Source organism: Streptomyces sp. PTY087I2 (genome assembly GCF_001687325.1).
In the GTDB taxonomy this organism is placed as follows: domain Bacteria; phylum Actinomycetota; class Actinomycetes; order Streptomycetales; family Streptomycetaceae; genus Streptomyces.
Genome location: NZ_LZRD01000017.1, coordinates 1 through 57671 on the forward strand (window position 1 = coordinate 1; position 57671 = coordinate 57671).

Below are 57671 nucleotides of genomic sequence, written 5' to 3' on the forward strand. Positions count from 1 at the left end.
GGCGGCGACCCCGCAGTGCACCGCGCACTCGGGCCGCTCGCCGCGGACGGCGGCGGTGGCGGCCGGGGTGCGCACCGTCCACCAGGCGAGGACCGCGCCCGCCACCAGCAGCCCCGCGCACATCGGCATCGCCCGCCGGAACGTCGTGGCGAACTCGCCCGCGTCCCGGTACGCCTCCGGCCCCATCCCGGCGAGCAGCGGCAGCGCGGCCACGGCGATGAGCCCGGCGGCCCGGGCGGCGGCGTTGTTGATGCCGCTGGCCAGTCCGGCCCGCCCGGCGTCCACAGCGGCGAGGACGGTCGCGGTGAGCGGCGCGACGACCACGACGAGCCCGGCGCCGAGCACCAGGACGGCGGGCAGCACCTCGGTGACGTACCCGCCGACGGAAGCGCTGCCCGGCCCCACCCGCAGCATCAGGAGCATCCCGCCGGCGGCCAGCAGCGGCCCCACGGTCAGCGGGACACGCGGCCCGATGCGCCGCCCCAGCTCACCGGCCGACGCGGAGAAGAGCAGCATCAGCACGGTGGTGGGCAGCAGCGCGGTACCGGCCCCCAGCGCCGAGTACCCGGCCACCACCTGGAGCTGGATCGCGGAGAGGAAGAAGAAGCCGCCGAGGGCCGCGTAGACGCAGAAGGTCACCAGGTTGACCGAGGTGAACAGCCGGGAGCGGAAGATCGACGGCGGCAGCATGGGGTCTGCCCGCCGCCGCTCGACCCGTACGAACGCGGCCCCCAGCAGCAGCCCGCCGACGGCCGACCCGATCACCACCGGCGACGCACCCCGCCCCGGCGCCTCGATCAGCGCGTACGTCACCCCGGCGAGCGCCAGCGCCCCGAGGACGGCCCCCAGCACATCGAACCGGCCGTGCGCCGCCGGATCCCGCGACTCCGGTACGTGGCGGAGCGCGACGGGTACGCAGATCGCGGCGAGCGGCAGATTCAGCAGGAACACCCACCGCCAGCCGGGCCCGTCGACGAGCCAGCCGCCGACGAACGGCCCCACGGCCGCCCCGACCCCGCCGAACCCGGACCAGAGTCCCACGGCCCGCGCCCGGTCGTCCGGATGGAAACTGGCCTGGATGAGCGCGAGGGACCCGGGCGTGAGCAGCGCGCCGCCGACGCCCTGGAGCGCCCGGGCGGCGATGAGGACCCCCGCGTTCGGCGCGATCCCGCAGAGCAGGGAGGCGGCCGCGAACCACACCACTCCCACCACGAACACCCGCCGCCGCCCGTACCGGTCCCCGAGCGCCCCGCCGAGGAGGATCAGCCCGGCGAGCGTGAGCATGTAGGCGTTGACGGTCCACTGGAGGGCGGCCATATCGGTGCCGAGGTCCTCGCCGATGCGGGGCAGGGCCACGTTGATGACGGTGGAGTCGAGCATCGCCATGCCGGACCCGAGCACGGTGGTCAGCACGACCCAGCGCCCGGCGGGCGAGGCGACCCGGATCTCCCCGGGGGCGGAGCCAGCAGCAGCCATGGGGCCAGGGTGCCCCAATTAAGCCCCTCCGGCGATTGAGGAACCCTGGAGTGCCCGCACGGAGCAAGAGCCCGCATTTCAAGCCCCTCCGGCGATTGAGGAGCGGGGGCCCGGGGGCAGCGCCCCCGAAACCGGCGACCACCGCACGGCTCACACGGCCCGCACCGCCCCCACGCCCCGCACCAACGCCTCAACCCCCCGCACAACCTTCTCCCGTGGGCACCCCACATTCAGCCGGACGCAACCGGGCGCCCCATAAACCGAACCCCCCATGATCGCCACCCGCTCCCGCTCCACCAGCACCCGCTGCAACGCCGCCTCCTCCACTCCCAGCGGACGCAGGTCGATCCACGCCAGGTATCCGGCCTGCGGCGGCACCCACCCCAGCTCGGGGAAGGCGGCCCCCAGCCGCTCAGCCACGTACGCCAGGTTCCCCGCCACATACGACCGCACCGCGTCCAGCCACGCCGCCCCCTCCCGGTACGCCGCGATGTGCGCGGTCAGCGAGAGGACCGCCGGTGACGCCAGCCCCTCCGCCGTCTCCATCCGCCGCAGGAACTCCGCCCGGTCACCGGCGTCTCCGATGAACCCGTACGAGCCGGTCAACGCCGGAAAGTTGAACGCCTTCGACCCGGACGTGATCAGCGCCCACCGGCCGTCCCCCGCCACCCGCGTCCACGGCACATGGACGCGCCCCGCACCGTCGTCGTGCACGAAGTCCGCGTGGATCTCGTCGCTGATCACCGCGACCCCGTACCGCTCGGCGAGCGCCGCCGTCCGGGCCAGCTCGTCGGCCGTCCACACCCGCCCCGTCGGGTTGTGCGGCGAACACAGCACCAGCACCTTCGCATCGCGCCGCGCAAGCTCCCGCTCCAACGCCTCCTCGTCCCCCACCGGCACCCCGCGCAGCTCCCGCCCGAGCCCCGTGATCGCCTTGCGGAAACCGTCGTACACAGGGGTGTGGACGACGACGCCGTCCCCCTCCCCCGTCCACATCTGGAGCAGCTGGGAGAGCTGGCTGAGCACGGACGGCCCGTAGACGAGCTGCCCGGTGTCGATCCCGGTGCCGTACCGGGTGGCGTACCAGTGGGCTATCGCCGAGCGGAAGTCGTCCTGCTGCCAGGTGGTGTAGCCGAACACCCCGTGGTCCAGGCGGGCCCGGAGCGCGGCCAGGACCTCGGGGGCGGTGGCGAAGTCCATGTCGGAGATGGTGAACGGCAGCAGGCCGTCGACGCCGAACCGGTCGGCGACCCCGTCCCACTGGACGCACCAGGTGCCCCGGCGGTCGACGACGGTATCGAAATCGTAGGGCGCGCCCACAGCAGATCCTCTTCTCTCCCGGCACGGCAACGGGCCCGGCCCTCCGAGGAGGACCGGGCCCGACACCGTACGTCCGTACCGTCCGTGCGGACGGGTGACTACTTCAGCTTCGTGCCCGTGGAGCGCAGGTTCGCGCAGGCCTCGGTGACGCGCGCGGCCATGCCGGCCTCGGCGAGCTTGCCCCAGGTGCGGGGGTCGTAGGTCTTCTTGTTGCCGACCTCGCCGTCGACCTTCAGGACACCGTCGTAGTTGCGGAACATGTGGTCCGCGACCGGGCGGGTGAAGGCGTACTGGGTGTCGGTGTCGAGGTTCATCTTCACGACGCCGTTCTCCAGCGCGGTGACGATCTCCTCGGCGGTGGAGCCCGAACCGCCGTGGAAGACGAAGTCGAACGGCTGGCTGCCGGCCGGCTTGCCGTACTTCTCGGAGACGCCCGCCTGGAGGTCCTTCAGCAGCTCGGGGCGGAGCACGACGTTGCCCGGCTTGTAGACACCGTGGACGTTGCCGAAGGAGGCGGCCAGCAGGTAGCGGCCCTTCTCGCCCAGGCCGAGCGCCTCGGCGGTACGCAGCGCGTCGTCGACGGTCGTGTACAGCTCGTCGTTGATCTCGTGCGTGACGCCGTCCTCCTCACCGCCGGTCGGGGTGATCTCGACCTCAAGGATGATCTTGGCGGCGGCGGCCTTGGCCAGCAGCTCCTGGCCGATGGCCAGGTTGTCGGCGAGGGTCTCGGCCGAACCGTCCCACATGTGGGACTGGAACAGCGGGTTCAGACCCTTGGCGACGCGCTCGGCGGAGACGTCGAGCAGCGGACGTACGTACCCGTCCAGCTTGTCCTTGGGGCAGTGGTCGGTGTGCAGCGCGATGGTGACGTCGTACTTCGCGGCGACGATGTGCGCGAACTCGGCCAGGGCGACGGCGCCCGTGACCATGTCCTTGTTGTACTGGCCGCCCAGGAACTCCGCACCACCGGTGGAGATCTGGACGATGCCGTCGCTCTCGGCCTCCGCGAAGCCGCGCAGCGCGGCGTGCAGGGTCTGGGACGAGGTGACGTTGATGGCCGGGTAGGCGAACTTGCCCGCCTTTGCCCGGTCGAGCATCTCGGCGTACGCCTCGGGGGTTGCGATGGGCATCTGACCGCTCCTTGGGATGTGCGGGTGTGCAGGCTGTGAGTCCCTGACCTGGGGGCGACGTCATCGTCGCCCCCATCTTCCCAGACTTGCCCCCCGGCTCCACCCGGCGGACCCGGTTTCACGTGAAACAGGGTCCGCCGCGGGTTCAGCTCAGGTCGAGGTCGGCCACCGAGTAGACGTGGACGTACGGAAGACCGGCCTCGGCGATGGTCGGGGCGGCCCCGCGCTCGACGATCACGGCGACGGCGACGACCTCGCCGCCCGCCTCACGGACCGCCTCGACGGCGGTGAGCGGCGAGCCGCCCGTGGTCGAGGTGTCCTCGACGACCAGGCAGCGGCGGCCCTTCACGTCCGTGCCCTCGATGCGGCGCTGCATCCCGTGTGCCTTCTGCGCCTTGCGGACGACGAACGCGTCCAGGCTCTTACCCCGGGCGGCGGAGGCGTGCAGCATCGAGGTGGCGACCGGGTCCGCGCCGAGCGTCAGCCCGCCGACGCAGTCGTAGTCCAGCTCGGCGGTGGCGTCGAGCATGACCTGCCCGACCAGCGGCGCGGCCTTGCCGTCCAGCGTGATGCGGCGCAGGTCGATGTACCAGTCGGCTTCCAGACCCGAGGAGAGGGTCACCTTGCCGTGCACCACGGCCTTGTCCTTGATCTGCTGGAGCAGGTCTGCGCGTACGTCAGTCATGTCCACGAGGGTAAGCGGTGCGGCCCCCGGCCCCGAGCCGAGCCTCGGAGCCGCGCCTCAGAGCCGCGTCCAGCTCCAAGTCGTGGTCATCTCCAGCGGATCGATCGGGGTCACCAGGCGGGGCGCGGTGTTCAGCCCGTTCGGCGGACCGGACTGCGGTTCCACGCAGACGGCCTCGTCCTGCTCGTCGTAGACGACCACCCACTCGCTGCGGCTCTTCACCGTCAGCTCCAGCCGCTCCGGCCAGGTGAGCTTCACATCCACGCCGTCGGGCATCCCGAAGCAGTCGTCCCACGGGCCGGGCTGCGGGTCGATGCGCCGCCCGGTCGGCAGATGGTCCCCGCCCCGCTCCTCCTGCCAGTCGGCGTCGAAGGACAGCTCGACGTCCCGGCCGTCGAGGGTGCGGTGGAACCAGGGGTGCCAGCCGGCCTGGGCCGGGAAGGAATTGCCGTACGTCTCGACGGCGAGGCCCAGCGTGAGCGTGTCCTCGGTCAGCTCGAAGGTCTGCGTCACCCGGCCCTCGTACGGCCAGGGCTTCGCGAGGTCGTAGTAGAAGGCCGCCCGGCCCTCGGCCAGCTCGGCGGCCGTGTGGGCGGGGTGCCACGAGGTGTCCCGGCCGGTGCCGTGGATGGCGTGCGGCGGGGAGTTCAGCGGCAGCTCGTGGAGCTCGTCGCCGTTGCGGAACTCCCCGTACCCCGTACGCCCGCACCAGGGGACCATCGGGAAACAGCCGTACCGATCGCCCTGGCGCAGCAGCTCGGTGGACCCGATCCGCAGGCTGCTGATCCGGCAGCCGTGCACGGGGTCGACGGTCAACTCGGCCGCGCCGACGGTCAGCCTGACGTTCTCTTCGCTCCTGCTCACCCGACGACCCTACTGGCGGCTCACGGCCTCCGGCGCCGCAACGCCCGGCCCAGCACCACGGCGGAGGCGAGCGCGAGGGCGGCGGCGGGGGCGACCCACCGCAGGGTGGTGCTCGCACCGCCCGCCTCCGGAGAGGGCACGGGGGCGTACCGGCCACGCGGCGGCGCGTGGTCGACCTCCTCGGCGCTGCGCCCGATCATGGTGCGGCGGGCGTGCGCGGCCTCGGCGGGCGGCTCGTCCGGAACGGTGAACTCCACGCCGGCGACGGGGTCGAGCGAGGGCGGCGGCACGGGCGAGTCGAAGACGGACCCGGAGCCGTCGTCGCCGCCCACGTCGGCGTCGCTGTCCACGTCGACATCCGCGTCCGCGTCGGCTTCCGTATCGATGTCCGCATCGACATCCGTGTCCGCGTCCGCGTCGAAATCGAGACCGTCGTCGGCGTCCGCGTCGGCGGACAGCTCGTCCGAGGCCTCCGAGATCTCCGCGGCCACGGCGCCTTCGCCCACCTCGGCGTCCCCGCGCTCCCCGCCACCCTCGTCGCTCTCGCCGTCCTCGTCGCCCGCAAGCCCCTCCGCGGCCACGGCGTCGCCTTCGCGCTCCACCAGGGACTCCGTCACCAGCTGCTGGGTGAAGCGGTCCAGGAGCCGGTGGGCGGCCGCGAGCGCCGCGCCCTCCCCCAGCTCGACCAGCCGCCCGTCCCCGTCGGCCGTACCGCTGTACGTGAGCGTCGTCCCGCCGTCCGTCGCCGTGAGGCCGATGGTCAGGGCCAGCTCGACCGCACCGGTGCCCCGGGCCTCCACGCCCTTCCCGGTGACGGAGAACCGGTCTCTCTCCGGGCCGGTGAGCAGCAGCTCGCCGCGGTAGGTGATGGTGTGGCCGCCGGCCCGCAGCTTCAGCCGGCCCGCCAGGGGCGACGCCGACGCGTCGGCGTCCTGCTGGAGACCGGGGACGCAACGGGCGACCCGGGCGGGATCGGCCAGGGTGCGCAGCAGGGTCGGGACGGGAACCGGAACGAACACCTCATGCTCCATGGAAACCGAGCCTAATCGGCCACGGCCCCGAACGTCAGGGCTTCGGCCGCCGAAACCCGAGGGCCGCACGAGCCGGGCCCACCCACCGCACCACAGCCCACCCGGCGCGCCCACGCACCGCACCGCACGCCCCACCCCCGCGGGCTCACGCGTCTTCCCAGTACCGCGGGTGGATCAGCGTCGACGGGAGCAGCCCCGGCAGCCGGGCCTCGGCCGCGGCCCGCGCCCCCTCGCTCAGCTCCCGGCCCCGCAGCGAGCGCGGCTCGGGCCCTCCGGCGGCCAGCGCGGCCTGCGGGGCCTTCCCCGGAGCGGCGAGGAGGAAGCCCCAGTCCTCCCGCTCCCGGTCCTCCCCGCCGCCCCGGTCCGGACTCGCGGCGAGGCCCGCGTACCGGCCGGTGACGCGGTAGGGGCGGGTCGCGAGGCCGCCCGCGCGCACCGAGGCCTCCACCGTCCAGAAGGTCTGCGGCCGGGATCCCAGCGGTCCGGCGTGCACCACGAGCCGCCCGTCGGGGGCCAGGGCCTCCGCGATCAGCCCGTAGAACTCGGCGGAATACAGCTTCGTACTGGCGGTGATGCCCGGGTCGGGGAGGTCGGAGATGACAACGTCGTACCGGCCGTGGTCGGCCCGGAGCCAGGGGAACGCGTCCGCCCCGACCACGGTGAGGCGGGGGTCGCGGAAGGCGTGGTCGTTCAGCTCGGAGAGGGCGGGGTCGGTCCGGGCCAGTCGGGTGACGGCGGGGTCCAGTTCGACGACGGTGACCGCGCGGACGTCCCCGTAGCGCAGCACCTCGCGGGCGGCGAGCCCGTCGCCGCCGCCGAGGATGAGGACGCGGGCGCGGGGCCCGTTCATCGCGGGGTGCACCAGCGCCTCGTGGTAGCGGTACTCGTCGCGGGCGCTGACCCGCAGCCGGCCGTCCAGATAGAGGCCGAGGGAGTCCCGGTCGGTGCCGGTCACCACGACCTCCTGCACCCCGGTCTGCACGGCGACCCGCACCTGGTCCCCGTACACCGCCCGGCGCGCCGCCCGCTCGAAGTCGTCGACCAGCACCGTGGCGGTGGCCAGCACCGCGATGACCGAGGCGTTGGCCAGGACGAGGAGCCAGCGGGAGCGGGGGCTCAGGTCGCTCCGGAACACCCACAGGACGAGCGCCCCGCCCGCCGCCGCATTGACCGCGCCGGTGAACAGCGCGCCGGTCAGCTGCCCCAGCATCGGCAGCAGCAGAAAGGGGAACGCGAGCCCGCCGACCAGCGCGCCCACGTAGTCGGCGGCGAAGAGATCGGCGACGGCCCCGCCCGCGTCCTGCCGGTCGACGCGCTGGATCAGCGTCATCAGCAGCGGGATCTCCGCGCCGATCAGCACCCCGATCGCCAGCGAGAACCCGACCAGGGCGTACTGCGAATCGCCGAGCCAGGCGAACGAGGCGTAGAGGATCAGCGCCGAGGAGCCGCCGATCAGGGCGAGGGCCGCCTCGATCATCCCGAAACCGACGGCGGCACGGCAGCGCAAACGTTTCGCGAGAAGGGATCCGATGCCCATCGCGAACACCATCACGGAGAGCACGACGGACGCCTGGGTGACCGAATCGCCGATGAGATACGAGGCGAGCGCGACCAGTTCGAGTTCGTAGACGAGACCGCAGGCGGCGCAGACGAAGACCGCGGCCAGCACGAGGAACCGGCCGGTCCTCGGCCGCACGGGGAGCCGCGCCGCGCCCCCTCGCAGCGACATCTGCTGGTCGATCATGACGCGAACGCTACGTCACGACACCGTCGCACCTTGTCACCCACACGGGTGTAAGTGGCCCTGCCACTCAGGCCGCGGCGGCCGGAATCCGCGCACCCACCCGGGTCCGGGTCACCACCAACTGCCCCTCCTGCGGGTACGCGTGCCAGGTACGCCACCGCACCTGGCCCTCGGTGCGCTGGGCGAGCATCGCGGTGAAGGCGTACGGGCTGCCGGGGAAGGTGCCCACCAGACCGTGCGGGTGGTCGCTCACGAGGGCGAGCAGTTCCTGCGCGCGGCCCGCGAACTGGCCCTGGGTCAGGGACTCGACGCGGGCGGCGAATTCGTACTCCCGGTCCCCGAGGCGCTTCGAGACACCGAGGGGCAGAGGGGTGCTGCTGCCGGGCAGACAGGCCACGGTCTCGGAACAGACCCCGTGCTCCTCCTGGAGAAGCACCTGGTGGGAGGCGCCGAGCAGCCTCAACTGGAGTTCGGCGCCGTCGAACCGGAGGTCGAGGACCGCCAGGGCGGGCAGCGGCTCCCGCCCCAGCATCCAGGCCAGGTCGGCGGCGCGGGTATCGGAATAGGCCGTCTGGAGGGTGGTGAGCATGGGTGGGCTCCGCAAACACACATGGACACCTGGACAGCAGAACGCCCCCTGATGACTGCGCGTGGGAGGTGAGGGGCGCCCGATCTGGTCCAACTGGGGTCCGAGGGCTGAATGTTCTCTTCGACGAGGGAATCACGAAGTACGCCGCACTCACAGCGTTTTCGCCCAACTTGCCGTGGTTTCCATCCCCTCGGGGGCCCCACGGTTCACCTGTTCAACCGAAAACGACCGCGTCGCTCAACGAAAAGGCGTCCGGAGGGAGTTCACCCTCCGGACGCCCGGTATCGGGTCACTGTGGGTGACCGTGCGACGGTGGCCGGATCAGCTGCTGCCCCCGCCGCAGCCGCCCCCGCCCCCGCACGACGAGCCGCCGCCGCAGGAGTGGCCGCCCGAGTGACCGCCGGACCCGGAGTCGCCGCCGGAGCCGGAGTCGCCCGACGACCACCAGCCACCGCCGGAGTCGCCACCGGTGAGGCCCTCGCCGCCCGCGGACGCCGCCGAGGAACGCCGGCCCCTGGTACGCGAGTGCGCCGACTTGCTTCCACCGGTGGCCCGCAGAACGGCCAGCAGCCCGCCGACGACGACCGCGGCGATCACTATCGCGATGAAGACGCCCATGGCCCCCACCCGCCTTTCTCTCCCCCGAAGCGAGGTCCCCCGTCGCTTCCCCGTTGTTGTGTGACAGGGGGATTCCCAGGGCCCGCGCGCACCAAAGCGGACTTGAGCAACTCCAGAGCTTCGGCCCAGGATGGCGCCCATGACACAGGGACGAGCGACCCGGGGGAACCCGGCGCAGGAACGACCGCTGCTCAACCGCCGCCTCGCCGCGTTCGGGACGACGATCTTCGCCGAGATGTCCGCGCTGGCCGGGCGGACCGGCTCCATCAACCTCGGCCAGGGCTTCCCCGACACCGACGGCCCCGAGGAGATCCGGGAGGCGGCGGTCCGGGCGCTGCGGGCCGGGCACGGCAACCAGTACCCGCCGGGCCCCGGCGTCCCGGAGCTGCGCAACGCCGTCGCCGCCCACCAGGAGCGCTTCTACGGCCTGACCTGGTCCCCGGAGACGGAGGTCCTGGTGACGACCGGGGCCACCGAGGCGATCGCCGCCTCGCTGCTGGCCCTCCTCGAACCGGGCGACGAGGTCATCGCGTTCGAGCCGTACTACGACTCGTACGCCGCCTGCATCGCGATGGCGGGCGCCGAGCGCGTACCGCTCACCCTGCGCGCCCCGGACTTCCGCCCGGACCTCGACGAACTGCGCACCCTGATCACCCCGCGCACCCGCCTCCTGCTGCTGAACACCCCGCACAACCCGACCGGCACGGTGCTCACCCCCGACGAACTGTCCGGGATCGCGGCCCTCGCGGTCGAGCACGACCTCCTGGTGGTCACCGACGAGGTGTACGAACACCTCGTCTTCACCGGCGCGCACCACCCGATCGCCGCGCTCCCCGGGATGCGCGAGCGCACGGTCTCCATCTCCTCCTCGGGCAAGACGTTCTCGTACACCGGCTGGAAGATCGGCTGGGTGACCGGCGACGCCCCGCTGGTGGCGGCGGTGCGCGCGGCGAAGCAGTATCTGACGTTCGTCAGCGGGGGCCCGTTCCAGTACGCGATCGCCGAGGCACTGGCCCTGCCCGACACCTTCTTCACCGGGTTCCGCGAGGACATGCACCGCAAGCGGGACCTGCTGGCAAAGGGCCTGCGCGCCGCGGGCTTCCGGGTGTACGAGCCGGAGGGGACGTACTTCATCACCACCGACATCTCTCCGTTCGGCGACGAGGACGCCTACGCCTTCTGCCGCGCACTGCCGGAGCGCTGCGGGGTGGCGGCGGTACCGAACTCGGTCTTCTACGACGACCCGGAGGCGGGCCGCAGCCAGGTCCGCTTCACGTTCTGCAAGCGGGACGACGTGCTCCAGGAGGCGGTGGAGCGGCTGCGGCGGCTCGCGCCCTGACGGGCGCCGGGAAGACCTCCGCCATGCCGGTGCCGGCGGGGCCCCGGCGTGAGAAACCGCAGCGCAGGTGCAGTCCCACCCTCAGATATTGATCAAATCCAGCATGGGAAAGCGGCGCCCGGAAACGCTTTCACCCATGTCGACATCGCCTGCCCCAGAGGCCACGGAGAAAACACCGGAACAAGCTTCCACGAAAAGGGACGCACTACAGACGGTCGTCACCGTACTGGGTCTCGCCGGAGTTCTTCTCACCGGGATCCAGTATTGGGCCGTCGAGAGGTACTTCGCCCAGTTCGGAGTGGCGCCCGAGGAAGTCGGCCTGGACACGGCGGTCCTGCTCACCCGCGTCGCCACAGCGCTCGTGTTTCTTGCGTTCCTGCTCGTTCCGAGCATGCTCTTCCTGCCGGGAGTCCTCGCCCTGGGTGTGGAGGAGGGATCACGCCGACGCAGGGTCTCCCGCTTCATGACGAAGACGTTCCGGGACCGCCCCGGTCTCCACGCTCTCGCGCTGGCCACCCTGGTGGGGCTCGGCTGGGCGGTGCTGACGGTGATCCAGGGCCCGGCCGCCCTCTTCTCCGAGGGGACATGGATCGCCGTGTGGATCGGCTGGACGGTCTTCCTGGCGCCGGCACTCCATCTCGCGGGCAGACATCGGACCCACGGGGGCCTGCTCCGCAGCGGCCTGGTCCTCTTTCTCTCAGCCGCGCTCTGCATGCTCTGCCTGGGCCAGGCGATGCAGGAACGCGGCAGAAGAACGGTCGAATCTGCGCGGCCCGGCGCCCTTGAGCAGGTACTGGGCATTCGCCCGCACTTCGTCCATGCCGACTTCGCGGAAACGGCCGGCAGTGAGAATCCGCCGGACGGCCCGATGCTCCATCTCGGCCAGTCCAACGGAATTCATGTCCTCTACGACTGCTCGACCTCACAGATAGTGCGCAAGGTGGGTGCACAGGTGCAGCTGACAAGCCCCGTCGGATCGGGACAGGAGGTCTTCGCCCGTTCGGTACAGAGTTCTTGCCGGTGATGAACGCGGCGGTGAAAATCGTCCGCACCGCGAGCGGAGAGCGACTGCGGCGGCGCAGGCAGGGGCCTTCGACGCGACACCGGTCACCTCTGACACGCCAGCGGCCCGGGAGGCGGTCGTGGTGACCGTTCTCCCGGGCCGCTGCCATGGACCGAGGCGTCAGGCGCCCGCGGGCTCCTCGCCGTCCGTCTTGCTCTCGGCGGGCTGGATGCCGAGGCGCTCGGCGAGCCACTTGTCGAACTCGATCGAGGCGCGCACCCAGCTCACCGTCGAGGAGACGAAGTGCTCCAGGCTGACGCCGGTGCCGATGAGCATCTGCGCCTCACCGATCAGCCGGACGGAACCCGTCTCGCCCTCCTCGCCCTCGTGGGCGTGGGTGTAGACCTTGGGCCACAGGGTGCGGCGGTTCCAGTCGTCGATGGCGTCCAGGAGGACGGGGCGCTGGTCCAGGTCGTGCGGGCGGTCGTAGAACGTACGGACCGAGAAGACCTGCTGCTCCGCCTCGCCGCGGAACATGAAGTACGTCCGGAACTCTTCCCACGGCGCCGCGAGGTCGCCCTCGTCGTCGATGACGTACTTCAGCTCCATCTGGTCGAGGAGCTGCTTGACGAGGTCCTGGTCAGGGACGACGGGGCCCTCCGGTCCTGCCGCCTGCGGTTCGGGCTGGCCCCCGAAATTAGGAATCGAGGACGGATCGATGCTCACCGTTATTTCCCTTCGTGCGGTTGCGGCCATCCTCTCCCATGGCGGGCGGGGCATGGCAAGCCCCGGCGGCCCCTATCCGCCACAAGCTGACAGACAGCGTGGGCGGACGGGGCTCGCCGGGCGTTCGCTCACAGCGTGCGACGCTCCGTGACCGGTGGTTACGAGGCGGGGCCGACGATCAGTCCGTCCTCGGCCCGGTCCACCCGTACGGTGTCACCGTCGCGGATCTCGCCGGACAGGATCTCCTTGGCGAGCCGGTCGCCGATGGCCGTCTGGATGAGGCGGCGCAGCGGGCGTGCCCCGTAGGCCGGGTCGTTGCCCTCCTGGGCGAGCCAGGCGAGCGCCTCGGGTGTGACGTCCAGGGTGAGCCGCCGGTCCGCGAGGCGCTTGGCCAGCCGGTCGATCTGGAGGCCCGCGATGTGGGCCAGCTCGTCGCCGGAGAGCGCCGAGAAGACCACCAGGTCGTCCAGCCGGTTGATGAACTCCGGCTTGAAGGAGGCCCGCACCACCTCCAGGACCTGCTCCTTCTTGACCTCGGGCTTAACCAGTGGGTCCATCAGGAACTGGGAGCCGAGGTTGGAGGTGAGGATCAGGATGGTGTTGCGGAAGTCGACCGTGCGGCCCTGGCCGTCGGTGAGCCGGCCGTCGTCGAGGACCTGGAGCAGGATGTCGAAGACCTCGGGGTGGGCCTTCTCGACCTCGTCCAGGAGCACGACGCTGTACGGGCGTCGGCGGACGGCCTCGGTGAGCTGGCCGCCCTCCTCGTAACCGACGTAACCGGGCGGGGCCCCGACGAGGCGGGCGACGCTGTGCTTCTCGCCGTACTCGCTCATGTCGATGCGGATCATGGCCCGCTCGTCGTCGAACAGGAAGTCCGCCAGCGCCTTGGCCAGCTCGGTCTTGCCGACACCGGTCGGCCCGAGGAAGAGGAAGGACCCGGTGGGCCGGTCGGGGTCCGCGATGCCCGCCCTGGTCCGCCGTACGGCGTCGGAGACGGCCTGCACGGCCTCGGTCTGCCCGATCAGCCGCTTGCCGAGCTCGGACTCCATGCGCAGCAGCTTCTGGGTCTCGCCCTCCAGCAGCCGGCCGGCCGGAATGCCGGTCCAGGCGCCGACGACGTCCGCGATGTCGTCAGGACCGACCTCCTCCTTGACCATGGTGTCCTTGTCCTTGGACGCCTCCTGCTCGGCCTCGGCGGCCTCCTCCAACTCCCGTTCCAGGCCCGGGATCTCCCCGTACAGCAGCTTGGAGGCGGCGTCGAAGTCACCGTCACGTTGCGCCCGTTCGGCCTGGCCGCGCAGCTCGTCGAGGCGCTCCTTGAGCTCGCCGACCCGGTTGAGACCCTGCTTCTCCTTCTCCCAGCGGGCGTTGAGGCCGCGCAGCTCCTCCTCCTTGTCGGCGAGGTCGCGGCGCAGCTTCGCCAGGCGCTCCTTGGAGGCCGGGTCGCTCTCGTTCTTCAGCGCCAGCTCCTCCATCCTCAACCGGTCGACGGAGCGCTGGAGTTCGTCGATCTCCAGCGGCGAGGAGTCGATCTCCATCCGCAGCCGGGACGCGGCCTCGTCGACCAGGTCGATGGCCTTGTCGGGGAGGAAGCGGGAGGTGATGTAGCGGTCGGAGAGGGTGGCGGCGGCCACCAGCGCCGAGTCCGCGATCTGCACCTTGTGGTGGGCCTCGTAACGGCCCTTGAGCCCGCGCAGGATCGCGATGGTGTCCTCGACGGACGGCTCGGCGACCAGCACCTGCTGGAAGCGGCGCTCCAGGGCGGGGTCCTTCTCGATCCGCTCGCGGTACTCGTCGAGCGTGGTCGCGCCGACCATGCGCAGCTCGCCGCGGGCCAGCATCGGCTTGAGCATGTTGCCCGCGTCCATGGCGGAGTCGCCGCCCGCGCCGGCGCCGACGACGGTGTGCAGCTCGTCGATGAACGTGATGATCCGGCCGTCGCTCTCCTTGATCTCGGAGAGGACGGTCTTCAGACGCTCCTCGAACTCGCCGCGGTACTTCGCGCCGGCTACCATCGCGCCGAGGTCGAGCGAGACGAGCCGCTTGTCCTTGAGGCTCTCGGGGACGTCGCCCTTGACGATGCGCTGGGCGAGCCCTTCGACGACGGCGGTCTTGCCGACGCCGGGCTCGCCGATGAGCACGGGGTTGTTCTTCGTCCGGCGCGACAGCACCTGCACGACGCGGCGGATCTCCTGGTCGCGGCCGATGACCGGGTCCAGCTTGCCCTCGCGCGCGGCGGCCGTGAAGTCGGTGCCGAACTTCTCCAGGGCCTTGTACTGGCCCTCCGGGTCGGGTGTGGTCACCCGGCGCCCTCCCCTGCTCGTCTCGAACGCGGCCAGCAGCTTCTTGGCGCCGGCCCCTTGTCCGTCGAGGATCTCACCGGCCCGGCCGCCCTTCGCGGCGATACCGATGAGCAGGTGCTCGGTGGAGATGTAGTCGTCGCCCAGTTCCTTGGCCCGCTGGGCCGCGTCCTGGATGACGGCGAGCAGCTCGCGGTTGGGCTGCGGCGGGGCGACGGTGGACCCGGTGACGCTGGGCAGGGAGCCGAGCAGGCGCTCGGTCTCGCCGCGTACGAGCGCCAGATCGGCCTCGACCGCGGCGAGCAGATCGACGATGTTCTCGTTGTCCTGCCCCTCCAGCAGCGCGAGCAGCAGGTGCCCCGGGGTCAGGTCGGGGTGCCCGTCCTTCACGGCCCGGTTGGTGGCCGCGTTGATGGCGTCGCGGCTCTTGTTGGTCAGCTCGGCGTCCACGTGTGGTTACTCCTCCTCGCAGCTGGGGTTCGTACGTGCGTCATCCCTGTTGACTCAATCAACGTGCACAAAGTTGAGTCTATTCCACTCAAGGTAGTGATCGCACGCGCTGCGGGCTCCAGGACGACTTCGTTCGCACGCGCCGCGGGGGCCCGGGGCCCGGCCTCGTACGCTGCCCCCATGGCAGACGTACGCAATCCCTCCCCCGAATACGTCGCGTTCTGGCGCGAGAGCCACCTGTCCACGCTGACGACCCCCCGCCCGGACGGCACGCCGCACGTGGTGCCGGTGTGTGTGACGTACGACCCGGAGGCCGGGGTGGCACGGGTGATCACGGACGGGGGCAGCCGCAAGGTGGCCCACATCCGCGCGGCCGGCCCGGACGGGGCACGGGTGGCCGTCTGCCAGATCGACAGGGCCCGCTGGGCGACGCTGGAGGGCCGCGCGGTCGTCCGTACCGAGCCGGAGACCGTCAGGGACGCGGAGGCCCGCCACGAGGAGCGCTACGGCCGTCCGCCGCGGGTCAACCCGACCCGGGTCGTCATCGAGATCACCCTCGACCGGGCACTCGGCAGGGCCTGAGACCGCGCAGGGCCGCGGAGACAGCACAACGGCGCCACCGTGTTCAGGTCACGGTGGCGCCGCTGTGTGGGGGAAGCGCCTGGAGCGACAGGTGACGACGGGGGAATCGCTCAGGCACTGCGGGGGGTGGCGGAAAGGGGTTCTGCGTCGAACAGCTCGTGGTCGCGCTGATCGAGGTTGACGAAGATCATGCCGTACCTGACGGCACAGCGAACCGGCTGCGGCGCGCCGCGGGGCCGACGGAGACAGCGATAGGCGCGGACGTCCTCGTCCTCTTCCATCACCACGACGATCGGCTCTCCGAACAGGGTGACCATCAACGAGTCGCCACGGCGGGGGAGGGCCGTGAGCAGATCGATGAAATGCCACCCTGAGCGATAGGCGGTTGCCATCTCGCGCCGGAAGGTGCGGTCGTCCGGCGGGGTGCTCATGCGACCGTACGGGCCGGAGCGACCCAACCGATGTCACCTGGGGCCGCAGCAGGTGCGATCCAACCGATGTCACTGGGTGTTGCAGCCTGAACAGCCTTCTGCTCGCCGCTGCCGCCCGTGGCGCCGACGCCCGTCAGCCCGAGTCCAAGGGCCGCGACGAACGAGGCGGCAAGCGCCGAGCGAAGCATTCGCTTGTACATAGTCGGCTTCGTCCTCACTTGTGGATTCTTCTCCCCCGCACCTAAGACGATGTCCCACCTGGGCACACGAACACCACTGGGTCGATGCATCATGTTCCTGAATGTTCAGGAACCTGGGGGGTGGAGAAATGACCACAAGCCACATAAAGACGACACATCCTCACGGGATCACCGAACTATGCGAAGCAGGGGGGCGTCTTTACGCCACCGCGCTCCGGTCCGGCCGCATCGCCCGGTCCGAACTGGAACCCGCTCCGTGCCTGATGGAATTCGCCCTGCTCCATCCCGACCCTGACGATCCGGGCTGGCTCCGCCCGGTACCGCCGGCAGCGGCGCTGGCCCAGCACCTGCACCCCATAGAACGCGAGATCCAGGAACGCCGACGGCATTCGGTGGAACTGACCGAATCCTTCGAACCATTTATGGACATCAGCGCCCAGGGTCCGCCCATGACGCATGCCATCACCGTGCTGGAAGGCGTCAACCGGATCAACGCCGCCCTCGACCTCGCGACCACGGAATGCCGGACCGAGGTGCTCACCGTCCAGCCGGGCGGCGGACGGAACGAGGACCAGCTCAGCAAGTCGCTGGAGCGCGGACTGTCCGTCGTCCACCGCGGGGTACGCATCCGTACCCTCTACCAGCACACGGTGCGCCACAGCCCCAGCACCCTGGCCTACGCCGAACGCATAGCCAACGACAACGTGGAGATCCGGACACTCGAAGAGCTCATCGAGCGCCTGATCGTCTTCGACCGCACGGTCGCCTTCATCCCCGCCCAGGACGACCGCCAGGTCGCCCTGGAACTGCGCCACCCCGGCCTCGTCGAATACCTCGTGAAGGTCTTCGAACAGCTCTGGACCCGTGCCGCGCCACTCCTCGAAGAGGTCAAGTACGACCCGATGCCGCAGGGAATCAGCGGTGTTCAGCGTTCCATCGCCCAACTCCTCGTCGAGGGACACGTCGACGACTCCATCGCCCGCCGGCTCGGCATGAACGTCCGGACCTGCCGTGCCCATGTGGCCAAACTCTCCGCCGCCCTGGGCAGCAGCAGCCGTGCCCAACTCGGCTATCTGATCGCGCGGTCAGGAATCCTGGACCAGAACTCCTGAAGCCCGGGCCGGAACACCCGAAGCCTCCGCCGGCCACCGCCCTCCCTCACTCGTCGTCCACCCTGCCCGGGACACGGCCGCACACGGGGGAGAGCGCGGCCGCGCCCCGGAACCATCGAAGAAGATCCCCGGCTCCTCGATGAGCCGAGCTTTTCGCGCCCTTTAGGCTTTGACCACCGTCATCTTGTTGCACTGCAAAAAGTGGGGGGCCCAAAATGCATACAGAGGGGGCAAACCGGGCCCATGCGCACGGAAACAGGGAACTGTGTCCACCCGCCGTCCGGCTCTACGAGACAGCTCTCCGCGACGGCCGCATCGCCCGCGCCGAGATCCTGTCGGCCCCCTGCCTGATCGAGATGGCACTGCTCCACCCCGACCCGCTCGACGACGCGTGGATGCGCCCCGTGCCTCCGTCGGCGGCGCTGGCGCACCTGCTGGGCCCCATCACCCGCGAGATCGACGAGCGCATCCGGCTCACCGCCGCGCTGAGCAGTTCACTCGCCCCGCTGGCAGAGGTGGCGAGCGACGACCCGAACCTCGCCATCACCGTCCTCGAGGGCCGGAGCCTCATCGCCGAATCCCTGCGGAACGCCTCCGCCGTCGCACGGGAGGAAGTGCTCACCGCGCAGCCGGGCGGCAACCGCATGACCGACAACCTCGGGCAGGGCCTGGAGAACGCACGGGCCGTCATCGCGGCCGGCGGCCGCATGCGCCACCTCTACCAGCACCCCGTGCGCTACAGCCCGGGATTCGCCGCGTATCTGAGCCAACTCCCGCCGGGGCACCTGGAAGTCCGGACCATGGAGCAGACCATCGACCGGCTGATCATCTTCGACCGCACGGTCGCCTACGTTCCCGCCACGCCCGACCGCAGCGCCGCCCTGGAGATCCGCCACCCCGCCCTCGTCCGCTACCTGGTCCAGGTCTACGAAGTCCTGTGGGCGCAGGCCACCCCGTACCGCCGACAACTCCCCGCCACGGCCCCGGACGCCCCCGTAACCGCCGTCCAGCTCAGCATCGCCCGCCTCCTCACCGAGGGCCACGTCGACGACGTCGTCGCCCGCAAGATGGGCATCAGCGTCCGCACCTGCCGCGCCCACATCGCCAAGCTCATGCAGGCCCTCGGCGCCACCAGCCGCACCCATCTCGGCGCCCTCCTCGTCCGCTCGGGCATCTCCGAGACAGACCGCGACGAGGCCTGACCCGCACGACCGCCCGACCCCCGCACGACCGCCCGACCGCCTCACCTGTACGACCGCCTCACCCCGCACGACCGAAGGACCACGAAGCCCGGATGACCGATACCACCCCCGCGCCCGGCCCCGCCCCCCTGCCCGCCACCGTCGAGGACGACCACCACGGGGAAATCCTCGTCGAACTCGTCGGCGAGCAGCGCGAGATGCTCGTCGTGAGCGGCGAGGGGATCCCCCGCGTCGTCCTCACCCGCGCGCCCGGGGCCGAGGTCGACGACCACATCCTCATCGGCACCCGCGACCCCCGCCGGCTCACGCTCACCGTGGACGGCCACGACGCCACGATCAGGCCCGGGAAGGGGAAGCTCCGCCGCCGCTCCTACCGGGTCGACGTGCGCTGCGCGGGTACCGCCTACCGGCTCGTGCCCGACTCGATCCCGAGCAGCCGGCTGACCCGGAACGGCAAGCGCATCGGGGACTTCTCCTCGGTCGGCGGCGACCGGCGGGTGCTCGCCGAGTGGCGGGACGGGGCCGTCGTCGAGCCGGCCGACGCGGCGATCGGCTACACCCTCGCCGCCGCCTTCGGCACCGGCGGGCAGCCCATGTGGATGATGGCGGTCGAAACCGTCAGCGAGTTTCTGCCGTAGGGCCGGACAGCCACGCCCCCGGGCACACGAAACACCCCCCGGACACGCGAAAGGGGCCGGGAGGGCGTTCGATCGCCGCTCTCCCGGCCCCTTCGGGCGAAAGGCTCTTACTCCGTAGGCCGCTTCGGCTTCGGACGCCACACCACCAGCGCGCCCGTCTGCTGCACGTCCTGGTACGGCACCAGGTCCCGGCGGTACGAGGCGTGCACCTGGGCCTCGCGCTGCTGCATGGCGACCGCCGCGCCGTCCACCGCCGCCGAGAGCTCGGCGACGCGCTGCTGGAGCGCGGCCACCTGGTTCTCCAGCTCGATGATCCGCTTGATGCCCGCCAGGTTGATGCCCTCGTCCTGCGACAACTGCTGCACGGTGCGCAGCAGCTCGATGTCGCGGGCCGAGTAGCGCCGGCCGCGCCCGGCCGTACGGTCCGGGGAGACCAGGCCGAGACGGTCGTACTGGCGCAGCGTCTGCGGGTGGAGCCCCGAGAGCTGGGCCGCGATCGAGATCACGTACACCGGGGTCTCATCGGTCAGCTGGTACGGATTACGTCGACGGCCGTCCATCTCAAGCTCCCTTCGCGGCCTGGAACAGTTCCGCCCGCGGGTCCTCGTCCGCGGTCGCCTTCCGGTAGGCCTCCAGGGCGTCCCTGGCCTCCTGGCCCAGGTCCCTGGGGACCGCGACCTCCACGGTGACCAGCAGGTCGCCGCGGGTGCCGTCCTTGCGCACCGCGCCCTTGCCCCGGGCGCGCATCGTACGCCCGTTGGGGGTGCCGGCGGGAAGCTTCAGCGTGACCGGGGGTCCGCCGAGGGTGGGGACCTTGATGTCGCCGCCGAGCGTCGCCTCCGGGTACGTGACGGGCACGGTCACCGTGAGGTTGTCGCCCTTGCGGCCGAAGACCGGGTGGGCGTCGACGTGGACGACGACGTACAGATCGCCGGCCGGACCGCCGCGCTCCCCCGCCCCGCCCTTGCCGCGCAGCCGGATCCGCTGGCCGTCGGAGACGCCCGCCGGGATCCGCACCTGCATGGTGCGCGCCGACTTCGCCCGGCCGCTGCCCTTGCAGACGTCGCAGGGGTCCTGGGCGATGAGGCCCCGGCCCTTGCAGTCCACACAGGGGTCGGTGAGCGAGAAGCCGCCGCCGCTGCCGCGCGAGACCTGCCCCGTGCCGACACAGGTCGGGCAGACCCGGGGGGTGCCGTTCTTGTCGCCGGTGCCGGAACACGCCTTGCAGGGCGCCTGGCTGGACATCCGCAGCGGGACCGTGGCCCCGTCGACCGCCTCGGTGAAGCTGAGCGTCACCTCGGACTCGATGTCCTGGCCGCGCTTGGGCTGGACCCGGGTGCCGGTGCCGCCGCGGTTGAACAGCCCGCCGAAGACGTCGCCGAGACCGCCCCCGCCGCCGAAGCCGCCGCCCGCGCCGCCCTGTCCGCCGCCCGGGGCGCCGCCGCCGAAGAGGTCGCCCAGGTCGAAGTTGAAGTTGCCGCCCGCACCGCCGGGGCCGGCCCGGAAGCCGCCGTTGCCGAAGAGGGCGCGCGCCTCGTCGTACTCCTTGCGCTTCTTGGGGTCACCGAGGACGTCGTTCGCCTCGGAGATCTCCTTGAAGCGCTCCTCCGCCTTGGCGTCGTTCTTGTTGGCGTCCGGGTGGAACTCGCGGGCGAGCTTCCGGTACGCCTTCTTGACCTCGGCGTCGGTGGCGTCCTTGGGGACGCCGAGGACCTTGTAGTAGTCCTTCTCGACGAAGTCCTTCGTGCTCATCGACGTCCCTCCTTCCGGACGATCGGCCGAGCGGCCGGCCCGTGGGCCGGCCGCCGGGCCGGTCGGTGTGCACCGCGGTGATCAGACGTCTTCCCGTCAGACCTCCTCGGTGCCACCGCTCTCCTCGTCGTCTGCCTTCTTCTCTTCCTTCGCCGCGGCGGGCGTGGCGCCCGGCTGCGGCTCGGCGACGGCCACCCGCGCGGGGCGGATGGTGCGCTCGCCGATGCGATACCCCGGCTGAAGGATCGCCACGCAGGTCGTCTCGGTGACGTCCGGCGCGTAGCTGTGCATCAGGGCCTCGTGGATCGTCGGGTCGAAGGGCTCGCCCTCCTTGCCGAACTGCTGGAGGCCCAGCTTCGCGACGACGGTCTCCATCGATTCGGCCACCGACTTGAAGCCGCCGACCAGCTCGCCGTGTTCCCGCGCGCGGCCGACGTCGTCGAGCACGGGCAGGAGCTCGGACAGGAGGTTCGCGACAGCGATCTCCTTGACCGTGACCCGGTCCCGCTCGACGCGGCGGCGGTAGTTCTGATACTCGGCCTGGAGCCGCTGGAGGTCTGCCGTGCGCTCGTTGAGCGCCGTACGGACCTGGTCCAGCTGAGCCGTCAGACCGACGGTCGCATCGGTGTCCCCGGCCGGGGCCGCCGCCTCCTCCTCGGAGGGCGCGGCAGCCTTCGGCTCGGCGTCATCAGGGGTGGCGCCGGAGGGGACGTCGGGCTTCTCCTCGAAGCCCGGAGTCTCCTCGGTCACGCCGCACCGCCCTTGGTGTCCTTCTCGTCGTCCACGATCTCGGCGTCGACGACATCGTCATCGGCCTTGCCCTGGGCGTCGCCCGGCGCCTCGGCGCCCGGGGCCGCGCCCTCGGCCTGGGCGTTGGCGTACATCGCCTGGCCCAGCTTCTGGGAGACGGCGGCGACCTTCTCGGTGGCCGTACGGATCTCGGCGGTGTCCTCGCCCTTGAGCTTCTCCTTCAGCTCCTCGACCGCGGTCTCCACCTCCGTCTTGACGTCGCCGGGGACCTTGTCCTCGTTGTCCTTGAGGAACTTCTCCGTCTGGTAGACGAGCTGCTCGCCCTGGTTGCGCGACTCGGCGGCCTCGCGGCGGGCGTGGTCCTCCTCCGCGTACTTCTCGGCCTCTTCGCGCATCCGGTTGACCTCGTCCTTCGGCAGCGAGGAGCCGCCGGTGACGGTCATCTTCTGCTCCTTGCCGGTGCCGAGGTCCTTGGCGGCGACGTGCATGATGCCGTTGGCGTCGATGTCGAAGGCGACCTCGATCTGCGGGACACCGCGCGGGGCCGGCGGCAGACCGGTCAGCTCGAACATCCCGAGCTTCTTGTTGTACGCCGCGATCTCGCGCTCGCCCTGGTAGACCTGGATCTGCACGGACGGCTGGTTGTCCTCGGCCGTCGTGAAGATCTCGGAGCGCTTGGTCGGGATCGTGGTGTTGCGCTCGATGAGCTTGGTCATGATCCCTCCCTTGGTCTCGATGCCGAGGGACAGCGGGGTGACGTCGAGGAGCAGGACGTCCTTGACCTCGCCCTTGAGGACACCGGCCTGGAGCGAGGCGCCGATGGCGACGACCTCGTCCGGGTTCACACCCTTGTTGGCCTCCTGGCCGCCGGTCAGCTCCTTGACGAGCTCGGCGACGGCGGGCATACGGGTGGAGCCACCGACGAGAACGACGTGGTCGATCTCGGAGAGCTGGATGCCCGCGTCCTTGATGACGTTGTGGAACGGGGTCTTGCAGCGGTCCAGGAGGTCCGCGGTCAGCTGCTGGAACTGCGAGCGCGTGAGCTTCTCGTCCAGGTGCAGCGGGCCTTCGGCGGACGCCGTGATGTAGGGCAGGTTGATCGTGGTCTCGGTCGAGGACGAGAGCTCGATCTTCGCCTTCTCCGCGGCCTCGCGGAGACGCTGGAGAGCCATCTTGTCCTTGGACAGGTCCACGCCGTGCCCGTTGGCGAACTGCTTCACCAGGTAGTCGACGACACGCTGGTCCCAGTCGTCACCACCGAGGTGGTTGTCACCGTTGGTGGCCTTCACCTCGACGACGCCGTCGCCGATCTCCAGGAGGGACACGTCGAAGGTGCCGCCACCGAGGTCGAAGACGAGGATCGTCTGGTCGTCCTTGTCCAGGCCGTACGCCAGGGCGGCGGCGGTCGGCTCGTTGACGATGCGCAGGACGTTCAGGCCCGCGATCTCGCCGGCCTCCTTCGTCGCCTGGCGCTCGGAGTCGTTGAAGTACGCCGGGACGGTGATGACCGCGTCGGTGACCTTCTCGCCCAGGTAGGACTCGGCGTCGCGCTTCAGCTTCTGAAGGATGAAGGCGCTCATCTGCTGCGGGTTGAAGCTCTTGCCGTCGAGGTCGATCTTCCAGTCCGTGCCCATGTGGCGCTTGACGGAGCGGATGGTCCTGTCGACGTTGGTGACCGCCTGGCGCTTGGCGACCTCGCCGACGAGCACCTCGCCGTTCTTGGCGAAGGCGACGACGGACGGCGTGGTCCTGGCGCCTTCGGCGTTGGTGATGACGGTGGGCTCGCCGCCTTCGAGAACGCTGACGACGGAGTTAGTCGTGCCCAGGTCGATGCCGACCGCACGTGCCATTTCAATTCCTCCAACGGATTACTTGAGTGGATCTGACTCAAGAATGCACGACGCCCGTCCGCGAGTCAACAGACCTGAGTCGGACACGCTCAACTTAAGTGCTACCGGGAGCTTACGCAGAACTTATCCGCGCCGATCCGCGCCGATCCGCCCGCCACACCACCGCACCGGCGCACGCCACGCCCCTCGCACACCACCCGACCCACCGTCCCACCATGGGATCGTTCTGTCACAAATTGCCCCATCGAACCTCGAACCCCGGGCGGGCGCGATGCAGGACGCGAGGAAGCGACACGTACGGCAGGCGAGACGGGAGAACCTGCGGACGGGAAGCCGGGCGGGAGGCACAGGGGGGCCACCCTCACCCGCGTACGCGGCCGTGTCCGGCACGGCACGGGGCCACTTCCCCTCCCGCCCCGCCGCACGCCTGGCCGGCCTCTCCGACCGGGTCCGACGGCTCGCGGACCGCGCCTTTCCCCGTACGACGGCGGAACGCGCCCTGGACCTGGTGCTCGGCTCCGCACTGCTCGCCCTGACCGCCCCCGCCGTCGCCGTCGCCGCGCTCGTCCTGACCGCGCGGCGCACCCCGGGCGGCGCCTGGGACCGCCGACCCAGGACGGGCCTCGGCGGCCGGGTCTTCGAGCTGCGCACCCTGCGGACGCGAAGACTCCGCCTGGACCTGTTCTCCCGGCTGCCGCACGTCGTACGCGGCGATCTCGCCCTGGTCGGCCCCGCCCCCCTGGCCCCCGGCGCCCCCCGGACCACCGGCCCCGGCGCCCGGCAGTGGCGGCAGGAACTGCGGCCCGGCCTGACCGGTCTGGCGCAGGTGCGCGCCCGCTCGGGCATGCCGTGGGACGACCCCGCCCTGCTGGACCAGCACTACGCAGAGCACCATGGAGTGGTGCTCGACCTGGCGATCCTCGCCGAAGCCGCCCGCACCCCCCTGCGGCAACGGCTCACGAAGGCCCGCCGAACCAAGGCACACCTGAGCGACGCAGATCACCGCCCGCCCGGCTGCGGGAGGGTGGACGAAGTGGATAGTGTCACTACAGACTAATTAAGTTACTGCTTAGTAGTAGCAGGCAGTTCCACGCACTCAAGATCACGCACTCAACACATCACGCAACATCACGCACTCAACTGGATCCCGCTCTCGCAGGCCCGAGGAGCCCCACTCATGCAACTCGCCGCGATCATCGTGTCGCTGGTGCTGACGGTCGTCGGCGTTGCGCTCATCTGCCGAGCCGTCGCGCAGATCTACCGCTTCGTCCGTCTGGGCCAGCCGGTACCAGCAGGCAGCCGCACCGACGACCCCAAGGCCCGCACGATCACGCTGGTCAAGGAGTTCCTGGGCCACACCCGGATGAACCGGTGGGGCATCGTCGGCTTCGCCCACTGGTTCGTCGCGATCGGCTTCCTGACGCTGCCGCCCACGCTGCTCCAGGCGTACGGCCAGCTCTTCCAGGCCGACTGGGTGCTGCCGATCATCGGCACGTTCCTGCCGTTCGAGATGTACATCGAGTTCATCGGCCTGATGACGGTCGTGGGCATCGTGGCCCTGATGGTGATCCGGCTGGCGAACCTGCCCTCCCGGGCCGGCCGCAAGTCGCGCTTCGCGGGTTCGAAGGCCTGGCAGGCGTACTTCGTCGAGTACATCATCCTGACCATCGGCCTCGCGATCCTGGTGCTGCGCGGCCTCGAGGGCGCGATCCACCACGTCGAGAGCTACGACGCCGCGTACTTCGTGTCGTACCCGCTGGTGCTCGCCTTCAAGGGGCTGAGCCTCAGCACGCTCCAGACGCTCATCTACTTCACCGCGATGATCAAGATCGGCACCTCGCTGATCTGGATGATCACGGTCTCGCTCAACACCAACATGGGTGTCGCCTGGCACCGCTTCCTCGGCTTCCCGAACATCTGGTTCAAGCGGAACGCCGACGGCGAGGTCGCGCTCGGCGCGCTCCAGCCGATGACGACGGCGGGCAAGGAGATCGACTGGGACGACCCGGCCGAGGACGCGGTCTTCGGTGTCTCCCAGGTCGAGCAGTTCTCCTGGAAGGGCATCCTCGACTTCTCCACCTGCACCGAGTGCGGCCGCTGCCAGTCGCAGTGCCCCGCGTGGAACACCGGCAAGCCGCTCTCGCCGAAGCTCCTGATCATGTCGCTGCGCGACCACGCGCACGCCAAGGCCCCCTACCTGCTGGCCGGCGGCGGCAAGACGATGGAGGGCGAGGAGAAGGCCTCCGAGGAGCAGCTGAAGGACGTTCCCGCGGCCGCCCTCGCCGAGGCCGAGCGCCCGCTGATCGGCACCGCCGAGGAGAACGGCGTCATCGACCCGGACGTCCTGTGGTCCTGCACCACCTGCGGCGCCTGCGTCGAGCAGTGCCCGGTGGACATCGAGCACATCGACCACATCGTCGACATGCGCCGCTACCAGGTGATGATCGAGTCCTCGTTCCCGTCCGAGGCGGGCACGATGCTCAAGAACCTGGAGAAGAAGGGCAACCCCTGGGGGCTCGCCAAGAAGGCGCGCGTCGAGTGGACCAAGGAGGTCGACTTCGAGGTCCCGATCGTCGGCAAGGACGTCGAGGACCTCACCGAGGTCGACTACCTGTACTGGGTCGGCTGCGCGGGCGCCCTGGAGGACCGGGCCAAGAAGACCACCAAGGCCTTCGCGGAGCTGCTGCACATGGCGGGCGTCAAGTTCGCGATCATGGGCGGCGACGAGAAGTGCACCGGTGACTCCGCCCGCCGCCTGGGCAACGAGCCGCTGTTCCAGCAGCTCGGCCAGGAGAACGTGGCCATGCTGAACATGGCGTTTGGCGAGGACTCCGCCGAAGGTGAGGAAGGTGCCCCGGAGACGAAGAAGCCCAAGTCGTCGAAGAAGATCGTCGCGACCTGCCCGCACTGCTTCAACACGATCGCGAACGAGTACCCGCAGCTCGGCGGCGAGTACGAGGTCATCCACCACACCCAGCTGCTCCAGCACCTCATCGACGAGGGCAAGCTGATCCCGGTGACCCCGGTCGAGGGCCTGATCACGTACCACGACCCGTGCTACCTGGGCCGGCACAACAAGATCTACACCCCGCCGCGCGAGATCATCGCGAAGGTCCCGGGCCTGCGGAACGAGGAGATGCACCGCCACAAGGAGCGCGGCTTCTGCTGCGGCGCCGGCGGCGCGCGGATGTGGATGGAGGAGCGGATCGGCAAGCGCATCAACACCGAGCGCGTCGACGAGGCCCTCGCCCTCAACCCGGACATCGTCTCCACCGCCTGCCCGTTCTGCCTCGTCATGCTGACCGACTCGGTCAACGGCAAGAAGAACGACGGCCAGGCCAAGGAGTCCATCCAGGTCGTGGACGTCTCGCAGCTCCTCCTGGAGTCCGTGAAGACGCCCGTCGACCCGGCCGGTGAGCCGGAGCAGGTGGACGCACCGGAGCCGGAACCGGCAAAGTGACGTAACGCATCGGCGTGATGAGCGGCCGGACCTGCCTCGGGGGCAGGACCGGCCGCTTCTTCGTGTCCGGGGGCCGGGGGACTTGTTCATGTCCGGGGGCGGGGGGACTTCTTCGTGTCCGGGAGCCGGAGGGCGACGGCCGGGGGCGACGTGACGACCGCCGCAGAGGAACTGTGAACTCGGACATGTACGCGACGACGTAACTGGAGCATCATGTGCCCCGGAGAACCGTCAGGGCTCCCGGAACACCTCCCTCCCCGGCACCGACGCGGGGAGGCATATGCAGCCCCGAACACCGAACGAGGACCCCGTGCGCCCACGCACCAGCACCGAGCACCCGCAGGCAGCGGTCACCAGCCGGGTGAGCGCCGCCCTCGCCGTGGGCTGTACGGCCCTGCTGCTGGCGCTCACGGCCTGCACGGGCCCGTCCCCCGCGTCCGCGTCCGCGTCCGACGGCAAGAACGGCGACACCCCGCCCCCGGCGCAGGCGCGGACCCAGGCGGAGACGGTGAGCACCCCCGTACCCCGCGGCACCGGCAGCCGTGTCCCGTACGACTTCAACGGCGACGGCCACCGCGACCTGGTCATCGACGACCTGGTGAAGGCCCCCGAGGACAGCCACGGCGACGACGCGGGCATCGGCATCGTGTACGGCACCGGCGACCGCGACCGCCCCCTGGACCCGGCCACCCGGCAGCTGCTGAGCGCCCGCGCGAACGCGGCGAAGTCCGGCGACACCCTGCCCGCCGCGTTCGAGTCCGAGGCCGCCTGCGACCTGGACCGGGACGGCTTCACCGACCTGATCGTCTCCACCGACCCCCCGTACAACGGCATCGGCGCCCCGCCCGTACCGCTCCAGATCCTGTTCGGATCCCCGCAGGGCCTGACGGGCAAGGCGGTCACCCTGCGCATCCCGCAGCAGGCGCGGTACGGCAACGAGTGGCCCGAGCAGCCGGTCTGCGGCGACTTCGACGGCGACGGCAGGGCCGACCTCGCGGTCACCGCCAGCGCCGGCCAGGTCACGTTCCTGCACGGCCCCTTCACCCGCGCCGGGGCCCCGCGCAGCGCGGAGCTGCTGCCCGACGGCGGCCCGTACCTGTACGCCCCCGAGCCCCGGTCCGACACCGACGGCGACGGTTACGACGACCTCGTCGCCGCGGCCCGCCCGCACGCCCCCGGCCAGGCGGGCAAGGGCACCCTCCTCCTCGGCTCCGCGAAGGGCCCGGCACGCCCGGGCGGCGCGTACGCGTTCACGGCGGAGAACCTCCCCACCGCACCGCTGAAGACGACGGGCACCACCCGCACCACCCTCCTGAACCACGGCGACTACGACGGCGACAAGAAGCCGGACACGGTGGTGCGGACGTACCGGGGCGAGCGGCAGGACCTGATCGCGCTCTACCCGGCGGGTACCACGGACCGGCCCGTGGTCACCTTCTCCACGGCGCTGTTCCTCCCCTGAACTCCCCCTGCGGGGGCCCGGGGTGCGGCCCCTAGGGGATGTCACAGCTCGGCCGCAATGGCGCCCGGGTTCCCCGGCCCCTCGCTCCCCGCCCCCGGGGACCAGGTACGTTCGACGGGTGGCTGGATTCAGGATCGGACGCGGCCGGGACAACCGCACCCCGCAACAACCGCAGCAGCAGCGGCAGCAGCCGTACGGAGGGCAGGCACCGCAGCCGCCGTACGGTGCTCAGCCGTGGCCGACGGCAGGAGGAGGCCCCGGCAACGGCGCGGCGCCATCGCCGTACGGTCAGCCGCAGGGCGGCGCTCCGTACAACGCGGGCGGCTACGCCCCACAGGGCGCTCCGCAGGGTCACGGCGGTCACCAGGGCCACGGCGGTCACGGCGGTCACGGCGGTCACGGCGAACCGGAGTACTTCGGCGAACCGTACACGGACCCCGCGCCCCACGACCCGTACGCCAACAATCCGGGCCACACGCAGGCGTTCCGCGTCGACGAGGACCCGTACGGCGACGGCAACACCTACCGCGCCGGTCACGCCCCCGCCCAGCCCGCGGGCCCTCGCCTGCGCTGGAAGGAGCTGCTGAGCGGCATCGTGATGCGCCCGGGGCCGACGTTCTGGCAGATGCGGGACTACCCGGTCTGGGGCCCGGCGCTGATCGTCACGTTCCTCTACGGCCTGCTCGCGCTCTTCGGCTTCGACCAGGCGCGCGAAGAGGCGATCAACGCGACGATCTCGACGGCCATCCCGTACGTCCTGTTCACCGGCGTCGGCTTCGTCATCGGCGGCCTGGTGCTCGGCGCGGTGACCCACACGCTGGCCCGCCAGCTCGGCGGCACGGGCTCGTGGCAGCCGACGGTGGGCCTGTCGATGCTGATCATGTCGATGACGGACGCCCCGCGCCTGCTCTTCGCCCTCTTCCTGGGCGGCGAGAACTCCCTGGTCCAGATCGTGGGCTGGCTGACCTGGCTGGCGGCGGGCGCGCTGTTCACGTCGATGGTGAGCAAGTCGCACGACCTGCCGTGGCCGAAGGCGCTGGGGGCGTCGGCGATCCAGCTGATCGCGCTGCTGTCGATCATCAAGCTGGGCACGATCTGAGCGAGTGATACAGAGGGGCCCCGGAACGCGGAAGCGTTCCGGGGCCTTTCTCATAGGGCATCCCTACGCGTCGAGAACTTGCCCATCGCGCCGGACGACGGGCTTCTCGACCGACCAGGGGAAGTTGATCCACTGGTCGGTCTTCTTCCACACGTACTCGCACTTCACGAGGGAGTGGGACTTCTCGTAGATGACGGCGCTGCGGACCTCGGCGACGTGGTCGACGCAGAAGTCATGGACAAGCTTGAGCGTCTTGCCGGTATCAGCGACGTCATCGGCGATCAGAACCTTCTTGTCGGAGAAGTCGATCGCGTTGGGGACGGGCGCGAGCATGACGGGCATTTCCAGGGTGGTGCCGACCCCGGTGTAGAACTCCACGTTGACGAGGTGGATGTTCTTGCAGTCGAGGGCGTAGGCGAGCCCGCCGGCGACGAACACGCCACCGCGAGCGATGCTCAGTACCACATCGGGCTCGTAGCCGTCATCGGCAACGGCCTGGGCGAGCTCGCGCACGGCGCGCCCGAAGCCCTCGTAGGTAAGGTTTTCCCGCACGTCAGCAGCCATGGTCGATCACACCTGGGTCCGATGGAAGTTCTGGAAGGACCGCGAGGCGGTCGGCCCGCGCTGCCCCTGGTACCGCGACCCGTACCGCTCGGAGCCGTACGGGAACTCGGCGGACGAGGTCAACCGGAACAGACACAGCTGCCCGATCTTCATCCCCGGCCACAGCTTTATCGGCAGCGTGGCGAGGTTCGACAGCTCCAGGGTCACGTGCCCGGAAAACCCGGGGTCGATGAACCCGGCCGTCGAGTGCGTCACCAGACCGAGCCGGCCGAGCGAGCTCTTGCCCTCCAGCCGCGAGGCCAGATCGTCGGGGAGCGAGATGACCTCGTACGTGGACGCCAGCACGAACTCGCCGGGGTGCAGGATGAAGGCCTCGTCCCCCTCGGGCTCGACGGTCCGCGTCAGATCGGGCTGTTCCACCGCCGGATCGATGTGCGGGTACCGGTGGTTCTCGAACACCCGGAAGTAGCGGTCCAGCCGCACGTCGATGCTCGACGGCTGCACCATCGAAGGGTCGTACGGATCGATACGGACTCGCCCGGCGTCGATCTCGGCCCGGATGTCCTTGTCTGAGAGAAGCACGCCCCGAGGATACGCAGAACGCGCGAGCCCGCCCCAACCGGACCACCCGCGCGCCCCTGCTCCACGTCTCCGCGGCAGCCGTTACTGCGGCTCGAACACGGCTTCTCTGCGCCGGCTACCGCTTCTCGAACGCCACGGGAACGGCCTGCCGCAACCGGGCGCACCGGGGACACCGGATCAACCGCCCCGGCCCGATCCGGTCGGCCCCGAGCTGCTGCATCGGAAACGACGAGGTAGTGAAAACGTGCCCTTCGGCACAGCGGACGACGGTGCGCTCCATCGACTCCATCAAGTCCCTTCCCCAACCGCATATGGACGAGAAAGCCACATTAGGGGATGAACAGGACGCCACTCCACGCGGCACTCCGACCACCCACGCTACGCCCCCAACTCCCGCCGATCACACCCCCGTCCACGCTTCCCCGCTGTTCGGGAACACGACACGAAGGCCCCACGGCGCATCCGCCGGGGGCCTGACATGGGGTACAGTGTGGAACGATGCAGAGCCGGTGATCGGCATGCTTCGCGGGTGTAGTTTAATGGTAGAACATGAGCTTCCCAAGCTCAGAGCGCGAGTTCGATTCTCGTCACCCGCTCCACATGTAAGCCCCAGGCCAACGGCCCGGGGCTTCTTTGTTGTCTAGACCTCTTGCGGTGCGGCGTGCCCTCCGCGTGCCCCATCTATCGGGACCGAAGGGCTTGCGCCCAGACCGTCGGCGGGACCAGCGGACGGTTGAAGCATCCGCTCAGCACGTCCGGCGCCGGCTTTCAAGACGTTGCCGATCTGCTGCGTGTCGGCCGAGGCTGGGGCGCTTCTGAGCCAGAGATAGCCATTCGCCAGCGGAGGAGATCCGCCGTGGTCGAAGGTGGGGCCTTCATTGGACGGTCCTCGGGGGAGGTGGCAGGTGCCGCTGCTGTCTTGGAAGGCGGGAGTGCCCCGCGGACGCACACCGGAGTCTGATGCCGGACAGAAGTCGGAGCCCGTTCCCCAGATACCAGTGAACGGCAAGACTGGTCAGCCGCTGGCCTACGTACCCGGCCAACGCCCCATCCGGTCGGAGTACGCTCGGCGAGATCCAGCACCAAGCAGCAACTCCGTCATTCGGGGGTTGGCTGGCTCCGTGCACGAGCGAGTCAACAGGATCACGCAAGCACGGGACTGGGTCGGGCGATGGCAGGACAAGATCCAGGGAAGGCCCCAGCGCCCCATTCGAGGTCTAGACGAGTTCACCGGGGAGCCTCTCGCGCAGTGGGCTCTGGCAAATGTGCTGTACGCGCGAAAGCGGCCGGTGCCGTCCTTCGGATTCGCATTGGCTCCGGTACTCACCCACAGCGTGGCGGCACGACGGCAACGTCGCCTTCGCTTCACCCTGTTGCTGGCCACGTCCCTCTATATGGCAAGCACTCACCCTCTGGGACTTGCGGCACTCATCCTGGCTGTGCTGGTCTGGCAGTTCCTCACCGGGCGGGCCGGTCGAGCAGTCATCCGCTGGGGTTTCAGCGCACTGGTTCCGACTGTCCTGCTTGCTGCAGCCCTGCTTGCCCTCTGGACCTTCGTCAAGCCTCATCAGCCGATGCTGCGCGATGCCGTGGTGGAAGCTCTTATCGTCGCTCCTCACCTTCTCATCGGCGCCACAAGCATTCATCTACTTGACCGTTTGGCGTGTCACGCCTATATGCAGTCACTACGGCCTAGCCGCACACAACTGGCCAAACGTCCCTTCCTCGCCCCTTACGCTGCTAAGAAGATCGCTTCGCACGAAGTCTCAGAGCAGTGGCAAAGCATTGCCTACCGCAGGGAAGGCAATGTAGACCGCTTTGTGGGAGCTGGCCTCGATTCGTGGATGAGGGGTGCCACCCGCATCCAACTAACGTCAGCTCGCACAAGCGATGAGGAAGAAGACAATCTTTCGGCCACTGATGCGTTCGATCTCGATGCGAGCCAAAAGTTTGAGGCGGACGAACTCCTGGACAAGGTGCGTGACGAGCTAGAGGAACTTCGCGGAGCTTTGGTTGAAACCCACGCCCTGCCCAACTGCGATGTGGCCGAATTCCTAGGGGTTCCAGAGAGTCGATGGAAAAGCTTGGGACAGGGTGGAGGCGGTGTCAGCAAATCAGAGTGGCCGGAAGCCACTGAAATGTGCACCGAGGCCCGTGACGCGCCAACCGGCCACTTCTCTCGTAGATACCTGGCTGCGCAGGTCATCGCATGGGACGGGCAGATTGTAGTGACAGTCTTCGCGCACGCTGCGTTGGAAGGCAACACCCTTCACTTCGTCACCCGTCCGCATGTCCACGCCCCATTGACCCCTTCGGCGAACGTTACTCCCGCAAAAGGTTGGGACCTCGCTAGGAAGCTGGCGGAAGCGCCGCTTCACGCGGTTGGAGACACCGTCGCACTAGCTGCCTGGGCCTACACAGCAGTCGGCCGTGGCCTCGGACTGCTGAGCACGGCAGCCACAGCCGCAGCCGCTGTTCGCCCAAGGGGCGACGGCAAGCCCGTAAGCCTTCGAGAGCACTGTGGCCGGGTGACGACTGAAGATATGCACCAGACCGAGGACGTGCAGCGCTACGTTTCGATCCTCCAGTCGAGGATGTTCAGCACTGTGAGCGCCTTTCTCGCTGACCACGGCCTGGCCACTGGAGAATTCAAACGCCAAGCCATTGCCATCACACAGAACTTCATCAGCGGCGACAACAACCAGGTGAATACCGGAAATATGGGCGGCGGCATGCAACAAGGCTCCGCGCCTGACGGTCCGGCGAACAGAACCGAAAAGGCGGGATGATCATGCGTTTTGGGCGAGCGAACACAAGTGGCGGCACCCACGTCACCGGCAGTGGCAATCAAGTCAACACTGGCAGGGTCGGCGGCGACATGCGCCAAGTCCAGGTGTCAGGGCGTGAATCAGACGATCCCAGGCTCTTGACCGCGCAGGCCAAACTGGCCGAGTTGGCAGCCGCCCTGGATACGCACGCTGACGAAGTCCACAGCATCGACAGCTGCCGACAAGCCGTGGCCAGAATCGACGAGGAGCTTCGCGAGCCGACGCCGGACGGCCGCCGCCTTACCGAAACCTTGGAGATGCTTAGCCTCGCGCTTGGCTCTGCCGCGTCCTTGACCTCGCTCGCCGACTCGCTTCGAAGCGCGATCCAGACACTGCTCGGCTGAACGTGTGGTCTGCCAGTCGGCAGGCCACACGTCTGGGCCACGCGGGCTGGGCGAGGGGACGGCTGCCGCCCGCCCTGCACTTTTACCGCTCGGCCAGGCGGCTCGCCTCCTTGGCCCTTTGGCGTCCTTCCCGCACCCGTGCGTCGATGCCCTCCGCCACCTCCCGCCACCTCCCGCTGCCGCTCCCCGTCGGAGTGCTGGTAGATCAGCGCTGCCTTCTCCGAGGACTGACCGGCGCGGACCATCGTGTCCTTGAGCGTGGCCCCCGACTGGGTGGACAAGGTGTGGCCGGTGTGGCGGAGGTCGTAGAAGCGGAAGTCCTCCGGCAGGCCCACCTTGGTGCGCGCCCTGCGCCATTTGCGGCCGAAGGTGGACCGCCGGAATGGCGCGCCCCGCTCGCCGACGAACAGAAGGCCGTTGGGCTCCTTCTCCGCGTACCAGTCCAGGTGGCGTTTTACCTCGATGCGCAAGAAGGCCGGGAGGAAGACGGTTCGGCGTCCGGCGGTCGACTTCGTGTCGCCCTCGACCCGTCGGCCTGTGGTCAGCTCCGGCGCGGCGTCGCTGATCCTGGCCGCGAGCGGTTCGAGCGTGACGTCGGGCCGCCGCAGTGCCGCCTGCTCCTCCGGCCGCATCGGCCCGTAAGCACCGAAGTAGACCATCAGCCGCCACCTGGGGCCCATGGCATCCGCGAGCGCGTCGACCTGTTCGACGGTGGCGGTAGGGCGTTCCTTGGCCCTCTCGCTGCCGGCGCCCCTGATCCGGCAGGGGTTGCGGCGGATCAGCTCGTCGTCGGCGGCCGTCTCCATGATGGCCTTGAGGAGGCGGTACGACTTGGCGACGGTCGTCGCACCGGTTGCCTCCAGCCGTTCGGCCCGCCAGGTGCGCACACCGGGCGGTGTGATGTCGTCCAGGTTCACCGAGGCGAACGTGGGCAGCAGGTGCAACCGCAGGAGCCGGCGGTACAGCTCCTCCGTGGTGGCCGAGAGGCCGCGCTCCTCAACCCACTGGACAGCGTAGGCAGCGAAGTTGACCGCCCCGGCGTCCGGGTCGACCCAGTGCTTGCGCTCGATGTCGGCCTGGGTGAGCGTGAGCCAGGTCTGGGCGTCGGTGCGCGTCGAGAAGGTCTCCGGGGCGGTACGGCGGCTGCCGTCCGGGGCCCAGTAGCGTGTCTGCCAGCGTCCCGAAGGCAGTTGGCGGACCGTGCCGAATTCACGCCGCCTCTGCGGCTTGCGAGCGGCCATCAGGCGGCCTTCCCGTAGCGGGAACGCTCATCGCGGAGAGTCGGCACGGTGCGCTCCTCGATGTATGCGGCGATGGCGCTCTCGGGTATCCGCACGGGCTTGCCGAGCTTGACGTAGCGGATACGGCGCTCCTGGACGAGTCGCCGGATGAAGCGCACGCCGGTGCCGAGGCGTTGGGCAGCCTGCTCCACGGTGAGGAGGGGGTCGGTGGTGGTCACCTCCTCCGGCTGGAGGGTGCGCTGAGCAGGGACGTGCGGTATCGCCGAAGGGCGCAAAGTTGGTGCTCCGGTTCTGGCCGGCGGGCAGGGCGGCAACCCTGGGCTGGCCTGGTGTCGTTCAGGGATGGGACGGGTGATGCGTCCGCAGCGGGGGTTTGCGTTCCCACTACGGCGGCTGGATCGGTTCGCTACGCGTCGGAAGCGGGACCGTACTCCTCGTTGACCTTGATCAGCTCGGTCGCGATGGCGTTGGAGACCATCACGTCGGCTTCCTCACGGATGTCCGGGTGGTCGGCGAGGTAGGCATCGAGCTGGTCGCGGGCTCTCCGTGCCTCGTGGTTGGCGCGGTTGGAGGCCCGATAGGTGGCGACGACGTTGTCGATCAGCTCCATGGCGCGGCCCATGGTCGCCAGGCTGGGCGGCCCGACGAAGTTGCTGAGCGGGACGCCGAAGACCTCGGCGAAGCCGATGGCCTCGTCGAGGTTGATGCGGCGCTTGCGGTTCTCGATACGCCACACCGCGGACGGGTTCATGTCGAAGCCGGCCTCGTTCATGTGGTCGGACAGCGTCGTGGTGCTCCAGCCGCGCTTCTCCCGCTCCAGCTTGATCCGCACGGTGGCGTTCTCTTCGCCACTGAGGAGCACTCCCTCGGAGCTCTCTTCGTCATCCGACATCGCCGCCTCCTCTCACTCTCCGCGTTCACCGCCACTTCGGCGCATGTCATAACGCTAGCATCGCTTCTGCCGATCGCAAAGCGCTATGCTATCCGCAGAGGGGGTGGTACAGTTGAAACTCCCCAGCAGACCGCATCGGTCCGCTGGCGCGCGCTGCGACCTGACCAGAAGCACAAAAAGCCCCCCGGTGACCCAACACCGAGGGGCTCAGCGCGCAAACCTCATGCCGCCCATCCCTGAACGACTGACCTGCAAGCCGGGATTGCCGTCCCATTGGCCTGCAAGCAGAGGAGCTACATGTCCAGTATGGACGATCCTGCCCCGAGCACGCCATCTCTTCCCGTAAGCGCAGCCGCCTGGCCGCCCGTGGCCGTACCCGGCCGCCCCCGTCCCGACGAGGACGCGCCCTCCTCCGAACAGCACCACCTCGCCTCCATCTCCGAAGGGGAAGAAGTCCTCACGGCGCTGCGGGAGCAGATCCTGCGGTACGTGGTGATGCCGAGCGAGGAGGCATCAGTGGCGGTGACGTTGTGGGTGGCGGCGACGCACCTGCAGACGGCATGGCAGCACGCGCCGCGTTTGGCGGTGGTGGGGCCTGCGAAGCGGTGCGGTAAGTCACGGCTCCTGGACGTGATCACCGAGAGCGTCCACGATCCGCTCATCACGGTCAACGCCTCGGCCGCCGCGGTGTTCCGGTCGATCACCGATACCCCGCCCACCCTGCTGGTCGACGAGGCCGACACCCTTTTCGGGTCCGCGAAGGTCGCGGAGAAGAACGAGGAGATGCGCGGCCTGCTCAACGCCGGTCACCAGCGCAACCGCCCGACCCTGCGGGTCTCAGGACCCAACCACGAGGTGTCGAAGTTCCCCACTTTCGCCATGGCAGCCCTCGCCGGGATCGGAGACCTGCCTGACACGATCATGGACCGCTCGGTCGTGATCCGTATGCGGCGCCGCATGCCGGGCGAGAAGGTCGCCGAATTCCGTACCTTCCGCGACACCCCGCCCCTCCACGCCCTGCGCGAGCGACTCGCCGCATGGCTGGGCCCACTCCACGCCAGCGCGATGGAACTGACACCCTCCATGCCGGTCGAAGACCGGGCGGCCGACACCTGGCAGCCACTGGTCGCAGTCGCCGACCTCGCCGGCGGCACGTGGCCTTCCCTCGCCCGCAATGCTTGCCGGGTCATGGCAAAGCACGAGGCCGAACAGGACCAGGACCGGAGCAGCCTGGGCATCCGCCTCCTGGCCGACGTCCGCCGCGCCTTCGCCTCCGAGGGCAACCCACCAGCGCTGCGCACCAGTCGGCTCCTGGACATCCTCAACCAGGACGCCGAGACCCCCTGGCCGGAGTACACCGCCAACGGCCTCACTCCACGGGGCCTGCAGATCCTGCTCAACGAGTACGGCATCAGCTCTGCCCCCAAGCGCTTCCACGGCAACGTCCAGGCTCGGGGCTACACCCGTCGGCACTTCGCCGACGGGTGGGCCCGCTACTGCCCCGAGCCCGCACCCGAAGCCGCGACCGGGGCCTGACCCTGCACGACCCGTCACGACTCGTCTCCGCGCAGGTCAAAGCGGTGACAGGTCGAGATCCGGTGACGAGTCGTCTCGACGTCACCGCCAGACCCGCATCTGCCCTGACCAGGCATGCGACATGTCGTGACGGGTCCTCGCGCCCCTGGGCCCGAACCTCGCACCTCTTGGAGCACTCCCCCTTGCCTTCACCCACTCTCGCCGCAGGACCGTCGACCGCGCTGCCGCCCTTGGCACCGGTGTCGCACTGCTGGCCGTGGCCGCCTTCGCGCTTTCCTACGACGCCCTGCGCCAGATGGCCGCCGCCAGCCACGTCCATCCCGCGCTCACCTACGCCTTCCCGCTCGTCATAGACGGGTTCATCGCCATCGGGATCGGCGCGCTGCTCGTCCTACGGACCGCCCCCTTGTCCGCCCGCCTCTACGTCTCGGCACTGGTCGGCATCGCCACCGCCACCAGCATCTGGGCCAACGTCCTGCACGCCATCCGCCTCAACCAGCAGAACCGGCGCAGCGCACTCGCTCTCGACGACCTCACCGTCGGGGCCATCTCCGCCATCGCCCCGCTCGCCCTGGCCGGAGCCGTCCACCTCTACCTCCTCGTCCAACGCCGACCCACGCGAACGAAGCCCCGCCCCGAGCCGCACAACGACGGAGCCACTTCTCCCGAAGACGGGGTGACCCCCACGCCTGCCCCGGTGCCCGACGCCGATGTGGCCAAGGCCCCTGCGATGTCCGCGTCTCAGCCCACCCAGCCACGTGGCAAACGTCGCGGCCGTCCGAGCGCCACCTTCGAGCAGGCAGTGGAGATCGGACGTACGGCCCCCACGGGACGTGGCGGCCAAATCTCTCGCCGCCACATCGAGGCGGCCGTCCACGCCAAGGGACTCGGCATCGGGCGGTCCCGCCTGGACGAGGTCAAGAACCTCCTCCAGGCCGAGCTCGACCAAGCCCGAACCACGGCGTAGGCCCGCGCCCTCCCGCCAACTGCTCGCCTCGGAATCGCCGGGGCGAGCACGGCTTCCCCTTCGTACGGTCGGAGAGCCCCTCATGCACGAACAGTCCACACACCCCCTCCCCCACTCCTCTCGGCACCTGACCTCCACTCCAGCCCCAGGCGGAGCAAGGTATGGCGTTGGACCGTCCAAGGGCCGGTCCAACGCAGGTTCCTCCGCCCCGGGGGTGGCGGAGGGTCTCGGGCACCAGGGGGCGCCCGAGCAGGATCAGCCCATCGACACCTCCAGCCCTGCCGTGCCGCAACCGCGTGTCTCCGAAGCCGCCGCGCTCCACCGCGTCGCCCGCCGCCGCGACCGCAACGAGACCCAGCGCACCGCGCGCGTCGATGTCCGCTACAGCACCGAAGAGAAGGCGGACATCGTCGCCAAGGCCCGCTCGCTGAACATCGCCGCCGCCCACTACGTCGGTGCCGTCGTCATGGCCCACCTCGACGGGGACCTCGCCTTGCCCGGTCAGCGCACCCCGCTCGACGACTACGTCGATGAACTCACCACGCTCCGTGGCGAGGTAGCCAAGATCGGCCACAACATCAACCAGATCGCCAGGAAGCTCAACTCCGGCGACCTCCCTCACTCCGGCGACACCGCCACCCTGGCCCAGGCCGAACGCACCCTCGCCGCGGTCGGCACCGCCGTCCGCCACATTGCGGAGGCCACCAACCAAGCCGTCGCCACAAAGAGCCACCGATGATCGCCAAGATCAGCAGTGGCAAGAGTACGGCCGGCCTCATCCGCTACCTCTACGGACCAGGCCGCGCCAACGAACACACCGATCCCCACCTCGTCACTTCCTGGGACGGCTACGCCCCCGACCCAGGCCGCGCCGACGACAGCACGGCGGCCAGGAAGCAGCTCGTCGACGACCTCGACCTGCGCGTCAAGCAAGCTGATCGACTGGGCCGCGCCCCGAAGCAGCACGTGTGGCACTGCTCTCTCCGCGCGGCACCCGGTGACCGCATCCTCGAAGACGGCGAGTGGGCGGACATCGCCCGTCGCGTCGTCGCGGCCACCGGCATCGCACCGGCGGACGACCCGGATGGCTGCCGCTGGATCGCCGTACGCCACGCCCCCGATCACATCCACATCGCCGCCACAAAGGTGCGAGGTGACCTCCGCTCAGCACGTCACTGGAACGACTACCTCACCGCTGACCGCGAACTCGCACTCATCGAGAAGGAATACCGGCTGCAACGGGTTATCCGCGGTGACCGCACCGCCGCCAAACGGCCCCATCGCGCCGAACAGGAGAAGGCCCTGCGGAACGGCCAGGCCAAGGCTGCCCGCGAACGCCTGCGCGCCGTGGTCCGCACAGCGGCGGCTGCCGCCACAGATACCGAGGAGTTCCTCGGTCTGCTCACCCACTCCAAGGGGGTTCTCGTCGAGGTCCTGCACTTCCCCTCGGAAGAACCACGCGGCTACAAGGTTGCCCTGGAGAACGACCGGAACGCCAAAGCAGAACCGGTGTGGTTCTCCGGCTCCACGCTGGCGCCGGATCTCTCCCTCCCGAAGATCCAGAGCCGTCTCGCCGCAGCAGAGGTTCCATCGTCCGCCGAAGGGCGCCTCAGGCCGCACCCATGGCATCAAGCCACCGCAGCCACCGAGCGCATCCCCCACCACCTCGACCAGCCGAACGCCGAAGCCGCCCAGGCCCACCTGGCCGCCTTCGGCGAAGCGCTCGACGCCGTAGCTCTCACCGCACCGCCGGACATTCGTACCGAACTCCGCTCAGCAGCCTCAGCTTTCGAGCGGGCGACCCGTTCGCGCGTCCGCGCCGAGCACCACCACGCTCGTGCTCTCCGCGGCGCGGTCAAGGCGATGCTTCGCGAGCCAGCACCGAAGGACGGAGCCGCCTTGGCGATGTTCCTCGACGCTGCGGTCCTCGCCGTCATCGCCGCCGCACGCTGGCACGACCGACGAGAGCACGAGCAACAGGTCGTCGCAGCCCACAAGTGCCTGCTCCACCTCCAGGCCGCCTACGACCAAACGGCAGCCACGCCCCTACTGGTCCTCGGCCAACGCCGACCGTCCCAGAATCTTGCGGACCAATACGTCCGGCTCATCCGCCAGGCCGCCCCGGCGCACGCGGACCAGATTCTCGCCGACTCTGCCTCGCAGGCGCTCACCACCGCATTGGCCGAAGCAGAGACAGCGGGCCACGACCCCAAACGCCTGTTGCAGCAGGCAGCAGAAGAACGAGCCCTCGACGACGCACGCTCCCCGGCACGCACCATCACCTGGCGCGTACATCGGCTCTCGCAGAGGCCGGTTCCCAGTCGACGAGCTCTGGCGGCACAAGCTCGCAGCACCGGACTACGCCACGTGCCCTCGCCCGAACCTGCGGCGACGGCCCCACCCACCATTCCCGCGTCTCGCCCTCGGCGGAGGTGATCGTCCAGCGGCTACCCCTCAGCGTGAACGAATCAACGGCTCTTCTCTGACCGGAGCTGGGAGAGGGTGTGCACAACCGGCAGGTCGAACTGGTCCTTGTCCTGCTCCCAGTAGGCAAGCACCCGAGCCGTGGCTTCGGCCATGTCCGTGGGCAGGTCGGCCGCGCGGAGCGTATCGACGACCTCTTCCATCTCGGGCGCCCAGCGCCAGGCTCGGGCCGCCACGCTCGGTAGATACTCCGGATCGGAGAGGATCGCGGAGATCATGACCTCGGCTTCGGCTGTGAGCTGATCACCGACTCCATGGGCGTCGGCGAGCGCGTGAGCGACTCCAGCGAGGGTGCGGGCGGCCTTCTGGTAGCTGGAGAAGGCCATCTTCAGCGCGGAAGCGGAACCGACTGTGTCCCCGACCCGGCACACGTGCAGCGCAGAGTCCGTGAACAGCGACGCCAGCAGCTCGACGGCAGAGTCGGCCCCTGCGAGATAGAGCCGTGTGACACGCCCCTCGCCCGGCGGCTGACCGAAAACGGCACCGTCGACAACTGCGGAGCCGGGGCGGATCTCGTCAGCAATGCGCCGTACGCGTTGAGGGCTGATGGCGTTGACATCGGCGTACACCCCCGCGAAGCCGTGCGCTGCCACCGCCGCCGCGACGTCCTCCGCCGCCTGTGGTGGGCAGACCGAGAGAACGACCGCGCTTCTGGACAGCGCCTCCGCGAGCGAGTCGTACGCCGTGGCACCGGCCTCTCTCCCTCGGACCCAGGTGTTCTCACTGCGGCCCTTGGTCACCGACAGCACCTCATGACCGCCGGCCACGAGCTCGGCGGTGATCGCCGCGCCCATGGTTCCAGGGTGGAGGACGGTCACGGTGATCACTGGCTGCCTCCGACGGTGTGCGACGTGGAGTGTTCCTCATCCTCATGATCCGCTGTCGCCTGGCACTAGTTCAGCCATGACCATACGTCGGTGGCCAGGTCCCTGAAGCCCACGGGACGCACCTCTTCACCAGGCGCCGTGCCATGTGATCAGGGCACGGGCGTAGGCCCCGGGTGCGGTTCCGCCCGTGGAGCGCAACTGGTACATGAGCTCTTGACGGGGTTTCACCCCGCAGAACTCACTCAAGTGCATATGCTGACGCTGCGGTGACGAATGGTCACAGTCGGGGCCCCCTTGCGCCTAACAGGAAGGGGATTGCCCGTGGCTGGACGCCATAGGAAACCGCGCCGAGGTGGGGCCCTGAGAACGGGGCTCGCTGTCGCATCACTGATCGTTGGCCTCAGTCGGCTCGCATCCGAACGAGGCTGGATCTAGCGCAACGGTCCTTCTCAGGGCCACCTCTCCTTGGGGCCCGGCGGCCATGACGGCGCCGGGCTCCTTGCTTGCCCACCTCGGTCGTGTCCACTGTCTTACGCCAAGGTGTGCGGCTCCCAATGTAGCCACAGAACATCCGTAGGACATGCCGATTGGCATTGCCATCAGGAATCACCACCCGGGTTGCATTGTTCGGATGGCATTTCCACACAGGATTGCCGGTCAAATCCGGTTGGTCTACGTCCACCGGCCAGCCACTGGTTGCTGTGCACGCTGGTGCCGGCGGAGGCTGTGGCCGGGTCGGCCAAGTCGGGCAGCAAGTGCACGGAGGGGGCGCCACGAGGCCATACCTGGGATCAAGGACTCGTACTGGGCCTCGGGCCCTGGTACTGCGCCAACGTGGTGGGCATGCCCGTTCTCGTACAGCTGGGCGACGGGTTCGGCCCGGAGCCGGTGTATCCGGCGGGCCCGGAGGGTGACATCGACCGGACGGCGGATGATGAGGGGTGGATCGTCGACGAGCTGTACGGGTCGGCGTCGGAGTTCGTGAAGGACATCTGCGACTCGCTGCCGACGTCGGGCGTCGGGGGTACGTCGCGGTCGCAGTGGCTGGCCGAGTCGGGAGATCTGGACAGTTCAGGTGAGGCGATGCTGCTGGCAGGGGTGCCGAAGCTGTACCCGAAGTGGACGTCGGCGCTGAAGGAGGCGGTGTCCGGGGACTACGAGCGGTGGTTCGGGGACGGCACGTACGTGGTGTCGACGAAGGCGCCGTCTGACGATCAGATCGCGGAGGGTGAGGGCCTGCCGATCCCGCCGGGCACGTACCAGGCATCGGGGTGGATGGAGGACTGCTACTGGGAGCGGACATCGGAGGGCGGGGAGATCATCGATAACCAGCTGGCGACGTCAGCCCTGTCGATTACGGTGACGATCGCCCCGTCGGACGGGCAGTTCACCTCGGAGCGGTGCGCGGTGTGGAAGCCAGTGAAGTAGAACCGGATCTTGATATCTACCTGCAGCACGTTGCTGATGTTGTTCACGACCGGAAGGACGTTGCTCGTCTCGAGGATGACCTCGATGTGGTTGTCCTTGCCGTTGACGGGTGATCGCCTTGTCCGCTGCTGCCTGGTGACCGGTCTGGAGAACTTGGATCTCCAAGCCGTGCGGGCATCCCGGAGGGCCCCGCCGACACTGGCGGGGCCCTCCTTTGTGTAGCTAGCGCTTGTAGATCAGCCAGGCGATGACGGCGGTGGTCGCGAACTCGCCAGCCTTGGATGCGACGCCGCACATGAAGCTGGTCTGAACGCGCTGTCCAGGCCCTGCGGCCCATTTACGCAGGTGAGCCGTGGCCGCGATGCGCCACCTGTTCAGGCGGGTGCTAGGCCCCGAGGGGCCTCTCGCGATACGCTTCATCCAGTGGTCCTCTCATTTCGCTGATGGCGGGACACCGCTCAGGGAGCCAGCTCCCTCGACTCATGGCCGCGAAACCTGTCGAGGAGTGGGGCTCCCTTTGCGTTGCCCTGATTCTACGGGGGCCTACCGGCAACTTCCGGCGTGAGACCACAACTTCTGTCAGTTCGGGACGAACGTGTCGTGGCGCTGTGTGAGTAGATGGGAGCTTCCTCGGGGGATCTCGGGATTCCTCTGGATACTGCGGGGTGGCCTACGCTCCCGGAAGAGCAGCCCATGTGATGAGCGCCACAGGCGTTCCGGTGTATCGGTGCTCCGTTGTGGCCGAGGCGGTTCTGGACATCCGGCGGCCCTTCCATGCCTCGGTTTCGGAGGGGGCCGCTGTTCCGCCGGGCCCAGCCGGTCTGGGAGTGGGCGCGTCCGACTCGCGGACCAGGTCGGGGGATGTCCGCAAGGTTGCAGCCGGCGAAGTTCTCGGGGAGGTCGCCGAGGTGCTTCTGCTAGAAGTCGGAGCGCAGGTTGTCACGCCGAAGCCTCGTCATGGGTACCGTGCAGGAGACGAACTCTGTACGGGCAGACCGGCGGTCGCGCCGGGTCGTCCGGCGGCCGGGAGGTGTCCTGATGCTGGAGGAAGCCGAGGAGATCGGCAAGCGCGCTCGCAGGGCGAGGCTGCGACTGGGCATGCCGCAGGCCGACCTGGCGACGGCCCTCGGGAAGTCCCAGGGCTGGGTGTCGAAGATGGAGCGCGGCCTGATCGAGCTGGACCGGGTCGGGCTGCTCAACCAGGTGGCCGCAGAGCTGCACGTCCATCCGAACGACCTGATCGGACGCCCGTACAGCAGCTCCCCCGACGACAGCCAGTGGCAGATCGCCGCCTCGTCGATCCTGCGCGAGCTGCGCCGCTACGACCTCGTTCCCGTCTTCGACGGGGTTCCGCGACCGGCATCACAGCTATGGCGTGAGGTGACCCGGCTGCACCGCCTGCGGGACACCGCCTCCAACGTCGCGATTCTCCGAGTTCTCCCGGACCTGTTCCGGGAAGCGCGCGCCCTGGCGGAGGACTCGGACGGGCACGAGCGGGAGGAGGCGTACGCCGTCTACGCCGTGTGCTGCAAGTTCGCGCACACCGCCGCGCACGCCCTCGGGCACCCGGAGCTGGTGGCCATGGCGTGCGAACGGGCCGCGTGGTCTGCCAGGTTGTCGGGAGACCCGGTGCTGCCTGCCGTCGCCGACTGGATGCGCGTCTGGGACATGTGGGCGACGGCTGACTGGGCCGACGCTCTGACCCTCTCGGACAAGGCGATCGCCTCAGTGCAACAGCCGTACGAGCACGGTGATCCGCTGGCCGTACGGGCTTGGGGCACGCTTCAGCTTCGAGCAGCCATCTCCGCTGCTCGGTCCAACCGCCCATCGGAAGCGGAGGACCGGATCGGACACGCGAAGGACGCGGCGGAACGCATGGACGCCTACGTCGGCACACCGGTGTACGACCGGCATTCGCTGACGTTCTCCGCCGGGAACGTGCAGATCCACGCGATCAGCGTGGCCCTGGAAATGGGCAAGCAGGGCAAGGCGCTAGAGATAAACCGCCGCACCAGCCCGAGCTTGATCGGTTCACTGCCCAACTCCCGTCAGGGACACCACCACATGGACGTGGCGCGGGCCTGGCTGTGGGATGGAAACCGGGCAAAGGCCCTCACCGAGCTGGAGACGGCTGAGCGGATCGCGCCGCAGCTCGTGCGGAACCATCCCATCGCCCGTTCAACGCTTCGCAGCATCGTCTACGCGGAACGAGCAGCCACGAGGGAGAAGCTGCGGCACATGTCCGACCGCTTTCACCTGGACGGATAGGGGGCGTATTCCTCCGGCTCATATTCGAGGCTCGTCCTGTCCCTAACTTCGGGGCATGACGCGACGACGTTCTTCTCATCTTCCTTCGCAGGGAACCGGGTTAGGTACGGCGGCACCTTTCCGCCCACTGCTCGGCGACCTCGCCACGGACAGCGCTCGCGATGGCCGTGTGGGTGTCGTAGTCGCTCTCCCTGGTGAGGGCTCTGCTACGACGTACCACCTGCGTCCGCCTGGGGGCGGGGCCCCCTGGTCCGCGCCCGCCGACGGAACGACGCTCAGTCTCGTGCCGGTGAGGGCCACCCACGCCACGCTCTCGGCCGGACGGGACGCGGTCTACGACCCGCGTGCCCGGCAGGGATCGGTTCCCATCGAGTTCCACCTGGATGACGGATCGACCCTCGATGGCGCGCTCATCCTCACCTCTGCCGAGGTGGAGTGGCTGCACCAGCAGATCAGCCGCCTCGTCGACGCACACGAACGCGCCATCGGCAGCACCCCGTGACCGCGCCTCGGCGACGCCACGCCCGAAAAGCCGCGCCGCGCTCTGTACGCCCCGAAGGCGGAGGCATCGCGCTCACGCTTCTGGCGGTCGCCGGCCTGGTGGGCCCGGCCTGGGCACTGCGTGAGCAGGCCGTCCCGCTCCTCAACGGCCTCGGTCACCAGCCCGCCACCGTCTCGACGGACGCGAGCCCGCCCTCCGACCGCTGACTCCGCTCCGCTGTCCGGGCGTTCACCCCATCTTCCCGGCCAACGGAGCCTGCCATGCACCCGGAACATCCAGGCGTGATTCTCCAGGGAGAGATCATGGACATCCCGTACATCGTCATCGACCAGCTCACCCCCGACCAACAGCAGGTCTGGAAAACCTACTTCGGCGACGCCGACCGACCCCGCTACATCGAGGAAGGTATCTGGCGCCGTACGCAGGAGAAGGCCACGGCCGAACAGAGCGGCTGGACGGCCGCCGACGACGCCCGGCGGCGGATCATCCACATATCGCTACCGGTACGGCCTGGTCCCCACCACCGCCGCGTCGGCCATCGGCCTGACCGACCTGTACCTCTACCACTCCGCTACCGCTCCAGCGGATGAGATCGACGCGCACCACGACGCCCTGTGGGACTCGCTCGCCACCGGCGGCTGGAAGGAGGCTCCTGGCGGATTCTTATGGACACGCCGGGATCTGAAGTGCCGGATCACCGAGCACGACACCCACCCCCAGGACAAGGCGGCGGGCCGTACCCTCCCCGTCGGCTACCGGAGCCTGGACGTGCAGATCGCCTCGGTGTCCTACGCACCGCCGCCCGCTGTCCGGCAGCTGCCGTGGAACGTCCTCTCCACCGGGATCAGGTGCAAGGACCGCCCCGGTACGCCGACCCGCGTCCCGGACCTGTCCGTCCTCGCGGACCTGCTGCCGTTCCAGGTGGAGATCGGATGCGGTACGTCGGTCGAGGCGGGTATCCCGCCCCTGCACCGGCTCCACGAGATCTACCGGGTCACCGACCGCCAGGACCACGAGCCTCGGGAACACCGCTTCACACTCTCCCCGACAGCGGACACGCTCCTCCACGAGGTTCTGACGGAGCCGGAGGAGAAGACTGCGGAGTTCGTGGAGATGTTCCGCGCCTGCTTCCTGGCCGAACCGACTCCAGCGATGTGGGCACTGAAGGAACTGAAGGACGCCGGTCACCTCGTCGGCCCGGTCATCACCAACAACTTCGACGTGCTTGCGGCGCGCGCCGGGCTCGACGAGTGCTTCATGCGCCGCTACGACCAAGCCGTACCCGATGTCGAGTGGGTGGACGGCGCCAAGGCCCTCCTCGTCGTCGGCCTGCACGCCGACCGCCGCAAGGTCCAGGCCCGAGCCCGCGCTCGCGGCATGCAGGTCGTCTACCTGGACCCGGAGGGCTTCTGGCGCGACGGCCAGTTCATGCCGTACCCGCTGGAAGGCCCCCAGGACGGCGACTTGGTGTGCCGGGCGACCGCCGCCGAGGCACTGCCAGCCCTCGTCAACCTGCTCAAGCAGCACGCTGGTTGATCCACCTGCACGAAGAGGGCCGCGCCGGGTGTTGGCGCTAGCGTGACGCACCCGGCCGGCCCGGACTCCCCTGGGCGGGCGAGGGATAAGGAAAGGAGCGTCGACCCATGCGCGTATCCGTCATCGGCTGTGGTCACCTGGGCATCCCCCACGCCGCTGCCATGGCCGAGATCGGCCACGAGGTCATCGGCGTGGACCTGGACCAGGCGAAGATCGACCGCCTCAACGCCGGTGAGTGCCCCATCTACGAGGACGGCCTGCCCGAACTCCTCAGCACCCACACCACAACTGGACGCCTGCGGTTCACCACCAGCCTCGCCGAGGCAGCCGAGTTCGCCGACATCCACTTCCTCGCCGTGGGCACACCGATCGACGCGGACGGACGGAGCTACGACACCGGACAGGTCTTCGGCGCAGCCCGCGCCCTCGCCCCGCACCTGACCCGCCCGACCGTCATCGTCGGGAAGTCCACGGTCACCGTCGGCACCTCCCGCGACCTCGGTGCTCTCCTCGCCCGGCTCTCCCCGGCAGGTGAGGACGTGGAGGTCGTCTGGAACCCCGAGTTCCTGCGCGAGGGCCACGCCATCGACGACACTCTGCGCCCCGACCGCATCGTCGTCGGCGTCCCCTCGGCCCGCGCCGAGGACGCCGTACGCCAGGTCTACGCACCCCTCCTGGCGAACGGCATCCCTCTGTTCGTCACCGACCCCGCCACCGCCGAACTCATCAAGGGCGCCGCCAACGCCTACCTCGGCATGAAGATCTCCTTCATCAACGGCGTCGCCGACATGTGCACCGCCGCCGGAGCCGACGTCCAGCAGCTCACCGAGGCCATCGGCCTGGACCCCCGGATCGGCCGCGGCGGCCTGAACGCCGGCCCCGGCTACGGCGGCGGCTGCCTCCCGAAGGACGTCCGCGCCTTCACCGCCTCCGCCCGCACCCTGGGCGCCGCCGAGGCAGCGACCATGCTGCGCGCGGCGGAGGAAGTCAACGAATCCCGCCCCACCGCCGCGCTGAGGCTCATCGAGCAGACACTCGGCCGCCCCGTCGACGGCGTACGCATCACCGTCTGGGGCGCCTCCTTCAAGGCCGGAACCGACGACGTCCGCGAATCCCCGGCCTTGGCGATCGCCGCGCTCATGCACCAGCGCGGCGCGACCGTCACCGTCCACGACCCGCACGCCGTGCCCACAGCACTGCGCCGCCACCCCGAACTCGACTACTGCGAAACCCTCGAAGACTCCCTCGCGGCAGCCGAGCTGATCGTCCTAGCCACCGAATGGCCCCACTTCCGCGAGGCCGACCCCAAGGCCCTCGCCGCACTGGTCGCGGACCAGGTCCTCGTCGACCTCCGCAACCTCATCGACGCCGACGCCTGGCGCATGGCCGGATGGACCGTACGCCAGCTCGGACGACCCGCACAGGAATAGCCGAACCCATCGACCGGAGGTCCGACGTGGACACCCTGTGGGACAACATCGAGAAGCTCTCCGCCGTCTGCCGAGCAGCTGGCGCCCACCTCCCCGACGAGGAGCTCAAGGCCCTCCAGGTCGGCAAGGTCGCCGAGGAGGCCGGCGAGGCGATGCACGCCCTCCACGGCCTGGAGGGGCTCACCACCTGCGGCGACGAGCACACCTGGTCCGAGGTCCAGAACGACCTGATCGGCGCCGTCATCGCAGCACTCTTGGGGATGCACTACATCGACCCCACGGGCGCCCGCGCCACCTTCGACGAGATTTTCCACCGTCGGACGCGCAGGGGCCGCGAGGCCGCTGCGGCGGCCTGCCAGCCTCCAAACACACCGTCGGCCGCGCCTGCCAGGCGCGGCCGACGGCCAAGCTCAAGTCCGAGTATCGGCAGCCATCTGCTGCCAGGGCGGAAAACCCTTCCCCACAGCACCAAGGCATCCGGCTCCTGCTCTCCGCAGAGAAAAGCGCAAGCTCACGGCTTCAAACAGCCTCTGCGGGCGCACTCGCCCATCTTGGATAGGAGGAACACCGCTCGAGAGTGTCGGCCGAACCGTGGGGAGCGCCTCCCATCCCGGGCACCCCGTTCCAAGCAGGGCAGAGCATTCCCGGCCAGGGGCACCAAGGTCGCTCCTGCAACGGCGCGCTCCACCTTGGTGTGAAAATCGCCTACAACCAAGGCGGTTGCCATCCCGCCTCGCGACACAGGTCCTCGAAAGGCTTATCCATATTCGAAAACATTGAATGTGAGTAGACGTCGGTAATTCGAGAACCCAAGATCTCCTTTCGAGTGCTACTCGTATCCGGGTATCCCATATCACGGCGAGCCGCCAGGACAAAATCAGCATAGAGCCTCATGAACACAACGGGAGGCGTTGGAGGGTTAAAGCTCGCCTGCATGAAATTATGAAAGGATCTCACCGCTTCATCGGAACCGAAAATAGCAACCCAGGTGGCAAATTCGGAGATATTAGCACGGAAAGTTTCTTCATTCACCGCACGACGATCTAGCATATCTTTTAGCGTGTTAATCATAGGTTTGTACGTATCGTACTTTTTCTCGGAGATCCTCGATTCCAGTTCACGAAGCCTCTGAGCTTCCACCTCGGAGCTCTTTGCAACTTTCGCCGATCGCGCAGCAATTACCGCTGCAATTACGGCGGCAATGGCGGGCAGCGCGGCTACAGAAAGTGCAATCCTCCAATCAACGCCACCCGGAGCTGCCATAATCCAGTACGCCCCTGCCATTTTCCTTCCCCCGATCAATCAAGCGGTTCGAACTGCGGTCTAGGCGCAATCACAGGCGTCCTCATTTCATTGATGTGGAGCCACTCTGGGGCCTCAACCGAAACCAGCTGATGCTTTACTTCAAGTAGCTGCTGTTGCGCCGCCTCATCCAGAGCATTCTCAATATCGATAACTTTGGCCGTTGGATACTTTTCCAGCTGCTCCGCCACCCTCTGACCTTTAACGCTAGGCTTTAGGTAGTAAGGCGGCCTCGCCTGCTTCCCTATTGTGTAAACAGCCGATGCGACCGACCAGTAGGAATCATTGAACAGCCCCATGAAACCGTCAGGGTCGGGAAGCACGGTCAACCAAAGCCCGTGGGAGCGATCGAATCGCACGCCCGGACGCAGATTGGTTGCAGCGGGAACAATTGCTACTCGAAGCCCCGGGCCGCCCTCCAATTGGGTATGGTTGCTTTTGATTGTCGCTGCAGCATACCGCCTAGCATTTTCATCGGAGAGGAAGATGTCCGTCTTCCAGATTTTCTTAATCCGCTGCCCAAGTGCATCTTCGGCGTTGGCCCCTTTTGCGGCATGCTTGAGCCAGTCGCTCGCAAAACGATAGGGCCTACCCTGACTATCCGGCAGCAGGACAGCTTCCTCTCCTGCATTTTCGACCACCGCTTCCAGAAAACCCAGGTACTTTGCTCGCTCGTAACCGAAGAGGAGCGAGGAGGTACCAGAAGAACCTCGGAAAACCTTCGGCGATGTACGGCTGAGCGCGTCTGAAACCAATTCGGTCACCGTCGGCTCACCGCCAGCGATCGCCTCATGCACGGCCCACTCGAACCCGTCGCCTCGCATGCCCTTATCTCGCTCAAGACGGGCATAATGTGACAATTGACGCATTGTTACGTCGACTCGGTCAACGTTCAGGTCTGTCAGGTCTTGCGTGCTCAACTGATCGAGCATCGCCCTCAAGATGGAGCGAGAGACGGCGTACAAGGCCCGCCCATATTCATCGACGGGCTCTCGCTGCTTGAGGAAGGTGACATCGCTCATGACTCACCTTATCTGCCGGGCATGTCAGGCGCGCAACCATTTGTGAAAGCTTGATTGTCCAACGGACGCAGCACCCCCTGGAGGGGTGGTACGACTGTCGAGGGCGCTCAGTGAACTCCCCCGTACGTCGAGAACAGCGCTGACGCACCCGTTCCGCTCTGGCCATCCGAGGGCACCCATCAGCGGCCCGGTAAGACCGAGACTGAACATCGCCGAGCATCGGAGCCCATCGAACCAGCCAGGAAGCTGCTATCTGGCACCGACAGCAAACCAAGGCAAGAGGATCGACGCTGCACCGTCGGCCCTTGGGGGTGCGGTCCAGCCGACATATCAGGGACCCTTCCATGGCCCCTGTGACCTGCTGGCCCGCCCAGAGCCCGTACTTCGACAGGTTCCGTCGCACTGCGGGCCCCCGTGCCCCATCCGTGCCCAGCAGAGCGGACAACAGCGGTCAGATACGGCTCCCAGAGACCGGGGCCTGCCCACCTGCAATATACAAAGGTGCAGCTCAGAGCCCCTCTAACAGCCCAAGAACCACTGATTCCCAAGCTCAGAGCGCGAGTTCGATTCTCGTCACCCGCTCTTTGATGAAGGCCCCGGTCAGTGACCGGGGCCTTTCTTGTGTTCGAGGCCGGCTCGAGGTGTAGAGGCTGTGGGGGCGGCTGGAACTACGGGGTTGCCGACGAGCGTGGTGTTCTAGCGTGTGCAGACGCGAAGGGTGACAGCTCGCGGGTGGGGAGGGCTTCCAGTGGGTGACGGAGTGGCGCTGGCGGATCGGATGGCCGAGCGGCGGGCCGGGGTCGGGGATCCTGGGGCGCTCGTGGGTGAGCTGCGGCGGGCCCTGGTGCTCGTGCCGTACGACCGGGGTGGGCTGTGGACCGCCGAGTTCGGCGGGATCCGGTGGGTGTGCGGGTTCACCGATGAGGCCGCTCTGGCCCGGTTCGCCGAGGAGCGGGCCGCGGTGGAGGGGACCGGGGATGCGTCGCAAGGCTGGGAGTACGCCACGTTCCGGGGGGCGCGGTTGCTGGATGAGGTCATCCCTGCCATGGGGGTGCCGGCCGGGGTCGCGGTGAATGTGGCCGATCCGGACGGGGCGATGTTGTTTCCGCCGGTGGTGGGGATCGTGCCGGATGGCGCCGCCGTCGACGCGGACGTGCCGAACGGGGGGCAGCAACGGTGAGCGGTACGGGGGCGGAAGACCTCAACGTCGATCCGGTCAGTGTTCAGCAGATCACTGCCGGGTTGCGCGAGGCCGTGGCGGAGTTGAAAGAGATCGGCACCGGTACGGGGGCGGTGCTGGGCAAGGGGCTTTCGGATCTGTCGATGACCGGGATGGAGGCCGGGCATCACGGGTTGTCGGTGGACTTCGAGGACTTCTGCGAACGGTGGGAGTGGGGCGTCCGCGCGCTCGTCCAGGACGCCAACGCGATCGCGGCGAAACTGGGGCTGGCGGCGGGGATCGTGTGGGAGGAGGACCAGTACGTCCAGGGCACGATGAAGATCGCCGTGAACGCGGGCGTCGGGAACCCGCATGCCTCGGAGGACGAGATCGTCAAGCAGGGCTGGGGCGATGTGCTCACCCCCGACTATCTGAGCCCCGACTACAGCCGCGAGTCCTTCGAGCGGACCGCCGACGAGGCCGGACAGACCTGGAAGGACACCGGGCGGGCGCTCGTCACCGAAGGGAACGGCGGACGCCAGGCCGACCAGTTGAACGATCTGTTCGGTGTCGACCAGGAGGCGTTCGACCGGTCCGTGGACGAGGCGTTCGGCCCCTCACCCGAGGAGCGGGCCCAGCAGCAGGGACAGGGGGGTAATTGACCATGGGCTTCAAGGATTTCGTCCGGGACATCACGCCCGATGTCGTCGAGGACGCGGTCGAGGACGGTGTCGAGTGGGCCGGTGACCGGGTTGAGGGCGCCGGGAACTGGACCGGCGACCGGCTGGACGACGCCGGCTGGGAGTCCGGGGCGGACTGGGTCCGTGAGAAGTCCCGGTCCGTCGCGAACCGGATGGGCGCCGAGGTCGACGAGATGGACCTCGGGCAGACCGAGGACAAGACCAAGCTGATCTACGGCAGTCCGTCCAAGATCCGGGCCTCCGCCACCCATCTCCGCAAGTTGCAGGGGTCGTTCGACAAGGTCGGCGGTGGTCTCAAGGGCGTCGACTCCTCCGCGCTCAAGGGGCAGGCCGCCGACGCCTTCCGGGACTCCGTGTCGGTCGAGCCGCCGAAGTGGTTCAAGGCCGCCGACGCCTTCGAGAAGGCCGCGGGCGCGCTCGACTCCTTCGCCGGGACCGTGGAGTGGGCCCAGGGGCAGGCGCAGACCGCGATCGACAAGTGGAAGGCGGGGACGAAGGCGTCGGAGGAGGCCAGGGACGCGTACAACGAGAAGACGTCGACGTACAACAAGGCCGTCGACGTCTACAACGCCAAGCCCGCCGATGAGCGTGATCCCTCCTCGCTGCCGCCCAAGCCCGGCGCGTTCAGTGACCCGGGCACAGCCCGGATGGAGGAGGCCCAGGAACTCCTCGCGGAGGCTCGTAAGCAGCGCAACACGGCAGCTGAGACCGCCCGCAAAGCAGTGACGGCGGCCCGCGACACCGCCCCTCAGAAGCCGCGCTACGCCGAGCAGGCCATGGACGGCCTCACCGAGTACCAGGTCATCAAGACCCACCTCGCGGGCGGTGTCGTCAAGGGCGCGGCGGGCATCCTGAACTTCGCGCGCAGCGTCAACCCCACTGATCCGTACAACATCACTCACCCCGCCGAATACGGGCTCGCGCTCAACAACACCGCCGCCGGGCTCGTCCGGGTCGCCAACGACCCCTGGGGAACCGGCAAGCAGATGATCGACGGGTTCATGAAGGACCCCGCCGAAGGGTTCGGGCGGCTCCTGCCCGACCTGGCCCTCACCGCCGCGACCGGCGGCGCGGGCGCGGGTGTCAAGGGGGCCCGGGTGGTGAAGGAGGCCACCGACATCGCCTCCGACGCCCGCAGGCTGGAGCGCGCCGCTCCCGAAGGCACTTACAACCGCCCTGATGGTGAGCGTACGAGCAAGGGCACCGACCCGGTCGACCTCGCCTCCGGCCGTATGTTCCTGCCCCAGACCGACGTCGTGCTGCCCGGGGTACTGCCCCTCGCCTTCACCCGCCGGGCCGAATCGGGCTACACCGCGGGCCGGTTCTTCGGGCCCTCCTGGTCCTCGACGGTGGACGAGCGCCTGGAGATCGACGCCCACGGCGTCATCCACGTCACCGACGACGGGCGGCTGATTACCTACCCGCACCCCGTGCCGGGCCTGCGCACCCGCCCCGAAAGCGGGACCTCACAGTCCACCCTGAACCGCGAGGAAGGCGGCGACTACACGCTCACCGACCCCGAGAGTCGGCTGACCAAGCACTTCGCCGGCCCTCCCGGAACGGAACCTGGCGAGGACGGTGCCGCGTGGCTCGTGCAGGTCGCCGACCGCAACAACAACATCATCAGTATCGACCGCACCGACGACGGCACACCCCTGGCAGTCGTCCATTCCGCCGGCTATCACCTCGTCCTGGCCACGGTCGACGAGCGGGTCACCGAGGTGTCTCTGCGGGACAAGAGCGGGGCGGAGCTCCCTGTCAGGTCCTACGGCTACACGGACGGCAACCTCACGACCGTCACCAAGCCCTCCGGCGCCGCACTCACCTTCGCATACGACGACCGCCGCCGGATCACGGCCTGGATCGACTCCAACCATCGTCGCTACGACTATGCCTACGACGACCGCGACCGCGTCATATCTGAGGGCGGCGAGGACCGACACCTACAGGTCGTCATCGGCTACGGCGAACCGGAGCCGACCACCGGCCACCGAGTGACCACGGTGACAAGCGCGCAGGGGCACACCACCCGCTACCGCATCGACGACCGTTGCCGCGTCGTGGCCTCCACGGATCCGCTCGGGCACACCACACGCTTCGCGTACGACGAGCACGGCCACCTGGTGTCCCGCACCGATCCGCTGGGTCGCACCACCTCCTTCGTCCATGACTACGAAGGACGGGTCACCACCGTCGTCCGCCCCGACGGCAGCGAACTCCAGAGCGAGCGGGACGCAGCGGGCCTTCGGTCCACCTACACCCTTGCGGACGGCACGCGCTGGCGACAGGAGTTCGACGACCGCGGCAACCGCGTCGCGCTCACGGACCCGTCCGGTCACACCACGCGCTACTCGTACGATGACCACGGCCGGTACGTCTCCGTCACGGACGCACTGGGAGCCGTGACCGAGGTCCTGTGTGATGCTGCGGGTTCCCCTCTCCGTGTGACCGATCCACTCGGGGCCGCGACCTGCTTCCAGTTGGATGCGTTCGGCCGTCCCGTACGGATGGAGGATCCGCTGGGAGCCGTCACAAAGTTCGAGTGGACGGCCAACGGCGAGCTGGCGCGCCGCACGGGCCCCGGCGGCGTACTGGAGAGCTGGAGCTATGACGGCGAAGGCAACCGCCTCACCCACACCGACGCCGTGGGCGGCACAACCCGCTTCGAGTACACCCACTTCGACCTGCTTTCCGCCCGCACAGGGCCGGACGGCGCCCGCCACGAGTTCGTTCACGACACCGATCTGTGTCTGACAGAGGTCGTCAACCCGCAGGGACTGACCTGGTCGTACACCTACGATCCGGCTGGGCGACTCATAGCCGAAACGGATTTCGACGGTCGCACCGTTACGTACGGCGTCGACCCGGCCGGTCAGGTGACCAGCCGGACGAACGTGATGGGCGACAGAGTGGACTACGAGCACGATCTGCTGGGCCGCGTGATCCGCAAGGACGTTGCGGGGGACATCACGACGTACGCCTACGACAAGGCCGGGCGCATGATCCAGGTGACCGCCCCGCAGAGCGAGCTGATCTACCAGTACGACCGAGCGGGTCGGGTCAAGACGGAAATGGTCGACGGCCAGGTCATGGCGTACGCCTACGACGCCCTGGGCCGTCGCAGCCGGCGCGTCACGCCCACGGGGCGGATCACGGCCTATGGGTACGACGGCGCGGACCGTCTCGTCGACCTCACCACCGACGGTCGCCGGATCGACTTCGCCTACGACGCGAATGGCCGCGAACTCGAGCGTTCCTTCGGTGACATGCTGACGCTCACGTCGAGCTTCGACGAAGCGGGCCGTCTCCGTGCCGAGCACTTCAGCAACGCCGCCCGAACGCTCATCAGTCGTACTTACAGCTACCGGCCGGACGGACATCTCCTAGGTCTGGACGACACCGCACGTGGCGCGAGGACGTTCGAGCTGGACGCCGCAGGCCGGGTGACCGTAGTCACTGCGGCGAACTGGAGCGAGGCATACGCGTACGACTCGGCCGGCAACCAGACCGTGGCTTCGTGGCCGGCTTCCCACGCGGGCGGCGCGGCCAACGGCTCCCGCTCCTACGAGGGCACGGTCATCACACGCGCGGGAGCCACCCGTTACGAGCACGACGCGCTCGGCCGCATCACCCTGCGGCAGAGGACGAGGCTGTCCCGGAAGCCCGACACGTGGCGGTACACCTGGGACGCCGAGGACCGCCTCACGGAGGCGATCACTCCGGACGGCACCCGCTGGCGCTACGCATACGACGCGTTGGGACGGCGCACCCGCAAGCAGCGGCTGGGCGGCGACGGGCGAACCGTGGTGGAGGAGACCAGGTTCACCTGGGACGGCTCCACCCTCTGTGAACAGACCACCACCTCGGCGGACGTGCCTCACACCGTCGCTCTCACATGGGACCACCATGGAGTGCGGCCGCTGGCACAGAGCGAGCGCATAGTGGCCGGGGATACCGCGCAGTCGACCATCGACCAACGGTACTTCGCCATCGTCACCGATCTCATCGGCTCTCCGACCGAGCTGATCGACGAGTCCGGCGAACTCGCCTGGCGCACGCGGACCTCTCTCTGGGGAACGACCACTTGGGCCAGGAACAGCACAGCTCACACCCCTCTGCGCTTCCCCGGCCAGTACCACGATCCGGAAACGGGGCTGCACTACAACGTCAACCGCCACTACGACCCGGAAATCGCCCGTTACCTCACACCGGACCCGCTCGGGCTCGGACCCGCTCCCAACGCGG

At 69.0% G+C, this 57671-nt stretch carries 46 protein-coding genes, 1 tRNA gene and 2 pseudogenes (1 of these 49 running past the window's edge); 25 read left to right on the forward strand and 24 right to left on the reverse strand.

What is annotated here, in order from left to right:
• The 9 genes from A3Q37_RS19315 to A3Q37_RS19355 form a co-directional block, all read right to left on the reverse strand.
• Positions 1-1476: DHA2 family efflux MFS transporter permease subunit (locus tag A3Q37_RS19315; protein ID WP_065486306.1), on the reverse strand; the 1476-nt coding region annotated here is incomplete at its 3' end.
• 150 nt (positions 1477-1626) lie between these two features.
• Positions 1627-2796 (reverse strand): MalY/PatB family protein, encoded by a 1170-nt coding sequence (locus A3Q37_RS19320; protein WP_065486308.1) that lies wholly within the window; start codon positions 2794-2796, stop codon positions 1627-1629.
• A 98-nt stretch (positions 2797-2894) separates the two neighbouring features.
• On the reverse strand, positions 2895-3926 hold the full coding sequence (gene fbaA, locus A3Q37_RS19325; protein WP_065486310.1) for a class II fructose-bisphosphate aldolase: 1032 nt from the start codon (positions 3924-3926) through the stop codon (positions 2895-2897).
• A 145-nt stretch (positions 3927-4071) separates the two neighbouring features.
• Positions 4072-4611 carry an orotate phosphoribosyltransferase gene (gene pyrE / locus A3Q37_RS19330; protein ID WP_065486311.1) on the reverse strand — a complete coding sequence of 180 codons (540 nt, stop codon included), beginning with the start codon at positions 4609-4611 and terminating at the stop codon, positions 4072-4074.
• A gap of 57 nt (positions 4612-4668) precedes the next feature.
• Positions 4669-5475 (reverse strand): aldose epimerase, encoded by an 807-nt coding sequence (locus A3Q37_RS19335; protein WP_065486313.1) that lies wholly within the window; start codon positions 5473-5475, stop codon positions 4669-4671.
• 20 nt (positions 5476-5495) lie between these two features.
• Positions 5496-6506 (reverse strand): SRPBCC domain-containing protein, encoded by a 1011-nt coding sequence (locus tag A3Q37_RS19340; protein WP_065486315.1) that lies wholly within the window; start codon positions 6504-6506, stop codon positions 5496-5498.
• Between the two features lie 145 nt (positions 6507-6651).
• Positions 6652-8250: a polyamine aminopropyltransferase gene (locus A3Q37_RS19345; protein WP_065486318.1), complete on the reverse strand. Its 1599-nt coding sequence runs from the start codon at positions 8248-8250 to the stop codon at positions 6652-6654.
• Between the two features lie 67 nt (positions 8251-8317).
• Positions 8318-8839 (reverse strand): DUF2617 family protein, encoded by a 522-nt coding sequence (locus tag A3Q37_RS19350; RefSeq protein WP_065486320.1) that lies wholly within the window; start codon positions 8837-8839, stop codon positions 8318-8320.
• Positions 8840-9160: 321 nt separating this feature from the next.
• The gene (locus A3Q37_RS19355) at positions 9161-9457 is read right to left on the reverse strand and encodes a hypothetical protein (protein WP_065486324.1); all 297 of its coding nucleotides are present in this window, start codon (positions 9455-9457) and stop codon (positions 9161-9163) included.
• A 139-nt stretch (positions 9458-9596) separates the two neighbouring features.
• Here A3Q37_RS19355 and A3Q37_RS19360 point away from each other — a divergent pair, with 139 nt between their 5' ends.
• Positions 9597-10796 carry a pyridoxal phosphate-dependent aminotransferase gene (locus tag A3Q37_RS19360; RefSeq protein WP_065486326.1) on the forward strand — a complete coding sequence of 400 codons (1200 nt, stop codon included), beginning with the start codon at positions 9597-9599 and terminating at the stop codon, positions 10794-10796.
• 88 nt (positions 10797-10884) lie between these two features.
• Positions 10885-11820: a hypothetical protein gene (locus A3Q37_RS19365; RefSeq protein ID WP_141693579.1), complete on the forward strand. Its 936-nt coding sequence runs from the start codon at positions 10885-10887 to the stop codon at positions 11818-11820.
• Between the two features lie 159 nt (positions 11821-11979).
• Here A3Q37_RS19365 and A3Q37_RS19370 read toward each other — a convergent pair whose 3' ends face one another.
• A complete protein-coding gene (locus A3Q37_RS19370; RefSeq protein WP_065486331.1) occupies positions 11980-12525 on the reverse strand; it encodes a YbjN domain-containing protein in 546 nt (181 codons plus the stop codon).
• Positions 12526-12683: 158 nt separating this feature from the next.
• A complete protein-coding gene (gene clpB / locus A3Q37_RS19375; protein ID WP_065486335.1) occupies positions 12684-15275 on the reverse strand; it encodes an ATP-dependent chaperone ClpB in 2592 nt (863 codons plus the stop codon).
• A gap of 180 nt (positions 15276-15455) precedes the next feature.
• Here clpB and A3Q37_RS19380 point away from each other — a divergent pair, with 180 nt between their 5' ends.
• Entirely contained in the window at positions 15456-15857 is a 402-nt protein-coding gene (locus A3Q37_RS19380; protein WP_065486337.1) for a pyridoxamine 5'-phosphate oxidase family protein, read from the forward strand.
• Positions 15858-15967: 110 nt separating this feature from the next.
• Here the strand turns inward: A3Q37_RS19380 and A3Q37_RS19385 are convergent, their stop codons facing one another.
• Positions 15968-16288 (reverse strand): hypothetical protein, encoded by a 321-nt coding sequence (locus tag A3Q37_RS19385; RefSeq protein WP_003967571.1) that lies wholly within the window; start codon positions 16286-16288, stop codon positions 15968-15970.
• A 301-nt stretch (positions 16289-16589) separates the two neighbouring features.
• On the opposite strand from A3Q37_RS19385, the gene A3Q37_RS19390 reads away from it, so the two are divergent.
• The 3 genes from A3Q37_RS19390 (at position 16590) to A3Q37_RS19400 (ending at position 19440) form a co-directional block, all read left to right on the forward strand.
• Positions 16590-17600 (forward strand): helix-turn-helix transcriptional regulator, encoded by a 1011-nt coding sequence (locus A3Q37_RS19390; protein ID WP_176711460.1) that lies wholly within the window; start codon positions 16590-16592, stop codon positions 17598-17600.
• Positions 17601-17815: 215 nt separating this feature from the next.
• A complete protein-coding gene (locus A3Q37_RS19395; RefSeq protein WP_065486343.1) occupies positions 17816-18802 on the forward strand; it encodes a helix-turn-helix transcriptional regulator in 987 nt (328 codons plus the stop codon).
• 92 nt (positions 18803-18894) lie between these two features.
• The gene (locus A3Q37_RS19400; protein ID WP_065486345.1) at positions 18895-19440 is read left to right on the forward strand and encodes a hypothetical protein; all 546 of its coding nucleotides are present in this window, start codon (positions 18895-18897) and stop codon (positions 19438-19440) included.
• A gap of 107 nt (positions 19441-19547) precedes the next feature.
• On the opposite strand, the gene A3Q37_RS19405 is transcribed toward A3Q37_RS19400, so the two are convergent.
• From A3Q37_RS19405 to dnaK, 4 genes are all read right to left on the reverse strand, one after another.
• Entirely contained in the window at positions 19548-20000 is a 453-nt protein-coding gene (locus tag A3Q37_RS19405; protein ID WP_032767066.1) for a heat shock protein transcriptional repressor HspR, read from the reverse strand.
• A 1-nt stretch (position 20001) separates the two neighbouring features.
• Positions 20002-21192, reverse strand: a complete 1191-nt coding sequence (dnaJ, locus tag A3Q37_RS19410; protein ID WP_032767067.1) for a molecular chaperone DnaJ — start codon at positions 21190-21192, stop codon at positions 20002-20004.
• 96 nt (positions 21193-21288) lie between these two features.
• The gene (gene grpE, locus A3Q37_RS19415) at positions 21289-21942 is read right to left on the reverse strand and encodes a nucleotide exchange factor GrpE (protein WP_065486347.1); all 654 of its coding nucleotides are present in this window, start codon (positions 21940-21942) and stop codon (positions 21289-21291) included.
• A complete protein-coding gene (dnaK, locus tag A3Q37_RS19420) occupies positions 21939-23792 on the reverse strand; it encodes a molecular chaperone DnaK (protein WP_065486349.1) in 1854 nt (617 codons plus the stop codon). Before dnaK ends, grpE begins: the two co-directional genes overlap by 4 nt.
• A gap of 379 nt (positions 23793-24171) precedes the next feature.
• On the opposite strand from dnaK, the gene A3Q37_RS19425 reads away from it, so the two are divergent.
• The 4 genes from A3Q37_RS19425 to A3Q37_RS19440 all read left to right on the forward strand — a co-directional run bounded on the left by A3Q37_RS19425 (position 24172) and on the right by A3Q37_RS19440 (position 29813).
• Entirely contained in the window at positions 24172-24849 is a 678-nt protein-coding gene (locus tag A3Q37_RS19425; RefSeq protein WP_065486352.1) for a sugar transferase, read from the forward strand.
• 120 nt (positions 24850-24969) lie between these two features.
• Positions 24970-27252 carry a (Fe-S)-binding protein gene (locus tag A3Q37_RS19430; RefSeq protein WP_065486356.1) on the forward strand — a complete coding sequence of 761 codons (2283 nt, stop codon included), beginning with the start codon at positions 24970-24972 and terminating at the stop codon, positions 27250-27252.
• A gap of 310 nt (positions 27253-27562) precedes the next feature.
• On the forward strand, positions 27563-28714 hold the full coding sequence (locus A3Q37_RS19435; protein ID WP_255311864.1) for a VCBS repeat-containing protein: 1152 nt from the start codon (positions 27563-27565) through the stop codon (positions 28712-28714).
• A gap of 118 nt (positions 28715-28832) precedes the next feature.
• Positions 28833-29813 carry a Yip1 family protein gene (locus A3Q37_RS19440; RefSeq protein WP_065486361.1) on the forward strand — a complete coding sequence of 327 codons (981 nt, stop codon included), beginning with the start codon at positions 28833-28835 and terminating at the stop codon, positions 29811-29813.
• Positions 29814-29876: 63 nt separating this feature from the next.
• Here A3Q37_RS19440 and A3Q37_RS19445 read toward each other — a convergent pair whose 3' ends face one another.
• Positions 29877-30377 carry a phosphoribosyltransferase gene (locus tag A3Q37_RS19445; protein WP_006126277.1) on the reverse strand — a complete coding sequence of 167 codons (501 nt, stop codon included), beginning with the start codon at positions 30375-30377 and terminating at the stop codon, positions 29877-29879.
• A 6-nt stretch (positions 30378-30383) separates the two neighbouring features.
• Positions 30384-30959, reverse strand: coding sequence for a dCTP deaminase (gene dcd, locus A3Q37_RS19450; protein WP_065486364.1), 576 nt, complete (start codon positions 30957-30959; stop codon positions 30384-30386).
• Between the two features lie 525 nt (positions 30960-31484).
• On the opposite strand from dcd, the gene A3Q37_RS19455 reads away from it, so the two are divergent.
• Together A3Q37_RS19455 and A3Q37_RS19460 are read left to right on the forward strand one after the other, a co-directional pair.
• Positions 31485-31558, forward strand: a tRNA-Gly gene (locus A3Q37_RS19455).
• Between the two features lie 735 nt (positions 31559-32293).
• Positions 32294-33748: a hypothetical protein gene (locus A3Q37_RS19460; protein WP_255311865.1), complete on the forward strand. Its 1455-nt coding sequence runs from the start codon at positions 32294-32296 to the stop codon at positions 33746-33748.
• 547 nt (positions 33749-34295) lie between these two features.
• On the opposite strand, the pseudogene A3Q37_RS19465 reads toward A3Q37_RS19460, so the two are convergent.
• The 3 genes and pseudogenes from A3Q37_RS19465 to A3Q37_RS19475 form a co-directional block, all read right to left on the reverse strand.
• A pseudogene (locus tag A3Q37_RS19465) lies at positions 34296-35372 on the reverse strand (tyrosine-type recombinase/integrase); the annotation flags it as partial.
• Entirely contained in the window at positions 35372-35590 is a 219-nt protein-coding gene (locus A3Q37_RS19470) for a helix-turn-helix domain-containing protein (protein WP_065486367.1), read from the reverse strand. The pseudogene A3Q37_RS19465 and the gene A3Q37_RS19470, both read right to left, overlap by 1 nt.
• A gap of 188 nt (positions 35591-35778) precedes the next feature.
• Positions 35779-36264 carry a helix-turn-helix transcriptional regulator gene (locus A3Q37_RS19475; RefSeq protein WP_065486370.1) on the reverse strand — a complete coding sequence of 162 codons (486 nt, stop codon included), beginning with the start codon at positions 36262-36264 and terminating at the stop codon, positions 35779-35781.
• Positions 36265-36570: 306 nt separating this feature from the next.
• Here A3Q37_RS19475 and A3Q37_RS19480 point away from each other — a divergent pair, with 306 nt between their 5' ends.
• The 4 genes from A3Q37_RS19480 to A3Q37_RS19495 all read left to right on the forward strand — a co-directional run bounded on the left by A3Q37_RS19480 (position 36571) and on the right by A3Q37_RS19495 (position 41203).
• Positions 36571-37800: a DUF3631 domain-containing protein gene (locus tag A3Q37_RS19480; protein WP_065486372.1), complete on the forward strand. Its 1230-nt coding sequence runs from the start codon at positions 36571-36573 to the stop codon at positions 37798-37800.
• 256 nt (positions 37801-38056) lie between these two features.
• Positions 38057-38767: a DUF2637 domain-containing protein gene (locus A3Q37_RS19485; RefSeq protein ID WP_369691459.1), complete on the forward strand. Its 711-nt coding sequence runs from the start codon at positions 38057-38059 to the stop codon at positions 38765-38767.
• 283 nt (positions 38768-39050) lie between these two features.
• Positions 39051-39506 carry a MobC family plasmid mobilization relaxosome protein gene (locus tag A3Q37_RS19490; protein ID WP_369691460.1) on the forward strand — a complete coding sequence of 152 codons (456 nt, stop codon included), beginning with the start codon at positions 39051-39053 and terminating at the stop codon, positions 39504-39506.
• Positions 39503-41203 (forward strand): relaxase/mobilization nuclease domain-containing protein, encoded by a 1701-nt coding sequence (locus A3Q37_RS19495; protein ID WP_065486376.1) that lies wholly within the window; start codon positions 39503-39505, stop codon positions 41201-41203. Before A3Q37_RS19490 ends, A3Q37_RS19495 begins: the two co-directional genes overlap by 4 nt.
• A 32-nt stretch (positions 41204-41235) precedes the next feature.
• On the opposite strand, the gene A3Q37_RS19500 is transcribed toward A3Q37_RS19495, so the two are convergent.
• Positions 41236-42078, reverse strand: coding sequence for an NAD(P)-dependent oxidoreductase (locus A3Q37_RS19500; protein ID WP_107471562.1), 843 nt, complete (start codon positions 42076-42078; stop codon positions 41236-41238).
• Between the two features lie 843 nt (positions 42079-42921).
• Between A3Q37_RS19500 and A3Q37_RS19505 the strand changes: the two genes are divergently transcribed.
• From A3Q37_RS19505 to A3Q37_RS19540, 6 genes and pseudogenes are all read left to right on the forward strand, one after another.
• Positions 42922-43506 (forward strand): hypothetical protein, encoded by a 585-nt coding sequence (locus tag A3Q37_RS19505; RefSeq protein WP_065486379.1) that lies wholly within the window; start codon positions 42922-42924, stop codon positions 43504-43506.
• Positions 43507-44544: 1038 nt separating this feature from the next.
• A complete protein-coding gene (locus A3Q37_RS19520) occupies positions 44545-45774 on the forward strand; it encodes a helix-turn-helix domain-containing protein (protein ID WP_065486385.1) in 1230 nt (409 codons plus the stop codon).
• A gap of 289 nt (positions 45775-46063) precedes the next feature.
• Positions 46064-46276, forward strand: a complete 213-nt coding sequence (locus tag A3Q37_RS19525) for a hypothetical protein (protein ID WP_255311867.1) — start codon at positions 46064-46066, stop codon at positions 46274-46276.
• Positions 46273-46482, forward strand: a complete 210-nt coding sequence (locus A3Q37_RS19530) for a hypothetical protein (protein WP_255311868.1) — start codon at positions 46273-46275, stop codon at positions 46480-46482. Before A3Q37_RS19525 ends, A3Q37_RS19530 begins: the two co-directional genes overlap by 4 nt.
• Positions 46483-46578: 96 nt before the next feature.
• Positions 46579-47812: pseudogene (locus A3Q37_RS19535) on the forward strand (hypothetical protein).
• Positions 47813-47919: 107 nt separating this feature from the next.
• Positions 47920-49242 (forward strand): UDP-glucose/GDP-mannose dehydrogenase family protein, encoded by a 1323-nt coding sequence (locus A3Q37_RS19540; protein ID WP_065486393.1) that lies wholly within the window; start codon positions 47920-47922, stop codon positions 49240-49242.
• A gap of 705 nt (positions 49243-49947) precedes the next feature.
• Here A3Q37_RS19540 and A3Q37_RS36815 read toward each other — a convergent pair.
• Together A3Q37_RS36815 and A3Q37_RS36820 are read right to left on the reverse strand one after the other, a co-directional pair.
• Positions 49948-50526, reverse strand: coding sequence for a hypothetical protein (locus tag A3Q37_RS36815; protein ID WP_141693580.1), 579 nt, complete (start codon positions 50524-50526; stop codon positions 49948-49950).
• A 14-nt stretch (positions 50527-50540) separates the two neighbouring features.
• Complete coding sequence (locus tag A3Q37_RS36820) at positions 50541-51566, reverse strand: hypothetical protein (protein ID WP_124268944.1); 1026 nt, start codon at positions 51564-51566, stop codon at positions 50541-50543.
• A 748-nt stretch (positions 51567-52314) separates the two neighbouring features.
• Between A3Q37_RS36820 and A3Q37_RS19550 the strand changes: the two genes are divergently transcribed.
• The 3 genes in view from A3Q37_RS19550 to A3Q37_RS19560 are tightly spaced (at most 2 nt apart) and all read left to right on the forward strand, a layout consistent with a single transcriptional unit that may run on beyond the window.
• On the forward strand, positions 52315-52746 hold the full coding sequence (locus tag A3Q37_RS19550; protein WP_065486394.1) for a hypothetical protein: 432 nt from the start codon (positions 52315-52317) through the stop codon (positions 52744-52746).
• Positions 52743-53387, forward strand: a complete 645-nt coding sequence (locus A3Q37_RS19555; protein WP_065486395.1) for a hypothetical protein — start codon at positions 52743-52745, stop codon at positions 53385-53387. The genes A3Q37_RS19550 and A3Q37_RS19555 overlap by 4 nt, the downstream gene beginning before the upstream one ends.
• A gap of 2 nt (positions 53388-53389) precedes the next feature.
• Positions 53390-57671, forward strand: partial view of a putative T7SS-secreted protein gene (locus tag A3Q37_RS19560; RefSeq protein ID WP_065486397.1) — the 5' portion only. 452 nt of this gene lie beyond the right edge of the window; 4282 of the gene's 4734 nt are visible here — the first part of the coding sequence; it begins with the start codon at positions 53390-53392; its stop codon lies beyond the right edge, outside the window.

Bases quoted from the DNA above. Each gene is read 5' to 3' on its own strand.
- fbaA (WP_065486310.1), bottom strand. From the start codon at position 3,926: ATGCCCATCGCAACCCCCGAGGCGTACGCCGAGATGCTCGACCGGGCA.
- pyrE (WP_065486311.1), bottom strand. From the start codon at position 4,611: ATGACTGACGTACGCGCAGACCTGCTCCAGCAGATCAAGGACAAGGCC.
- A3Q37_RS19340 (WP_065486315.1), bottom strand. From the start codon at position 6,506: ATGGAGCATGAGGTGTTCGTTCCGGTTCCCGTCCCGACCCTGCTGCGC.
- A3Q37_RS19345 (WP_065486318.1), bottom strand. From the start codon at position 8,250: ATGATCGACCAGCAGATGTCGCTGCGAGGGGGCGCGGCGCGGCTCCCC.
- A3Q37_RS19350 (WP_065486320.1), bottom strand. From the start codon at position 8,839: ATGCTCACCACCCTCCAGACGGCCTATTCCGATACCCGCGCCGCCGAC.
- A3Q37_RS19355 (WP_065486324.1), bottom strand. From the start codon at position 9,457: ATGGGCGTCTTCATCGCGATAGTGATCGCCGCGGTCGTCGTCGGCGGG.
- A3Q37_RS19360 (WP_065486326.1), top strand. From the start codon at position 9,597: ATGACACAGGGACGAGCGACCCGGGGGAACCCGGCGCAGGAACGACCG.
- A3Q37_RS19380 (WP_065486337.1), top strand. From the start codon at position 15,456: ATGGCAGACGTACGCAATCCCTCCCCCGAATACGTCGCGTTCTGGCGC.
- A3Q37_RS19385 (WP_003967571.1), bottom strand. From the start codon at position 16,288: ATGAGCACCCCGCCGGACGACCGCACCTTCCGGCGCGAGATGGCAACC.
- A3Q37_RS19390 (WP_176711460.1), top strand. From the start codon at position 16,590: ATGTTCAGGAACCTGGGGGGTGGAGAAATGACCACAAGCCACATAAAG.
- A3Q37_RS19395 (WP_065486343.1), top strand. From the start codon at position 17,816: ATGCATACAGAGGGGGCAAACCGGGCCCATGCGCACGGAAACAGGGAA.
- A3Q37_RS19400 (WP_065486345.1), top strand. From the start codon at position 18,895: ATGACCGATACCACCCCCGCGCCCGGCCCCGCCCCCCTGCCCGCCACC.
- A3Q37_RS19405 (WP_032767066.1), bottom strand. From the start codon at position 20,000: ATGGACGGCCGTCGACGTAATCCGTACCAGCTGACCGATGAGACCCCG.
- dnaJ (WP_032767067.1), bottom strand. From the start codon at position 21,192: ATGAGCACGAAGGACTTCGTCGAGAAGGACTACTACAAGGTCCTCGGC.
- dnaK (WP_065486349.1), bottom strand. From the start codon at position 23,792: ATGGCACGTGCGGTCGGCATCGACCTGGGCACGACTAACTCCGTCGTC.
- A3Q37_RS19430 (WP_065486356.1), top strand. From the start codon at position 24,970: ATGCAACTCGCCGCGATCATCGTGTCGCTGGTGCTGACGGTCGTCGGC.
- A3Q37_RS19445 (WP_006126277.1), bottom strand. From the start codon at position 30,377: ATGGCTGCTGACGTGCGGGAAAACCTTACCTACGAGGGCTTCGGGCGC.
- A3Q37_RS19475 (WP_065486370.1), bottom strand. From the start codon at position 36,264: ATGTCGGATGACGAAGAGAGCTCCGAGGGAGTGCTCCTCAGTGGCGAA.
- A3Q37_RS19480 (WP_065486372.1), top strand. From the start codon at position 36,571: ATGGACGATCCTGCCCCGAGCACGCCATCTCTTCCCGTAAGCGCAGCC.
- A3Q37_RS19495 (WP_065486376.1), top strand. From the start codon at position 39,503: ATGATCGCCAAGATCAGCAGTGGCAAGAGTACGGCCGGCCTCATCCGC.
- A3Q37_RS19505 (WP_065486379.1), top strand. From the start codon at position 42,922: ATGCCCGTTCTCGTACAGCTGGGCGACGGGTTCGGCCCGGAGCCGGTG.
- A3Q37_RS19520 (WP_065486385.1), top strand. From the start codon at position 44,545: ATGCTGGAGGAAGCCGAGGAGATCGGCAAGCGCGCTCGCAGGGCGAGG.
- A3Q37_RS19540 (WP_065486393.1), top strand. From the start codon at position 47,920: ATGCGCGTATCCGTCATCGGCTGTGGTCACCTGGGCATCCCCCACGCC.
- A3Q37_RS36815 (WP_141693580.1), bottom strand. From the start codon at position 50,526: ATGGCAGGGGCGTACTGGATTATGGCAGCTCCGGGTGGCGTTGATTGG.
- A3Q37_RS36820 (WP_124268944.1), bottom strand. From the start codon at position 51,566: ATGAGCGATGTCACCTTCCTCAAGCAGCGAGAGCCCGTCGATGAATAT.